The organism is Bacillus sp. M13(2017), assembly GCF_002218325.1.
Classification (GTDB): Bacteria; Bacillota; Bacilli; order Bacillales; family Bacillaceae_G; genus Bacillus_A; species Bacillus_A thuringiensis_K.
The window spans coordinates 1-57,671 of sequence record NZ_KZ268514.1 but is presented as its reverse complement, the minus strand read 5'-3'; the positions used below and the strand labels follow the sequence as shown (position 1 = coordinate 57,671).

The following is a 57,671-nucleotide window of genomic DNA, read 5'->3' as shown; positions in this document are numbered from 1 at the left end:
TGAAACACGCTGAACATAATAAAAATCCTAAACGTCCTGTGTACCCTGAGTTCGATATTACGAATGAGGCTGCACACTTAGTTGAATCGGAATCAATTTCTAACTCCGATATAGCTATCATTATTACTGACCATAACGGCAAAATTATTTCCACCTCAGAACCCGTAACAAAAGATATGCAAAAACAACTTACTTGTAAAACAGAAACTGTTCCAGACGGCGGGTTGGTCGTTGAAAGGAACTGGAAAAAATCAAAGTTCATCACAACAGTAAGCCCACTTAACACAACAAAGTTTCAAGGAAAGCTATATATGTTATTAAAAACATCTTTCCTAGAAAATATGTTACTTAAACTCATGAACCAATTTCTTATCATTAGCGTTTTAACAATTATTTTAACAACAATTTCTGTCTTTGTTTTTTCACGCGTTATTACAGAACCACTTGTAAAAATGAAGAGAGCGACAGAAAAAATGTCAAAATTAAACAAGCCAATTCAATTAGGTATTAAGCGAAATGATGAACTCGGAAGTTTAGCAAAAACAATTGAAGATTTATCGAGTGAACTTACGTATATGAAAAAAGAGCGCAATGAATTTCTCGCTAGTGTCGCTCATGAACTATTAACTCCATTGACCTATATGAAAGGTTATGCGAAGGTAGCAAAGAGAGACTCTTTAACAAAAGAGGAGCGAGAAGAATACTTACAAATCATTGAGGATGAAACGGATAGTGTAACCGATCTCGTCCAAGATTTATTTATGCTTGTACAATTAGAACAACACCAATTTGTTATAAAAAAACAAAAAGTGCTTCTTCAGCCATTTTTAGAACGAATGGTAGAAAAAACAAAAACAACATTAACAAATAAGCAAATGCAACTTCATGTATATTGCAAAGATGATTTAGAAGTTTGCATAGACGAAAGACGTATGGAACAAGTTATGTTAAATTTATTACACAACGCTTATCAACATTCGCCAGAAAACACATCCATTACGATACGTGTACTCATGGAAACAGATTCTTTTACAATAAGTGTACAAGATGAAGGTGAAGGTATTCCTGAACAAGATATCCCGCATATTTTTGACCGTTTTTATCGTGTTGATAAATCCAGAACACGAGCTACAGGCGGAAAAGGTATCGGGCTAGCTGTTGCAAAAGAAATTGTAGAATTGCATAACGGTTCTATTCTAGTAACAAGCCAATTAGGAGCGGGAACAAACTTTATAATCGATATACCTTTTGAATAATATGCGTGTGAAAACACCAGTAGTAGTAAACACTACTGGTGTTATTTTGTTCATAAAAACAGCTTATATAAGCTAAGCTTTTGAAATTATTCTTATTTCAATATAAAATAAAGATACATTTGTCAAAGATTTGGAGGGTGATATAATTGGATATCCATGTATTAACAAAAGACGAAGCAGAAATTTACTTAGAACTTCGCGTAGAAGGATTAAAGCAAAACCCTGAAGCATTCAGCTCTTCTTATGAAGATATTATTAATAAAGAGTGTGCGATTGAATATAAAGCACAAAAATTAGCACAAGATGAAAACTATACGCTAGGTGCATTTAAAGATGGGAAATTAATCGGGGTTGCAACACTGGAAACGAAACCATATGTAAAACAAGAACATAAAGCTAAAATCGGTTCTGTATATGTTTCTCCAAAAGCACGCGGACTTGGAGCAGGAAAAGCACTTATTAAAGAATGTCTTGAACTTGCTAAATCTTTAGAAGTAGAACAAGTTATGCTTGATGTTGTTGTTGGCAACGATGGAGCAAAAAAACTTTATGAGTCATTAGGTTTTAAAACATTCGGTGTACAAGAACGTTCATTAAAATATAACGGACAATATTGGGACGAAGAGCATATGGTCTTATTCTTAGATGAAAATAAATAATAAAAAACATCCTCATGTTTGGAGGATGTTTTTTACTTTCTTGTAAACCATGCCTTGTGTAATAATTGAATCGCTTTCGCAATTTCTTCCTCTGATGATATCGCAAACCCAAGCAAAACTACATTCTCAGGCGCCGTACCATCTTTATAGTACGTAGACACAGGATATATTTTGATACTATATTTCGCAGCTTCTTGAATTAATTCTTCTTCCCGCATTCCATTATGCACTTTTAATAAAATGTGTAATCCCGAATCTTCTCCTATCACTTCAACACGATTAGAGAAATACTTCTCTATTTCAAAAACAAGTCGATCTCTCTTCTTTCGGTAGACGACACGCATTTTATGAATATGTTTTTCCCAATAGCCTTCATTTAAAAATCTTCTAATCACTTCTTGGTCCATTCTTGAAACACTTTGTGTATAAAATAAATATTGCTGTTGATACTTTTTAATTAATTTCTTCGGCAACACCATATAGCTCATCCGTAGCGATGGCAATAATGCTTTAGATAGCGTCCCCATATAAATAACTTTCCCCTCTGTATCTAATCCTTGCAGCGCCGGTATAGGCTTTCCAGAATAGCGAAATTCACTATCATAATCATCTTCAATAATATACCTGCCCTCTTCTTTCTTTGCCCATTGTAAAAGCTGCATCCTTCTCGTAATAGGCATAATCATTCCATTTGGAAACTGATGGGAAGGTGTAACAAATACAACATTCGCATTGCTATTTTCTAAATCTGCAATACAAATTCCATCTCTATCTAAAGATAACATTTGGACTCTTGCTTCTCCCTGTTCAAAAACAACCATCTTCCTATGATACCCTGGGTTTTCAACTGCATAATTGCTTCCCTTTAACAATTGAAACAATAGTTTCACTAATATTTGTGTTCCCGCTCCTAATACAATTTGACTAGCTGAACAACGCACACCTCTAGATTCATACAAATAATTCGTAATCTCTTCTCTTAAGCTCGCTTCCCCTTGAGGGTGTCCTAGAAAGAGAAGTTCGTTATTATGCGGCTGCCATACTTCATTTACAATTTTCCGATACATATTGAATGGAAAAGCATTTGTATCAATTCCTGTTTGTGTAAAGTCAAATTTATAACTCTTCTCCTGAAACGGTACTTCTTCTATTCTCTCTCCGCTATCCTCTACATGAACCATTTGCTCAATCTTGCATACAAAATAACCTTTTCTCGATATCGGCTCAATATAACCTTCTGCAAGTAATTGTTCGTACGCTGCCTCTACTGTATTTTTACTTACTTGTAAATGTATCGCTAACTTTCGCTTAGCTGGTAATTTCGTAAAAGGGACAATCGATCCATCTTTAATTTCTTTTTTTATATACTCATACAATTGCACATATAATGCCTTTTTACTATTCATATTTAAATTAGGCGTTAATTCTAACATAATATCTGACCCCTTAATAAAACTAAAATCTGATACTTTTTACAGTACCAGAAGTTATATATAATTCCTTTTATCATGTCACACATAAAAAATCAAATACTGGAGAGGAGAAACATGATAATGAACAATGTTAAACGTATCGGACTCATTATGATTATTACAGGGGCTACATTATGGGGATTATCTGGTCCAATGATTCAGTGGCTATTTCAGCATACTAATGTATCCTCAATTGATTTTTTAACAATTCGATTGTTGCTTGCAGGAATATTTATTTTGTCTTTCTTACTTATAAAGAAACAAAACATATTTCAAATTTGGAAACACCCTAGATATTCTATACAACTTATTATTTTCTCTATTCTCGGCATGCTTGGTGCGCAATACGCCTTTATCGAAACGGTTCATATTAGTAATGCAGTCACAGCAACGCTATTTCAATTTCTAGGTCCTGTTCTTATTACCATGTATGTTGCATTTGAACAAAGAAAATTCCCTGCTCCCATGCAACTATTCGCAATTATAGCCGCGCTAATAGGAACATACTTTATTATTACAAATGGCTCAATTGAAAATATTGTTTTATCCAAAGAAGCTATTATTTTTGGACTATTAACAGCAATCGGATTTGCATTTTATACCCTTCATCCGGCTTCTCTCATTAAAGAATGCGGGACAACTGTAGTAATTGGTTGGGGGATGTTAATCGGAGGAATTGTACTACTTATTTATAATCGTTCATTCGGGTGGAATCAATTTTCACAAACTCTTACACTAAAAACCTTTTCTATGCTTATTCTTATCATTATTAGTGGTACCCTTTCTTTCCTTCTATATATCGGTAGTCTTAAATATTTAGCAGCAACAGAAACAAGCATTTTATCTAGCATTGAACCCCTTGTAGCTGCCATCGTTTCAATCACTTGGCTAAATGAATCTTTTGGAACATATCAATTATTAGGCGGCGTATGTATCGTTCTGTCCGTTATTTTTTTGACGATGCCTCAAAAAGAAACCGAACCACCCTATACAACTGAACAAGTATAATGTGAAACTTTAATTAGTTGGGGCTATCTCCCACTAATTATTAACCTACACCAATCGGGCTTTTACGGGATAAAAAATGTCAAAAGAGGTCGTACAAAACTTACGACCTCTTTTTATACTTTAAAGGAATTGTCCCGCCTTCTAGCAAATACAATTACACTAACAATAAAAACTAGGAGTGTGGCACCATGAAAAAAATCGGAACTATGCTACTTCTCTCCTTTCTCATCACTGGATGCACACAAGCACAATCTGATTCAAAAGCATCTAAAACTGAAGCTGTCGCAACGTCATCCACTCAAGTGAACGCACCTTCCTTCTTTCACCTTAGTGTTTTAAAAGATGTAAATTGGGAAGAAGCCCCCTCATTCATAGACGGAAAAATACCTTTAAAAGGCATCGAAGGAAAAATCGCAATGGCTGATAGTCCTATTATCGCAAATGAACAAAATGAAATAATGTGGTACTTTCTAGATTCTGAAATACCAACTGGAAAATTGTCTATTATTGCGCTAAAACAAGGATCTGTAACTCCAACACCAGTACTCTTTCAAAAAGAAACTTCCAAACAAACTTGGACTACTTCAAATACAATCGATTCTACTACAAACGAACTCCCTCTCACTATGTCACTACCTTCATCTGGATTATGGTTATTAAATATATATGTGAATGAAAAATATTATGATCAGTTTGTAATCACTGCTGAGTAAAGTGACAAAAATAAACCACTTTCTTACAACAATGTAATTTCTACATCATGTACTTCGATAGTTGAATTATCTCTCTTCTCTTATACTTAAAGTAAGAAATGAAACGAGGAGAGATGAGAGATGAAAAAAATGATAGAAGTAATCGTAGCAGTAACTGAGGTTTTAGTGAATGGTAAACAAGTTGCAATGGAATTAAATAAATAGTGGAGAAATATAAATAATTCTACACTTCTTCATTATTTTGATTTCTTATCTCAAAAAAGCAGTGCCTTTTAGGCACTGCTTTTAGCTATTAATAACTTGGTATTTTCGTAATTTGCGCCACGCCTGAATCAATAGCTGCTTTCGCTACTGCTTCTGCAACACTTGGAACAACTCTTTTATCTAATGGATTTGGGATTACATAATTCGCATTACGTTCTTCGTCAGTAATGATGTTAGCGATCCCATATGCTGCCGCTAATTTCATCTCTTCTGTAATATCAGTTGCGCGCACATCTAACGCACCGCGGAATATTCCGGGAAACGCCAATACATTATTTACTTGATTCGCATAATCCGAGCGCCCAGTTCCTACTACAGCTGCCCCAGCCTCTAATGCATCCTCAGGGAAGATTTCTGGAATTGGATTCGCCATTGCAAACACGATTGCTTTCTCATTCATCGTCTGCACAAGTTCTTTCGTTAATACGTTAGGAGCAGATACGCCAATAAAAATATCAGCTTGGTGAATCGTTTCTTTTAACGTTCCACGCACATGTTCACGATTTGTCTTTTTTGAAACTTCAATTTGCGCTTCGTTCATCCATGTTTCACCTTCACAAACAATACCTTCTAGGCTAACTAACGTAATGTGCTTTGCACCAGCCTTTAATAATAATTTTCCAATTGCAATTCCTGCCGAGCCCGCACCGTTAATAACGATTTTCACATTATCCATTTGTTTGCTAACAACTTTTAATGCATTAATAACAGCTGCTAAAACGACAATAGCTGTTCCATGTTGATCATCATGAAATACAGGAATATTCGTTTCTTCTTTTAATCGTTTTTCAATTTCAAAACAACGCGGTGCTGCAATATCTTCTAAATTAATCCCTGCAAATGTAGGCTCTAAATTTTTTACAAGGGTAACGATTTCATCTACATCCGTTGTGCCTAAACATAATGGGAAAGCATCTACATTCGCAAATTTCTTAAACAAAATACTTTTTCCTTCCATAACAGGCATAGCCGCTTTTGGTCCAATGTTTCCTAAGCCGAGTACCGCTGTTCCATCTGAAACAACTGCCACCATATTGCCACGTGCTGTATAGTCATACACTGTTTCTTCATCTGCCGCAATTGCTTTACAAGACTCCGCTACACCTGGTGTATACGTCAGGCTTAAATCATACGCTGAATTTACCTCAACTTTACTTGTAATTTCAATTTTCCCTACTAATTCTTTATGCAATAACAATGATCTTTCATTAATTTGATTTGCTAACATACTTATAATCTCCCCTTAATTTGACAAGCTAGCTATATGAATATAGCTAGCTTGTTTGATCATGAAAACATCTTTAATAATATTGTCGCCGTTACAACCATTGCCGCCCCGCCTAAACGAGTCGAAATTTGCGCGAACGGCATTAATTCCATACGATTTGAAGCCGATAAAATAGCAACATCTCCAGTTCCGCCTAAACCGCTATGACATCCAGTTACAATCGCCGATTCAACTGGATACATCTTCATCACTTTCCCTACAAGAAAACCTGATGCTACCATTGTAAGAACAACCGATGCGCACACAACAACATATCCTACTGAAAGAACTGCTGCTACGTCTTTTAACGGAATATACAGCAATCCTAATCCAACCATTAAAGGCCAAGTTAAATTCTTCGAAATAAATTTATATAAATGGAATGCTCCTTGCTCCATTTTTGCTGGCATTAATTTAAAGTATTTCACAAGTGCTGCTGAGAAAATCATAATAATTGCCCCAGGAATACCGATGAACTTAGAAGCAAATCCTCCGAAGATGAAGAACGTACACGCAATTAATAAACCTGCTCCCATTAATGAGAAGTCAATTGGTTTCTCTGTATTTTGTTCTTTTAATAATTCTGCTTGATTGTCTGTTTTCACTAATACACCGTTACCACTAAGCTCCGGTTTCTTTTCACCTAAACGCTTCATATACCCTGCACTTACAATTGCGAACATATTTCCAATAATAGCTGCTGGAATAAGCTGTGATACAAACGTTGCTGATGATTCATTTAAAATATCACTATAAGCTAGCGACAATGGTAAAATCCCTTCCCCGATACCGCCACTCACAATTGGTACGATGATAAAGAAGAATGTCTGCTTCATTTCAAATCCAAATAATGAACCGACCAATAATCCTACTGCTACAGAAGCTAACGTCCCTACTACTAAAGGAATAAACATGCGAACGAAACCTTGTACTAACACTTTACGGTTCATTCCTAAAATACTTCCGACTACTAAACAAGAAATATATAAATATAAAAAGTTCGATTTTTTCATTAACATAGTCGCAGCTTCCATTGAAGCTGGATTCATCCAGTTAAAAAATACAAGTAATGATGGAATAAATAACGAAAGTATTGCTGGACCGCCGATATTTTTTAAAATTGGAATTCTCATCCCAATATCGCCTAAGAAAATCCCCATGATCATAATAACTGCAAATCCACCAATCATATCTGCTGGCAATTTATTATATACAGATGCCCCATAAATAATAGCAGCCAATACTACATATAACGGTAAAGGTATAACACCGATTTTTACATTCATAATTTTAGAAGCGAAAGATTCTCTTTGTACTTCATTTCCTTCAGAAAATGATACCGCTTCCACATTCTTTTGAATTCCCATATGGCACCCCCTCGTTTTCTTAATAACAATATTAAAACGCTTTCAATAGTAAAAATAGTTTTTGTAAGTTTTGTAATTGATTTTGTAATTAAAAAAAGTATAAGCGACTTATATTAAGTCGCTTATACGTAAAACTCTATTTTCTTTTGATCAACACATCTTAATTTACTTACAGGTCTTCCCACATGTTGGTACATCATTTCGTTTTCTAACACCCCAATGTCAGTCAGAAACATTACATATTTTCGAATAGAAACTCTTGAAATTCCAACTAATTGTGCCATTTCATCTGTTGTAAATACTCTTCCATTCAGAGACTCGATCTTCTGCCAAATTAATTGCAACGTTTGCTTCGTTAAACCTTTCGGAAGCTCTTTAGTGACAGTAGGCTCTCTTTTTTCTTTTTGTAAAATTAACGAATCTAATTCCGATTGACTAATTTTTTGTTGTTCTTTCATGAAAGTAAGTTTTTCTCGATATATAGTTAATGCCTCTTTAAATCGTTCAAATGTGAATGGTTTAATTAAATAATCTACTACACCATATTGTAATGCTTTTTTAATACTTCCCATATCATGTACAGCTGAAATCATTATAATATCGATTTCTTTTTCTTGGTTCCGGATATACATTAAAAGCTCAAACCCAGTCTCTTCAGGCATAAAAATATCAAGTAATACTAAATCTACTCGTGATTTCTCTAATATTTCTATCGCCGACTTTACTGAGTTAACTGCTTGAACAAGTTCAAACCCTCCTACTTGCTCTAAATAATGCGTATTTAACATTGCTACCATCGGGTCATCTTCTACAATTAAAACTTTAATCATATTTGCCTCTCATCCCTACCTTTAGGTATTTCAATCGTTATCGTTGTTCCCTTTCCTACTAATGAATGCATATGAATTTCCCCATTTATTCGCTGTATACTTTCTTTTACAAGATACAAACCATAACCGCGGTTATCTCCCTTTGTGGAATAACCTTTCGTAAATAATTCCTCTATTTCTTTTTCTTGTATACCTTTTCCCGTATCTTGTACTGTAATAGTTAGTATATCCCCATGTTGTATCTTAACTTCAACTTGCTTGTTTTCACAATTCGTAACTGCCTCTAATGCATTATCAATTAAATTTCCGACAATCGTAATAAGTTCATGAGTAATACTTTCATCATCTATTTCCGGCATATAAGAATCTTCACTTATAATTAATTTTATATTTTTCTCTCTAGCATAGCTGAGCTTACCTAGTAAAAAACCAGCAAATACTGGACTTTTTATTCTTTTCATAACTCCACCAATTTCATATTGATGCTCTGATACCATGCCGCTTATATACTTCTGTAATTCTTCATACTGTTTCATATGTGTAAGCCCTAATACGACATGCATCTTATTCATAAACTCATGAGATTGTGCCCGTAATGCTTCTGCATATAGTCTAATACCAGTTAGTTCCTCTGCTAGTTTTCTAATCTCTGTTTTATCACGAAATGTTGCAATTGCACCAACTATTTCTCCTTTTACATATAAAGGAACTCGATTCGTCACAATCGTAATTCCGTAAATATTTTGTTCTTCGTTTAATTGTACTTCTCCCGTTTTCAATACTTCTTTTATACGTGAATTTGGCATATACAACTCAACATCTTTACCGATAAAATCTTCTTCAAGTCCGCTTTTTTTAAATAGACGTTTCGCTTCATTATTAATTAACGTTACTCTAGCCTCTTTATCTACAGCAATAATACCTTCCTTTACAGATTGTAGCATCGTATTTCTTTCTTCAAGAATTTTTGCTATCCTGTGCGGCTCAAGACCGAATAAACTTTTCTTTATATGTCTAGCTAGTAATATTGCTCCTATAATTCCGACTAATACCCCAACTCCGACACCAATATAAATGATATGTCTACTTTCCTTAACTCTCTCTTTTACATTATCTGCTGAAATACCAACAGCCACTGCTCCAAGTTGTTCACCTGTTTCAGAAAATATTGGTACAAATACTCGCATGGAAATACCTAAAGTTCCTTCTGCTAACGATACATGTTCTTTTCCTTTCAATGCAGGCCCTTCATCCCCACCAATGAAATGATAACCTATTTTTTGAGGATCTGGATGAGATTTTCTTATTCCATCCATGTCCATAACTACAATAAATTGAACACCTGTGTTTTTTAATATCCTATTTGTATACGTTTGGATTGCAGGAGTATCCGCTTTCCCAACCAAGCCATTGATTACAATTGAATCATTCGCCACAATGTGTGCAATTGTTTTTGCTTTCTCTGCTTGGCTATCCTCCGTCGCCCGTTCTACATTATGACTAATTAATATATCTGTCACAAGTAAAGAAAAAATTACAACTGTACAAACTAACAATGTAATCGTTTTCCACAAATTCCATAGTCTTTTTCTTTTTTTCATCCCGTTAATGACTCCCCTAATTGCTGAATAGAAAAATAAGTAAGGTGATATTATTTTCACCTTACTTATCTGCTGTTATTATACTTTAAATTTACTAGTCATCGCTTGTAGTTCTTCGGCCATCCCAGCTAAGTTTTGCGAAGCTGAACTAATTTCCTCCATTGAATTAACCTGTTCTTCCGTTGAAGCTGCAACACTTTGCATACTAGCTGTATTTTCTTCTGCAGCCGCTGCAATTTCATCAATAGCATTTGTCACTTCATTTGCATCTCCAGCAATTCTCTTCGTTGTTTCTACCATTTGATTAACTTGAGAAACAATATGTGTAGTAGAACTTAAAATTTCCGTAAAACTTACTTTCGTTTTTGTTACAACATCAAGCCCTTGTTGAACTTCTCCATTCACATTATCCATTGCCTTAACAGTATGTTCAATATCCGCCTTAATTTCTGCAATTAAATTTGCAATCTCTCCAGATGACTCTCCTGATTGCTCTGCTAATTTTCTAACCTCATCTGCTACAATAGCAAATCCTCGACCCTGTTCACCTGCTCTTGCTGCTTCAATAGCCGCATTTAAAGCTAATAAGTTCGTTTGAGTAGCTATGTTTTGAATTGCTTCAGAAATAGCTCCTACTTGCTTTGATTTCTCATCAAGAAGTTTAATAATAGCATCTGACTCGGATACCGACCTAGAAATAGACTGCATTTGTTTTGCAGTTTGTTCAACTAAATCTTCTCCCTCTTCAGCTCTTTCTCTCGCATGTAATGAGGAAATAGAAATTGACTCTGCGCTTCCGGTTACATCTTGAATTGCTGTATTTACTTGTTGTAATGTAGCCGCACCTTCTTCAACACCTTGACTTTGTGATTCAGCCCCACCTGATACTTGTTCCATTGCAATTGTAATTTGATCTGTCGCATCATTTGCTTGCTGTACGCTCGCTGTTAACTCCTCAGCCGATGCCGCGACATGTTCTGCTGAAAAGCTAATTTGGGTAATAACATCTTGTAAAGACGTAGACATTTCATTAAATGAAGTCCCTAATTTCCCTATGTCATCCTTAGAATGGATTGTAATTTTCTCTGTTAAATCTCCCTTACTAATTTTATATGCTGATTCAGCTATTTTTCGTAATGGCCCTGTAATAGACCTTGTAATGAAATAAATTAATACACTACCAAATGCAATAGCGATAGCAATAACAATTAAAGTCTTATAAAACACTGGACTGGCAGCTTGGTTAATTTCTTCATCGAACATAACTCCAACTACTTTCCAGCCTGTTTTTTCATTTGTTGCAAAGATTAAATTCTTTCTATCATCTTGTTCTGTATAAGACACATTTCCTTGTTTATCTTCATAAATTGGTTTAACCCAAGGATCAGTAACTTTCGCACCTGGTTTTCTAGATGGATGACTAACAATTTGCTTATTTTGATCTAAAATAACTGCATAACCTTTTTCACCAATGTTAATCATTTTGGAAATTTTTAAGATGTTATCTAAGTTTAAATTAATTCCTATAACACCTTTACCATCTTTTACTTCTTTCGCAATGGTCACTACCATATTTTTTGTAGATGCTGATTGATATGGTGCAGTAACAATTACTTTCCCTTTATTTTCATGTGCTTCTTTATACCAAGATCTATCTGTTGGATTATACCCATCAGCCATTTGGATAAATGGTTCTCTTATAAACTTTCCCGTCTGCGTTCCAATATAAATACCTTCTACTTCTGGATGAAGCTTTATATATTGTGCTAACTTCGTTCTTACTATTTCTTCCTGTCCATTTGGATATGTATCCTCTGTTAAGATGTCTGCAAAGTACGTCGCATCAACAAATTTCTCTTCTATATTTTGAGAAATAACAGTATTTAAAATCGAAATATTCTCCTTTGCTTTAGCTGTCATTTGATGTTCAAAATTTGTTTTGGCAGTTTGATATGAAACACCACCGATAATAATTCCTGGTATAGTTAAAATAATAAAAAATGAAATGATTAATTTTTTATTGATACTCATACATTTAACCCCGTTAAATATTTTTTGCATAATAAGCCTCCTTTATGTAATGTGGATACTTGTGTCATTTTATACAATTAACATGTATAAAACAATATATAATGATAACATGTAAATTTTTCGTCAATTATGCATTTTTACATATTCACTCCTTAATAAGGATTTTAATCATAAAAATAAGAGAACTTTAGCATTATATATACTAAAGTTCTCTTATTTCTCAACAGCTTCTACTCTAAAAAATTTCTCTTATAATCTTCAATCTCTATCCTTCGCCTTATAGTCATCTTACTAAAACTCTTCCTCCTAATTTATTTGGAGTTCTTTACATAACTAATTGCCTGACTCCCCATTTGCACCCATGCCTGTTCAAAGATTTCTCTCGGCACTTTTACATCTAAGCTATCCTCAAGTGGATCTCGAATATATACAGATTCCTGATCATACCCAATAAGTACAATACAATGTTCATTATACGTAATAGAAACATCTCCACTATTTGTTTTCCATGTAGTAAATTCATCTTCATCTAATGGTGCAAATGTTGCATTTGTGATCATGACTACCGGTTGTCCTGCTTTTACACTCTTATAAATCTCTTCTATATTCCTCCCAGTTAAGTCTACAGCTTTATTAGGTAAATATTTTTCCGCTAACTGAAAAAGTGGCCCATGATATACACCATATCCTGATTCAGAAAATGTATAAATATTACCTACAAATCCTTCATTCGGATTCCCGCGCACACCATCGTCTATAAAATCAACTTTTTTTATTTCATTTGCTAATGTCATCTTATCCACTGAAACACCAGCATATTGTAACATCATCGCTAAACTTGTCACTTCACAGCCTCTATCCAATTCTGGTAACTGCTGAATTAATGGAACATTTGATAAGATGACTTTTTCATCGTTATTACAAAACTCCGTTTCTTTTCCTCTTTGTATATTTGAGAATGTAAACTTCTCTACATACTTTGGAATTCCATTTGTATATACACTCCATATTGCTGCACCTAGTAAAGCTGTACATATATACCACTTCAATTTTCTTATCACTTTCACGCCCTTATTAATTCGTTAAATAAGAATAAAATGCGTCAGCATCCGTTCTAATCATCGGTACAAAATTTAGTTCTTTTCCTTTTTCAGGCTGATTTTTTTTTATCTTTTCCGCTAACTCTTGAATATTCATATTCATTTTATCCATATTAAGCTCATCTGCCATTTGTAGCACCTTTTGTTCATTAATTTCTTTTAATATTTGATATATATCTTTACCGTACAAATCAATATGATATTTTTTTGCTTCTTCCTGTACTTTTTGTTCGTACACTTCTTGTGCTAACTCTTCAATTTCTTTTCCTTTTTGAGAAATGTCTAACTTTCCTGCTTCTTCTCTTACTTTCGTTCCGTAGATTTCTTCCGCGATGTCTTCGATTTCTTTTCCATCTGTAGAAATGCCTAATTTATCTGCTTCATCTTTAATTTTAATCGTATTAATTTGAGTAATTAAATCTACAATTGATGTATTCTCTATAGATATACCTAGCTTTAACGCTTCTTGCTTTACTTTTGTTTCATAGATTTCTTCTGACAGCGTCCCAACATCTTTTCCTTCTATCGAAATACCTAACTGCTCTGCTTCCCTTCCTACTTCTGTTTCATGAATTTCTTTTTCTAATGTAATTTGTTCTTTTCCTTCCGTTTCAATACCTAGTTCCTCTGCTTTTTCTTCTGTATGCACTGCATGTATCTTACCATTGTTCAATTGTTCTTTACTGCGCTGCGTGTAATCTGTCTTTCCTTTTTGTGTTTCAGAAGGAGAGGCACCCCCTAATATGCTTAAACTCATTACTCCAATAGTGAATACCATCATCATTTTCTTTTTCAAAATTAATTCCTCCCTCTTACACTTTCTTTTTCAGCATTCCCATAATTTTTTTAATACTATACATACATCTCATCTCTGCTTGAGATAACATTATGATTGATAAAATCCACTCACATACACCTAGTCTCTTCTTCATGTAACGAACGTTCTTTATGCCATACATAATATAAATAGTTTCTTAACTTTCCCTTAAAAAAAGACGACCTTGTAAAAACAAGATCGTCTTCTTACTTATATTTTTTGATTTTTAGGGAAAATCACTTCAAAACTAGTGCCATTTCCCCACCTGCTCTCTACTGATATTTTTCCATAATGCTTTTCTACAATCCAATTTGCGATTGAAAGACCTAATCCAGCTCCTTCTGACGTACTTCTTGCTTTATCTCCTTGATAAAAACGATCAAATAATTTCGGAATATCTTCTTCTTTCACTCCTATCCCGTCATCCTTCACCTGTATACGAATTGAACTACTCGTTTGCGTACAATCGATTTGAATATGCCCACCTTCGTTTGTATACTTCATCGCATTATCTAACAGTATGACCATCATTTGATGAATCCGCTCTCTATCCCCCATAAAAGATACACCACGTTCTACTTTTAGTATCATTTCTTTTTCTTGATAAGAAGCAATCTCTTTATATGGAGCTACTATTTCTTCTAACAATTTATCAAGTTCAAATGTTTTCTTATCCATCTCAATTTGATTAGAATCAGAACGTGCTAGCAATAATAAATTACTAACGAGTTTCGATAACCGCCTACATTCTTTTGAAATTGTAGAAATATCTATCGCTTTTTCTTCTATCGTAGCGGATGGTGATTGGAATAACACATCCGTTTTTGATTGAATAACTGCAAGCGGTGTCCTTAGTTCATGTGATGCATCAGAAACGAATTGCTGCTGTTTCTCCCATGAATTTTGAATAGGTACAAGTGCTCTGCCAGCTAGGAAAAAGCCGATACCTATCGCACAGAGGCTTCCTATGCTACAACCTATAACGAGGATTAAAAATAAAGTATTTAACATTCTTTCTTCCGCTGTTATATCTCGCACGATTTGAACTATTTCTCCATCTTTTTGAAGCGAAAATGCTCTAAAATATCGTCCTTGTACTTCAATATCTTGTAACTCCCCTAATTTTTTTGGAGAAAACTTTTCCAAATTCTCTTCAAAAATAGAACGGTATTTACGGTTATCGCCCTCTATTTTCACTATTTTCCCATTCCAAGTTATTCTAGTTACTCGCGGATCTCCAATCTGGATATTCTCCATGCGTTTTCTTGGTGGTATTTTAACATCTAATTTCTCTCTATACTGGGCCATCATTTTTATAGATTGATCCACTTCATTATAAATACGCTTATATGTGTATGAATAAATAATACTGCCTAATATACCTATTAATAGGATAAATACTAATGAATTCACTATAGTCAAACGAATGCGTGTCTTTTGAAACATACTTCCTTTTCTCATTGTTCTTTTAATATATATCCAATACCTCGAACGGTTTGAATATCTTTCTGATAACCGAATGGCTCTAATTTTTTACGTAAATGATGCACATACACTTCTACAATCGCTACTGTCGTATCTGAATCAAATCCCCAAACACGATCAAAAATTTGTTCACGCATTAAAATCTTCCCGCTATTTTGAATGAGATACTCTAGTAGCTCATATTGTTTCAATGTCAACTTAATACCTTGTCCATCTACTTGAACGTCTTTATCTTTTCCGAACAATTCAATCCCTTTATAGCGAATTGTTTGCTGCGTTGTTAAACTACCACTTCTGCGTAGTAAAGCGCGAATTCTCGCTTTTAATTCAGGGGCCTGAAATGGCTTAACGATATAGTCATCTCCACCAAAGTCCAATCCCTTCACCCGATCTTCTAAAGAATCTCTCGCTGTCAAAAACAGGACTGGTGTTTCAATCTTTTCATCACGTATTTTTTGAATCACTTCAAATCCGTCCATCCCTGGCATCATCACATCCAACAAAATTGCATCATATATATTTTGAAGCGCTAAAAACAATCCATCTTCTCCATTTATTGCCGTATCTACTTCAAATTCATCACGCAAAATTTGTACGATAGATTCTAATAACGAAGTAGTATCTTCTATTACAAGTAAGCGCATGCTCTCACCTTCCATCAAATAGTTCAATTCTATTTATTATTACATTTCTTCTCTTCATAACAAAAGAATGTAGTTATATTACGTAATTTCATTTTCAACTATTTCCTTCTCAAATTTTGAATTTTTATTATAAAAACTTTGTCTTAAATTTACCTTAATAAAAAATTGAAAGAAATAAGATTCCTCTTATCTCTTTCAATTTTTTATTACATATACCTTTTTACTTGGCAACTCCAAACAATTTAGCTGACCACCATACACAGCCCCGCCATCAATTCCAATAATACGATTACTACCAAAATACACTCCGCAATCCTCACTACTATGAAGCGTCTTTGTTTCCGTATGCCCAAATACAACAACCTTTTCACCGCTATATCCATTATGAAATTCATTACGGATCCACATTAACGTATATGGTTCAGATTCAGAAACTCGTTTCATCGGCTCAACCCCAGCATGTACAAATATATACTCTTCTGTTTCAACGTAATGATCTAATTCTTGAATAAACTTTATATGTTCCTCTAATACAGAAGATTGTAAAATCGGTTTTTGGAAGTCTTTCTCATTAACCGCAATATCTTCTTCTACAAATCCATAACTATATAATGTCTTATCTCCACCATTTCTTTTTACCCAATGGTTCCATGAACGTTCCTCATTTGTCGTTAACGCCTTAATCATCATATCTTCATGATTTCCTTTTAAAATGAGTGCTCCCTCTTCTTTCAATTCTTTTACCTTTTCAATTACAGCACGCGCATTTGGACCACGATCTACATAATCTCCCAGTAAGATTAATTGATCCTTTTTCGCATTATATTGAGCTTCTTTCAACAACTGTTCGAACTTTTCTATTTCTCCATGAATATCACTAATAACAAGAATTCTTTTCATATTATCCCCCCTCTTTCTAATTATAGTTCAAAACAACGGAAAATTCCGAATCTTAACCTTGAATTAAATTTCCCCCGCATTAACGGGCAGTAAGCCCCCCCACCTCAAAATTCAGCGGAAGCAAAGAAGTTAGGTGGGGGTAGGGCTGCCCGTAAAAGCCCTATTGGTGAGGGCTAATAATCAGTGGGGGATGAAGAAAAGCCCCATTGATTAAAGTTTCACTTTATTACAAACTAAACAATTACCCTTACAACAATGTAAGTCTCTTGTCATCCAATTCGATAGTTGTAATTACTGTATTTCCTTATACTGAGAGTAAGAAATGAAACAAAAAATAAGGAGAGATGAGAGATGAAAAAAGTAATGGAAGTTGTAGTAGCGGTAGTAGAGGTTTTCGTAAATGGTAAACAAGTCGCAATGGAGTTAAATAAATAATGAAAAGGACAACATTCACTCTAGACCCTTTACTCATATAAAAGAGATAAGACTTCATCATTTCTTTGATCCCTTATCTCCCTATAAAGAAAGCCGTATCCCTGTTAAGGATACGGCTTTCTCTTATTTTTGACTTGTACGAGCTGAAATGCTAATTGCTCTATCTGTTGCTTTGGCAGCTTCATCTAACGCTTCTTTACTATTCTTCCCGTCATACATCGCTTCTAATGCTTTTACAACTGCATCTCGTGATTCTGGGAATACACTAATTAAAGCACCTTGTGTTGCTGGAGATTGCTTCGTTGCTTGCAGTTGATCTACTGTTACTTTCAACTGTGGGTATTTTTCATATTGCTCTTTTACTAATGGCTCATTATATGCATCTGGATTAATTGAGAAATAGCCTGTTGCAGTATGCCATTTTGCTTGTACGTCTGGCTTCGTTAAATATTTCATAAAGTCCCAAGCACCTTGTTGCGTTTCTTCTGAAACCATATTCGTCATCCATAATGATGCTCCACCAATAACAACACCATTTTGTTTCGAATCCTCTGGATACGGAATATATGAAACACCTACATTAAACTTAGATGCATCAATTAAATCACGAACACCTGCTGAAGAATCTAAATACATAGCAACTTGTCCAGACTCGAACGCGGCACGAATATCATCCCAACTTGCTCCATACTTTCCAAGTGCGCCAGCTTTATTTAAATCATCTAACATTCCAAATACTTTCTGTCCTTCTTTACCGTTAAATACCGCCTTCTTTGCAGCATCCTTACGACCGTTTTCGTTATCTACATATAAAGCACCTTGTGTCGCTAACAATTCTTCAAAGAACCAACCATAGTTAAGCATGGAGAATCCATATTGTTTTACATTTCCGCCTTCTTTAATCGTTAACTTTTTCGCTGCTTCTTGTAATCCCGCATATGTTTTCGGAGCTTTCTCTGGATCTAAGCCCGCCTTTGCGAAAGCATCTTTATTATAAATTAATACTGGTGTAGATGAATTAAATGGCATAGAATACATTTTTCCATCAACTGAATAATAATTTGTAATTGCTTTTTCTAATTTTGACGTATCGTACTTATCTTTTTTTATCCAGCTATCAATTGGTGTGATTTTTTTACTATCAATCATATATTTCGTTGTAATTTCACTCGATTGAACAAGAGCTGGCGCTTCTTTCGTTGCAGACATCGTTCTAAATTTCGTTAAAGACTCTTCATATGTTCCTTGGAACTCTGCCTTTATCTCATATTTATTTTGCGACTTATTATAGTCTGCAACAAGACCATCTAGTACTCCTTGTGTTTTTCCACCCATCGCATGCCAGAAGCGAATTACAGTTTTATCACCATTTTTTTCAACTGGTGCTACTTTTGCCTGTGCTTCAGGTTTTCCTTCTGTTTTACTATTTGAACAAGCGGCACTAGATAATGCCATTGTTGCTACCATTAATAGCGCAGCACCTTTTTTAACTAGACTCATTTAAATCTCACCTTCTCTTAGTTATTTAATTGCACCTTTTGTTAATCCTTGTTGTAATTGCTTTTGCCCTAAAAATAGTAAAATCAATGTTGGAATAACGATAACCGTAACACCGGCCATTACGCTTCCCCAATCAGTTGCAACTTCTTGAGACTGAAGCTGCTTCACACCAATTTGCACTGTTCTTACTTTTTCATCTGTGGTCACTAAAAGTGGCCATAAATACATATTCCATGTTGTTAAAAAGCTATATACTCCAAGCGTAATAAAACTCGTTTTACAATACGGAATTACAACGCTGAATAAAAACCTTATATTTCCAATCCCTTCAATAAATGCAGCTTCTTTCAGTTCATTCGGGAGTGTCATAAAATGTTGACGTAGCAAGAAAATACCGAAAGCTGTCGCAAAAAACGGCACTGTCATCCCAGCGAAACTATTGATCCAGCCAAAGTTTTGAATCGTTAAAAAGTTAGGTACCATCGTTGCTTCCCACGGAATAAGCATCGTCGAAATAAACAGGAAGAAAATAAGGTTTCTTCCTTTAAACTGAAGAAAAACAAAAGCATACGCCGCTAAGCTTGATACGATAAGTTGTCCAATCATAACGACTATCGATACAATTAAACTGTTATATAAGTATGTAAAAAGCGGTACTTTTTGAAAAATATTAATGAAATTATCAAAAGTAAATTGAGTTGGAAATAACCTTCTCATTTGAATATCGTCTGGTGTCATAAAGCTTATTAAAAACGCATACAGTACAGGAAAAAATACCATTACTGCACTAATTATGAGCAGCATGTATAATAGGAAATTTTGCTTCCACTGTTTAACAATCATTTATAATGCACCTTTCTCTCAGCAAACTTAAATTGAAGTAATGTAGCAATGAAAATGAAAACAAATAATACCATCGCTTGTGCACTTGCTGTTCCAAATTGATGATTCACAAACGCCTCTTTGTAAATCGAGTACACAATTAAATTCGTTGCATCATTCGGTCCACCGTGCGTTAAAATATCAATTTGTCCAAAGCTTTGGAACGCACTAATTAACGTTACGGTTACAATAAAGAATAAAGTTGGCGATAGCATCGGTAATGTAACACGGTGAAGCTTATATAAATAACTAGCACCATCTATAGATGCACTCTCATATAAAGACGTATCGATATTTTGTAAACCACCTAATATAACTAAAAATGCAAATCCTGTATTCACCCAAACTGTTGTAACTGATACAGAGAATAGTGCCCAGTCCGGACTCGTTAACCATGCGATTGCAGGAAGATTCATAGAGCCTAATATATTATTAAATAATCCTACACTTGGATGAAATAAAAATAGCCAAATCACTGCACTAGCAGCTACTGATATTCCCATCGTCGAAGAAAACAGAACTCGGAATAACCCAATACCTCTTACCTTTCCATTTGCAATCAATGCAAGAAACAAAGCAAATATAATACTCGTAGGCACTGTATATAAAACAAATAATAAAGTTGATTTTATACTTTTGTAGAAGGCTTGATCAGAGAATAAATATTGATAATTTTCTAAGCCAACGAAAAGATTAGCTTCTCCATGTATATCGGTTAAATAAAAACTATAGTAAATCGTCCTAAACAATGGATAGAACAGAAAAATCGAAAATAGCAAAATAGATGGTGCCAAAAACAATAATCCTATTCTTAAATCTTTCGTTCTCCCCCATAATTTTTTCTTTTTTGACACCTTTGTTTGAACTGGTAACTTACTTACTTCGATCATTATTTCGCCACCACTTTCACCTCTTCTTTAGCTACCACTTTTAAGCGTTCATTCGTGTTTTCGTTAAAGAAGCATAACTTTTCTTGCGAGAATAATAATTTTACTTTGTCACCTTTGTTCAAGGGTAACTGTCCGATAACTTTCGCACTCCAAGTTGTTCCATTTACCGCAAAGTTCAATATAGATTCATTCCCTAATACTTCTACAGATTGCAACGTCACTTCTTGTCCTTCCTCAGACAGTGCAATATGCTCAGGACGCATGCCTATGCGAATTGTTCCTTCTGGTAATTGCTTTAACTGTCTAATAGATAATGGAACTTGCAATTTCCCTATATGTAATACACCTTTTTCTTTATTCACTTCCCCATCATTTATATTCATAGAAGGAGAACCTATAAAGCTTGCAACAAACTCGTTTGCTGGTTCGTTATATATGTCAAGTGGTGTTCCAACTTGCTGTATACTTCCTTTATTTAAAACCATGATACGATCTCCCATAGTCATCGCTTCTATTTGATCGTGGGTAACGTAAATCATCGTAATTCCTAATCGCTGCTGAATTTCTCTAATTTCTATTCTCATTTGCGCACGTAATTTCGCATCCAAATTCGAAAGTGGTTCATCCATTAAACAGATTGGTGCCTGACTCACAATTGCCCTAGCTAGTGCAACACGCTGTCTTTGTCCGCCTGATAATTGGCCTGGTTTCATTTTCACATACTCTTTCAGTCCTACCATTTCAATAGCTTCCATTAATCGCTTTTGTCGCTCTTCTTTTTGTAATTTTCTTACCTTAAGTCCAAATAAAATATTTTCTTCTACAGATAAGTGTGGATATAATGCATAATTTTGAAATACCATTGATAGATTACGGTCTTTCGGCTCTAGATCATTTGCAACACATTCATTAATAATTAAATCTCCCGAAGAAAGCTCTTCTAAGCCAGCGATCATTCGTAATAATGTGCTTTTCCCGCATCCCGAAGGTCCAACTAAAACAAAAAATTCGCCCTTCTTAATATGAACCGATACGCCTTTAACCGCTGTCTCTTCTGCATTTTTATATACCTTTGAAACATTTTTCAATTCAATCACAAGGTTGCACTCCTTTTTTCTTCTTGTATCCATACTTCATAATGACTTGTTGAAATCGCACTTGCTCCTGCACGAATTGCAATTTCCGCATCTTCTCGAGTTTGAATCAGCCCGCCTGCAATAATAGGAAACTCTAGTTCCTCTACTAGCTGTTTAATAATAGAAGGCATAATCCCCGGCATAATCTCTACTGCATTCGGTTTAGTCGTTTTACAATTTTCAATTGATTTAGTAAGAGATAAAGTATCTACAATAAAAATACGTTGAATTGTTTTCAATCCAATTTTATTAGCATTTCGAATTGTCGAACCTTTTGTTGAAATAATACCTTGTGCCCCGATAACATCTTGAATATACAAAAGCGCTTCCTCTGTATTCGTATTTAAGCCTTGTATAAAATCACAATGAAGAAATACATCATGTCCATGTTTCTGCAATTCATATACACGCTCTGGTAATTCCAGCATTGAACCAGTCATAAGAAAAACTGTTTTCGGCAATTTTTTGTATGCTTTGTATCCTTCCCAATCCTTTATCATCGCAATATAAGGTTTTTCAAACATTTATTCCACCTAACTGTTCTATTTTTATCCAAACTAAAAACACCTACTTACATAGAACGCCTTTCTCCTTATTTGAACTCTAGGGAATAGAGCACACCTAAGAAAGTGGCACATTATATGTAAGTGGGTGTTCTCAAATGTTCTCTACCCTAGTTATTTTGTTACCTTTACTATATTACGCATTTATTAAGTCAGTTTTGATAGATTGTTAATTAGGTGTTAATCGAATGTTAATATTCACCACATCACCATTTACATTAATCTATATATTTAAATATATAGATCAGAACGAAACAATACTTAAAATTCAATCAATATGTAAATTCATTCCATAGTTAATGATTTTTAGTTTGCTTACCACTGCTTGCAAAGCAAAGTTATCCCAAGCAGTACTATAAAGTGGAATGCGCCTTTCCTCTTGTATTGATATAGCCCAGGCTGTAACATCAGTACCATATCCGGTCCCTTCAAACTCCGCTAAAGTTTCCACACTTGCCTCAGCAGCTACGGGCGTACTTCTTGCACTGCAACAAACAGAAACTACCTTTTCATTTTTTACAATTGCAAAATAAGGCTTCCTCCTTATTTACTCCATTTACCATCCATTCATAATCTATTTTTCATGTTCAAAACAAAAATCCCATTCAAATACACATTACTGAATCCATCATACTAACTGATTTCTTCATTCTGTCTATCTAAATGGGATTATTTTTCGTTTTTTACTCTACTGGCTGTTGTGGCTGTACTACTTCATTCGCTCCAGCTACCCTCAACATATTTACAATATCTTTAAAACCTCTTTTTTCAGCGTATTGCAGTGGCGTCAGATGTTCCTTGTTAGCCATGTTTACATCTGCACCGTGATCAATAAGCAATTGAATTACTTTCTTATGGTTTTCACTACCATTTCCTAATACAATTGCTTCTAATAACGCTGTTCCACCACGTTCATTTTTATAATTCACATCAATATCTGTATGCTCTAATAATTCTTTAACAACCTCTACATGGCCACGCTCAGATGCAGAAATAAGTGCTGTCCCACCTGACCTAGTCGTTTCTTTCGTATTAACTCCTGCATTAATTAATACTTTTACAATATCCGTATATCCTTCTCTACTTGCATAAAGAAGTGGATTACTTTTTTTCTCATCTTTAATTTCAATATTAGCACCTGCACCAATTAATGCCTTAACTGTCTCTACATGATTTTGGTACGTGGCTGCAAGAACAGGCGTTTCTCCGTTGTCACCTTCTACGTTTATATTCGCTCCATCCTGAATCAACTTCATAGTTGTCTCTGTGTCTCCAAGAGTAGCTGAAAGTAACAACTGTTTGTCCATTAAATTTATACTTTTCTCTTCTTTAGATTCTTCCTGTTCTTTATGCTTCTCTTTTTTCTTTTCATTTTTCACATGAACCGGTCTCGATTCTGGTTCTTCTTGCTTATCGCAAGCCACTACCGTCATTAAAAGTCCTAATAAAATACATAATAAAATTTTTTGTTTTCTCACAACTACAGCTCCTATGAAAGATAATGTTTTCTTAACCATTCCTCCATCACATACAATAACTCTTCTTGAGTACATTTATCCATAAGCCCTTTAGATTCCTTCTTTAAACGGATTATCTTAAGCTTATACTATGTTTCTCAACCTATTGAAATGATACGCCTGATGGCCCCATCATTAACATTATGAAGCAATTAGTTTAGCACGTTTTTACCGCATTTGTATACATTTCTAAAAAGTACATAAAGTGAAACTTTAATTAGTGGGGATTTTGTTCATCCACCACTAATTATTAGCCCACACCAGTCGGGCTTTTACGGGCAGCCCGACTCCACCTCACTTCTTTGCTTTCACTAAATTTTGAGGTGGAGATCTTACTGCCCGTTAATGCGGGATAAATGATTGCTTTAGGTTACTATATTCCATTGTAACCGTTCTTCTAAAAATTTTACACCTTTTCTATATTTGCACCTGAGTAATAATAGAAAAAGACAACTATATAGTTGTCTTTTTCTATTATTAATGATGTCCACCATGATTTCCTGCTTTCGGTTTCCCCATCATCTCTTTATTCATTTCCCATTTATGCTCTGCTAGCTCTTTATACGAAAGAACTTTCCCCTTATAGTTAGATACAAAGCTCTCTGCATCTTTTTTATTTTTAAATGAAATGACATTATAAGCCATCGGTGTCGTTATTGTTTTATCATATACGTAAGTAGCGTCTTCTAACAAAATCCAATCTTTCGAATCATAATCTCGGACAAATTTCTCTTTCGTCTTTTCATCTGAGTTAATCTCCATCCATTTATACATACAACCGATATCATCAAACTTTAACGCTTTTCCATTTTCTAAAATAATTTCTGTTGCAAATTGATTATCTGTTACCCCAATTTGGCAAATATCACATTTATCATGTTTCTCATCAATGGCAACAGCTGCTGTTTCCTTTTTCCCACACCCGACTACCATAAATACGAAACATAAACATATAGCAAGTACGACATATTTTACTTTCATCAATATCCCTCCCTAGAAACCGTATACTCCACGAAAAGAATACCAAAAGGTTGTGTGAGATTTGTGAAAAAACAATGTGCTTTTTGTAATATAGGAAACAAACAAAGATGTGTAGTTATTTCTACACATCTCTCATCACTCGCAACCTGTAATTAACAAATCATCTTCTAACTTAACTAATAATGTATCCGCACTAATTTCCTGTCCAACTTCTACATTTACCAATCTTATATTTCCACTAATCCCGACTGCGATTTTTTTAAGCTCACCGTCATTTTTTCGGATCATCAGTAATTTTTCCCATTCATATACGTAAGAAGATTCATTAATAAAAATCTCCTCTACTTTTCCTTCATAAGAGCTATAAATCTCTTCAATTCTCGTTTTCATATAACATCTACTCCCTATTTCACACTTCACTATTTTCATCTTATTCTACCATTCTTACGAGGAGCAGCTTACTTTTTAAAAATTCAAATTAACTACCGTGAACAAAATGAACAAAATAAAAATTATGCTTCTAATGATGTTATTTTTCAAATTATTTACCATTTGAATAGATGCTTTTATTATAAATAAAAAACCTTTTTCTGAATTTTTATTCTATTTTGAAAGCGCAATCATTCTTTAGAGGGGGAAATTACATGTTAGCACTACTTGGATTTGCGATGGTATTTGTCTTTATGTTTTTAATTATGACGAAACGTATGTCAGCGCTAGTAGCATTAATATTAATTCCGAGTGTTTTTGCATTAATTGGCGGATTCTATGCCAATATGGGGCCTATGATGTTAGAGGGGATTCAAAAGTTAGCACCTACTGGTATTATGCTTATGTTCGCTATTTTATATTTTGGGATTATGATTGATAGCGGTTTATTCGATCCTGTCATTAGTAAGATTTTAAAATTTGTAAAAGGAGATCCTTTAAAAATCGTTATCGGAACGGCTATATTGACTATTATCGTTTCTCTAGATGGTGACGGTACAACAACATACATGATTACAGTTTCCGCAATGTATCCACTATATAAGCGCCTTGGAATGAACCCCCTCATATTAGCTGGAGTTGTTATGTTAGGGGCGGGGGTAACAAATCTTACACCTTGGGGTGGACCCACAGCTCGTGTTATGAGCGCACTTGGACTTGAGGCTTCCGAATTATTTACACCTCTTATTCCAGGAATGATTGCTGGTGCAATTTGGGTTGTTTTCGTTGCCTACTATCTTGGAAAAAAAGAAAGAAAACGTTTAGGAATTATGGATGTACAGTATTTAAAACAAATGCAAACAATGGATGAGCAAGCTGCAACTGTCGAAGCCGCAGTGCATAAACGTCCTAAACTTCTATGGATTAACTTTTTATTAACCGCTACATTACTTGTCTGTCTCATACTAGAAGTTATGCCGTTACCTGTTTTATTTACAATCGCTTTTGCTATTGCTGTTATGATTAACTATCCAAACTTAGAACAACAGAAAGAACGTATTGCTTCTCATGCAGGGAATGTATTAGCAGTTGTTTCTCTCGTATTTGCTGCCGGTATTTTCACTGGTATTTTATCTGGAACAAAAATGGTAGATGCCATGGCTAACAGTGTAGTAACTCTTATACCAGATGCACTTGGACCACAATTGCCAATTATTACAGCACTTCTCAGTATGCCATTCACATTTTTCATGTCCAATGATGCATTTTACTTTGGGGTATTGCCTATTTTAACGAAGGCTGCTGCTACTTACGGAATTAGTGCAGCTGAAATGGGACGCGCTTCCTTACTTGGGCAACCCGTTCACTTATTAAGTCCTCTTGTCGCTTCCACTTATTTATTGGTCGGAATGGCCAAAGTTGATTTCGGTGAACATCAACGCTTCACTTTATTGTGGGCCGTTGGAACGACAATGGTTATGTTAATTACCGGTATTGTAATTGGGATTATTCCAATATAAGATGCAAAAAAACAGTAGAAGAAATAAAATCCTCTACTGTTTTTTATTATGAAGAAGTAAGAAAATAACGCCTCTCCGGTCTCCCAACACTTCCATATATTAGCTCTGCGTGGACTTTCTTCCCAGATATCAAATACTCTAAATAGCGCCTTGCAGTTGATCGACTTACGCCTACCATTGAACTTAGTACCTCTGCTGTAATCCCTTCTTCATTAACTGTTAACATATGTTTTTTTATTTTTGCTAAAGTTAAGGGGTCTATCCCTTTCGGGGCATATTCCATTTCATTTCCCTTTACGCCTCTTTGAGACCATAAATGTTCTATTTGTTCTGTAGATAATTGATTATTTTTCTTCAGCTGCATAATCTTTTTTTGATAACTTTCCAAACTCGCCTTAAATCGATCAAACATTAGTGGCTTTACGATATAATCTGTTACTCCGCCCCGCAGGGCGTGCCTCACTACATCTGTTTCCGATGCCGCTGTAATCATAATGATATCTGTATCGTGCAAATGATTCCTAATATATGTGACAAGTTCCGTTCCTTGCATATCAGGTAAGTACACATCTAATAACACGAGCTGTGGCTTCACAAGCTCTAGCCATTCTTTCGCTTGTTCTCCAGTCGTTGCCGTTCCAATTACTTTAAATCCCTCAATTTTTTCAGTAAAACGACGATGAATGTCAGCAATCCGAATATCATCTTCTACAATTAATACTTCAATCTCCTCACCCATTACTATTCGCCTCTCTCTTTCGGTAGTGCAATAATAAATAACGCACCACCTAAATCCCCTTTTTCAATTGCAATACTTCCATTTAAATCTTCTACTAACTCTTTCACTTTTGCTAATCCATATCCTCGCTCTCCTCCTTCTTTCGTCGAAAAGCCTTTATAGAATATGCTAGTAATTATTTCATCATGAATCCCTTGCCCTGAATCTTCCACTTCAATTACTATTTCTTCTCCAATATCAGTTACAAACATCCTTACTGTCTTATCATTCTCTTCATTTTTTTCAATTGCTTCAAATGCATTCGTAATTAAATTTCCTAAAATAGAAACGACATAATTACTCTCAATATGTGGACTTAATTTGTCTAAACCACTTTCTCTATCTAGCATAAAATCAATCTTCAACTCTCGTGCTCTATTATAAAATCCAATTAAAATTCCACCTAGCCATGGATTTTGAATCCGCTTCATAATAAATTGAACAAAATCTTGATATACCGCTGTTTCCTTATGAATAAGCTCTAAAGCATCTTCGTATGATTCTAATTGGATAAGACCTGAAAGCGTATACAATAAATTGTTATATTCGTGCGCTTGCGCTCGTAATGCCTCTGTATATTGCTTCGTCTGAGATAATTCTGCTGTTAACTGATCCAGTTCAGATTTCAAACGTAAGCTCGATACAACGCCAGTTACTTTATTCTTTACTTTAATAGGTAGACGGTTCGCAATAACAGCCTGTCCTTTTATATTTAATTGGCGATCAAACTGTTCTTCACCAGTTTGAAGTACATCTAGTATCGTTGAATTAGGAATTACATTTAAAATAAATTCCCCAATAATATTTTGTTGTTTATCTAGCGAAAGAATATCATAGGCTGCTTGATTGACTAAACTAATCATGCCATTTTTATCGATTACAATAATCCCTTCACGTACAGATTGAATCACTGTACTATGCTCTTCATATAAAGATGAAATTTCTTCTGGTTCCATACCGAACATCATTCTTTTTATACTTGCCGCTAAATATATAGAGCCGATTACTCCAATTAATAGCCCTATTATTGTAATCCAAAATACACGCTTTCCATACACCTCTACCGCTCCATGAATATCATCCATTGAAAATCCAACAGACACCACACCAATGATTTCATTTTCCTGATTACGGATTGGAACTTTTCCACGTAATGAAGGGCCTAATGATCCAGTTGCTTTCGAAACATATGATTTTCCTTCTAATAAAACACCTTTGTTATCTCCACCAATCATCGCTTCTCCTATTTTATCTCGCTCAGGATGCGCATATCGAATCCCCTCTTTATTTCCAACTACAATGAAGTCAGCCTCTGTATCCATTCGAATTCTTTCTGCAATCGGCTGAATGATAGAAGCTGGGTTTTCTTTTTGAAAAGCTTCCTTTATTTCAGGTATAGCAGCAACTGTTTTCGCAACATGCAAAGCTCGTTTCCCAATTTGCTCTTCTACCGTTTCAGATAATATGTAATAAAATAAATAACTCGTTAGCATAAGTACAACTAAAATAAGTGTACTTATAGTTAATGTAATTCTCGGTTGGAGTTTTAATTTTTTAAATTTCAAAACCATTCCCCTAACATGATTAAAGATGGAATTTAAAGAATATACAGTCTCTTTAATTATACTTAATCATAACACGGTTACTCTATATTTCTTTCTTTTTCTCTTCATAAAAAAAGAAACGAAGTAAAATTATTACCTCGTTTCTTAATATTTGTTATTACACTTTAAACTTACTAATCATCTCTTGTAATTCTTCTGCCATTTGTGATAAATGGACTGCTGCTGCATTTATTTCATCTACTGAAGCTAATTGTTCCTCAGAGGAACCAGCAATATTTTGAACACTTGCTGCATTTTCTTCAATCGTAGCTGCAATTTCATTAATAGATGCACTTACTTGCTTTGCATCTACCGTCATTTGTTTTGCTACATCTACCATGCTATCAATTTGTACAACTGTATCATTTGTAGACTTCAATATTTCGGCAAAGCTTTGCTTCGTTTCATTTGCAACTACAAGTCCTGATTGTACTTCTGTTCCAACTTGATTCATAGAGCTTACTGTTTCTTTTATATCAAATTGAATCTCTTTCACTAGTTTCCCAATTTCCGTAGAAGACTGTCCTGATTGTTCTGCTAGTTTTCGCACTTCATCTGCTACAATTGCAAATCCTCTTCCTTGCTCTCCAGCTCTCGCAGCCTCAATTGCCGCATTTAACGCTAATAAATTTGTCTGTTCTGCAATATGTTGAATCACTTCGAGGATTGCTCCAATTTGTTTCGACTTATCGTCTAATAAACCAATGATTTTGTCTGACTGTGAAACAGACTCATGAATTAATTGCATTTGATTCACTGTTTGTTCAACTAACTTCCCACCATTTTCAGCTTTTTTCTTCGTATACATAGAGGCTGTAGATACTAATGAAGAACTATCTGCAACACGCTGAATTCCTTCTGTAACTTCTTCTAACAATGTTGCTCCTTCTTCAACTTCTTTCGTTTGTATTTCTGCACTACTTGATACTTGCTCTATCGCCTGTGTAATTTGTTCCGTTGCTTCGCTTGTCTGCTTCATACTAGCTGTTAATTCTTCTGAAGATGCCGCTACATGACTTGCTGAAGTGTTTATATTGGAAATGACACTTTGTAACGATGCAGCCATCTCGTTAAAACTTTCTCCTAGCTGTCCAATTTCATCTTTAGAATGAACTGTAATTGATTCTGTTAAATCACCTTCACTAATCTTCTTCGATGATATGACAAGTTGTTTTAACGGTTTAATAATAGACGCAATTATGAAGTAAATTACAATCCCACCGATTATTAGTGAAATTCCAAGAACAGTTATTGTTTTATAGAAAATAGGTTCAGCCGCTTGGATAATTTCTTTGGAAGGCATAATTCCTGCTATTTTCCATCCAGTTTTCTTATTCGTTTTAAAAGTGATATTGCGATCTTCACCATCTAATGAATAATGAACATCCCCAGCTTCCTGTTTATACAATTCTTTACTAAGTTTCTCTTCTAATTTCTCTCCTGGCTTCAGTGTCGGGTGCGCTACTACATTTTTATCTTGATCAAATATTGCTACATACCCTTCCTTACCGATATTAACCATCTTGGAAGTAGTAACAATATCATTAATGATTAAGTCAATCCCAAGAACGCCACTTTTATCCTCGTTTTGTTTTGCTAGTGTAATAACAATATTCCCTGTCGTTTTTGACTTATATGGAGGAGTTACAATTACTTCTCCGCTTTTCTTCACAGCCTCTTTATACCAATCTCTTTCTGTAGGGTTATATCCATCTGGCATCTGAATAGCTGGTGATTGAATGAACTGTCCATTACTAGATCCTGTATAGATTGCTTCCATTTCTGGATGCAGTTTATTGTATTCTTCTAGTTTATTTTGTATGTTTTGAATTTGATCTGCTTGGTAACTTGATTGTGTGAATAATTTCGTAAAATAAGTTGCATCTACTTTTTTACTATCCAATTCTTTATTAATTACATTATCCAAAATTTTTATATTATCTTTAGCCGAGTTTAAAATCGTTTCATTAAAATTCGTCTTCGCCTGTTGATAAGACGTCCAACCAATTACAATACTTGGAAGAATTAAAATAATAATAAATGATACAAGTAACTTTGTTTTTAAACTACTACTCCTTAATTTCCCTTGAAACATACTTCTACCCCTCCATGCCGTTTTAAATGCAATTAATTAACATTTAATCTTTCTATAAAAATAATACGATTTAAATGCATCGATGAGACTCTCTATTTTTTCTACATCATAAAGAATCGATACATATCTTTTTCATTCTATATAAATTAAATAATTAAAACAATGTATAAAAATGTATATTATTCGAAATATTATAATTCATGGAAGAACCTCTAGTATTTCACTTACTAGAGGTTCTTTCCACCTTACTATTCTTTATCTTTTTCTACTTCTTTTTTCTCATCTTCTACTACAGATACAACAGGTTTATCGCTTGACAATTGTTGTACCGCTCCTTTTCCTGCAAATCCTTCTAATAGCTCTTTTAAGTCAATTCCAGAAGAAGCTTTTAACGTTTCTTGCATCGTTGCCATTAAATCAGTCGCATAACCTGCAACTTTTCCGGCCCCGCTATTTTTACCACCGCCGCCTGTATCGACAACTGTGATTTTATCAATGTTACTAAGCGGACTTGCAACTTCCTTCGCATAACTTGGAAGCATTTTAAGAACCATATCCATAATTGCTGCTTGACCATATAATTCAAATGCTTCGGCAATTTTTTGTTTCGCTTCTGCTTCTGCTAAACCTTTTAATCTAATAACATCTGCTTCCGCCGTACCTTGTGCTTTTTGTACTTCCGCTTTTGCTTGACCTTGCGCTTTTTCGATTTCCGCCTTCGCTAAACCTTCTACACGTACTTCTTCCGCACGAGCTCTCGCTTCAGCTTCAATCTTATATTGATCCGCATCTGCCTTTTTAATTTGTTTTACTTTTTCTGCTTCCGCTGATTGCTCAACAGCATAGCGATCTGCATCTGCTTTTTTCTTAACTTCTGCATCGTATTGCTTTTCACGACGCGCAATCTCTTTTTCTTCTAACTCGATTTGCTTTTCACGCTCAATGATTTTAACGCGCATTTGCTCTTCTGTAACACCTTGTTGTGCTTTCGCTTGTTGTAATTCGTAAGAAAGATCCGCATCTGCACGTGCTTGCTCTTGTTCCCTCTTATAGGACTGTACTTTTAATTCTTTATGTTTTTCAGCTTCAGCGATTTGTGCATCACGTTGATATTCTGCTTCTTTTGCCTCTTTTTCAGCACGTGCTTTTTCAATACGTGCTTCTTTTTCACGCTCTGCGTTCGCAATTGTTGCATCACGCTTAACGGTAGCAATTTGCGGCTGACCAAGCGCATCTAAGTATCCGTTTTTATCCATTATTTCTTTAATTGTGAAAGAAACAATGCGAAGTCCCATCTTCTTTAAATCTGTAGAAGCTACTTCATGTACCTTTTGAGCAAATTGCTCTCTATTACTATACGCATCTTCTACTGTCATAGAAGATAAGATTGCACGTAAGTGACCTTCTAAAACCTCTTTTGCTTCTACTTTTAACTCTTCCGTTTCTTTTCCTAAATATTGCTCAGCTGCAGTAGATACTTCTTCAATTGTAGAACCTACTTTAATAATAGAAACACCATTTACTGTAACTGGAACACCTTGCTTCGTATACGTATCGCGTGTACCAACTTCTAATTTGTAGTTTAATAGGCTTAAAGGTTCTGCTCTTTGCATAATTGGAACTACGAAAGTACCGCCCCCGCGGATAATCTTAATCTTCTTTCCATCATCAGTGGTAACAACATTCTTTCCTCCACCAAGCCAGTTCCCTGTAACAATTAACGCTTCATCTGGACCAACCGTACGATACTTCGTAATGAATACTAAAATGAGTAGAATTAAAATTGCCAGTAAAACTCCACCGATAATTAATGGAATCGTCATGTAAATTCCCCCTTATAATTTTGGTTTCTTTAAAGAATAAGCGATGTTTTGTACAAGTAAAACACCATCTTGGACTCCCTCGATAATAACCTCTGTTCCTTGCGAAATATCTTTTTTCCCAACTGTTTTAGCTGGGATTGCATTACTTCCAAATTGGGATGAAATTAATACTTCACCAAATCCTTCTGTAGGAATTGTCGTAATGACTTCTCCTTTGCAACCGATAAATTCATCCATACGTTGTACGGTATTTTGTTCTGCTTCTGCAATCGGTTTTAAAATTAGTATTTTCATGATGAAAACACCGATAAAAGATATAGCAAATGCAGCCCCGAAAATAGTAATACTATTAAAGGAAAATAAGTACTCTCCTATATAACTAAGCCCACATAACATGGCGAAGAAACTAAGTAATAAAGTAACAACGGATACAGATCCGCCCCCAAAACTAAATATGGATTCAAATATATCTCCAAAGAAGATATAAATAACAGTGAGTATAGTAGCAATAATAAATCCATATAAATAAATTGTTTCAAGTGGATAACCAAACAAGACCATTTCTTATCCCCCTTTCTTAAACAATCCCTTTTTTGTTATGTGTATGCCCCACCTCTTTCAAAGATTATAGTTCTTAATTTTCAGTTATTTAACTTTTAAAGAAAAGCCTGTAAGACAGGCCCCTAAAAAAGAACAGGAGAAACCTATTGTGACAGGCTCCTCCTAGAAAATAACCGATATATTATATATCTATATAATATACTATTTTCCACAAAAAGTAAAGTTAAACATACATTGGAAAAGCACTTATTTTCCCCCGCGTTAACGGGCAGTAAGACTCCCACTGATTAAAGTTCACTTTACTGATAATGAGTACGTTCCATCGCCATTATCATATTTATATACATACAAGTAATACTTGCCTGGTTTTGCATTAAATTTCGCTTCTATATGATTCCCATTGGCTTGACCGTAAGCTGCATAATTTTGCATATCTGATTCATGGTGAAGTACCCATGTCATCCCAATTCCATACTCATTTAAAACAGAAATGTCGATATCTTTCGCTGATGCTACATTAAATGTATAAACATCAGTGTGGTCCCCGCCAATAAGACTGCCTTTTATCGTACTATTTAGCCCGATACGATTTGCTTCTTCTGGACGATTATTTGGTTCTGATTCTGTTAAACTTCCATCTTTAATCGTAACAGTTGTTTCGCTTCTGCTCTCTTTGCCTTTATCATCTTTTACTCTTAACGATACTTTATAAGAACCTTCTCTTTCATATACATGTACTGGATTCACTTCTGCACTTGTGCTTCCATCTCCAAATTCCCATAAATAAGAAACAATTTTTCCATCTTCATCGTTTGAGTCATCACTTTTAAATTGAATTCCCTCTTTTACAAGACCGCTATAAGGGCCATTTATATTAACCGTTGGAGCTTTATTTTCTCCATCATCTTTTGCGATTCCATGGAAGACTACATCATATTCATATTCAAATTCATTTGAACTATTCACACGATAATTGACGAAGTATGCTGTAACAGTTTTGTAGCCACTCCATTCTTTTTGCGCCAATTGTTCTAAAGATTCATTTACTCTTTTACTCATTGCTTTCCAATCTTCTGACTCACCTTTTGTTACATTACCTGTAAATGTGCCTTCTAGTGTAAATGTATTAAAGAATTGAGAGCTATGTTTTGTCATTTTTGCATCTTTCATAGGCAACGTATCACTAATTTCTTTTTTCACTTCAGTTAACGATTTCGGTGCATGTTCAGCTAAATAATCATCTGCTACTTCCGGTACATTATATTTATCTTGATTATCAATTAACTGCTGCATATACTCTTGATACTCTTTATTTAACTTAGGATCTTTACTTAGATTTTCACGATATGCATCATAATTTTTCACGTCATTCGCACGAATCAAATCTTGAATTTTATCAAACGTTCCAAACTGATGCGTATATAAGTAAGACTGCAATGCGAACGAGTAATTATAGAAATCCCAAGAACCGTATTTAGCAAATAGTGTACGCTCTGCGGTATAACGGCTTGCAGGATCAGATGATAATCCGCTAATTATACTCTTTCTTGGTACAACGTTATTCGTACGAGTAGATCCTGCGAAAAACTCTGCATTTCCTTCTTGGAACCAAGTTAGCCTTTCATTTTGATACATATCTCCTCTTCCAAATAAACCAGGAACTTCATATCTCCCTTGCAGATAATGAGTAAATTCATGACGGAATAACTCTTCTAAACTATAAATACTTTGCTCCGGTGTACGCTCATATGTAAAGAATGTACCTGTCTCTTCAATATAAATTCCACCGTTGTTTGTTTCATATCCATACAATTGTCTATTTAACTGATATTCATCTGGACTATTATAAATTACGATCGTTAATACATCATCCGCATTTCCTGGCTCTAACGCTTTGTCATTTCCAATTACACGGTGATACTGTGCCTTTACTTCCTTCGCAGCCCAATATAGTCTCTTAATTTTTTCTTCTGATACTTTATCTCCTGTTTTGAACACAATTGATCCATCGTCGAATGTATACGTTTTTGGTAAGTATTGCTCTTTTCCTTCTTTACGTATTTTCTCTAAATCTACTGTATTCCCGCTATAATCTTTACCATTATAATTTGTTGTAATTTGTTCTACCGCAACAAAATACGGTTCACTTAAGCGCGGGTACATATGCATTGCTTGTGTAACAACCTCTAATCCTTTATTTGGATTACTATGAAACTTCCCTAAACGGCTAGCAAAATAAATGCCATTATTAACAAGCCATTTATTTTCTGGCGTTACTTCATTTAGAAGAGCAATACGATTTATTTCATTAATAAACCCATCTACTTTTCCATACCACATCGTTTCATTCGCTTCTTTACGAGCTTCAGTTAAGTACGACTGTATATCATAGTCAATACCTTGCATGATATCGTATATTGCTTGTCCCTTCATTCGATCATTTACATAAGTAGTATAATTATCATTGTATTGCTTTAAAATATTCGATGCGTATTGAACCGTTTCAACATCGCTTGAAGCATTACTAATTAATTTACCGTATGCAGATACGACTGTATCTTGTTCAACTGTACCAAGCTTAAAGTTTGGATTGTTTGCGATTGCTTTTAAAGCAGGTAAACATTTATCCTGAAAGCTTCTTTCATTTAAGTCGCTTAATTCACTATTATAAAATGCAAGATAAAAAGCTGAACGCAGCACTTCAGTAAACGTTTGAATTCCTTTTGAATCATCTTTTGTAAATGTACTACCTCTATGAGCTAATTCATCTATAATGACTTGCATTTTTCCTTTATCTTTATAAAAAGCCTTTGCATCTTCATTAAACTGGAATAAGTCTGTAATTTGGTGCCACTTAATACTGCCTAACGTTTCAACTAATTCTTGATCATTCATTTTGTTTAAATCAGCCATTGAATAGCTTTCTTTAACTTGCTTTACTGCAGTTTTCTTCGTAATAGATGCTGGTCGCTGTGAAAAATCTCCTACTTTTAAACGTTCTTGAAATGATAAAGTTTCATCAACTTTTGAAATATGCCCAACTTCATCTACCGACTTTTCAATTCCAACCGGTTTCGTTTTCAACACGTTATACGGTACTTTTTCTTCCGCTGCTGCATGAGTTTGAAGTGCGCCTAACGATAAAGCCATTGTACTAATGCTAAGCATCACTTTATTGATCTTTGATTTCTTGTTCATATCCTTGCCCCCTATTTTAATATTCCATTCAAGAATTTAACATAAAATATGGATATAACAATATAAAATGCAATATTTCATATTATTTCTTCCTATAATTTGTACATATCGTGAACACATTGCTCTTTACCTCCCTAAAATAAATTGCATCCTTTCACATTATAAAAAGGGAATTTTTTGACAATTAAAAACTTAATTGTTATGATTATTATAATTGTTAACTTTATTAAATAAGGGTGGGATTCTATGATAAAAAAAGAAAACAGTGTATTTTATATCTCCTTCTTGCTAACAACATTATTCATTATATGGGGAATTACCCCAGCAAGTTGGATACAAGGCTACGATTTACAAAGTGTTACATCTTCTTTAAACTCATTTATTCTCAATAAATTTGGATGGTTTTACTCTCTACTTATGACTACAATGATTATTTTGGCTGCTTATTTAGCATTTTCTAAGTACGGTTCTATTCGTCTTGGTAAAGATGGAGAAAAGCCAAAATATAATTATCCATCTTGGCTATCCATGTTGTTTGGGGCAGGAATGGGAATTGGACTCCTTTTTTATGGAATCGCTGAACCGATTTCACATTTTACAGATCCATTAACAGGAAAAGCAGGTACAGAAGAAAGCGCCAAACTCGCTATGCAATATTCATTTTTCCACTGGGGACTCTTTCCGTGGTCACTATACGCAATGGTCGCTTTAACAATTGCATATTTCACATTCCGCAAACAAAAAGGTAGCACTATCGGGGCTACAGTTACTCCATTATTTAATCGATCGAAAAATTCCCGTATCGGAAAAACAGTTGATATTTTAGCTGTTTTAGCTACAGTATTTGGCATTGTACCATCTGTTGGGATTGGTGCTCAACAAATTGCTGGGGGATTAAGCTATTTATTCCCTTCTATTCATAACACTTTACTTACTCAGCTCGTACTTATAGCTATCTTCGCCGCTTTATATTTAACAAGTGCACAAACCGGCTTAGATCGTGGGATTAAATATTTGAGTAACTTGAATTTCTCTCTTGCAGGTATTTTACTCGTCTCTTTCTTACTTTTAGGACCAACTGTATTTATTATGAAATACTTTACCTCTACACTCGGTTCTTATATCGGGGCTTTACCTAGTATGGGATTAAATTTAGGAGCATTTAATGAAAAATCCTCTTCTTGGATTGAAAACTGGACTATTTTCTATTGGGGATGGTGGATCTCTTGGTCTCCATTTGTCGGTACATTTATCGCCCGTATTTCTAAAGGACGCACAATAAAAGAATTTATTTTTGGAGTTGTATTAGTCCCGACTCTTATCTGTACATTTTGGTTTGCAGTATTTGGTGGTACCGCAATCCATATGGAAATGTTCCAATCGCTTGGAATAGCTGATGAAATTGCAAAAAATGGTACAGAGATTGGATTATTTGCTGTTATTTCACATCTACCATTCTCTACATTTTTAACGATTATCGGGTTAATTTTAGTAGCCACATTTTTCGTTACTTCTGCCGACTCGGCAACATTTGTTGTTTCAATGCAAACGAGTAACGGAAGCTTATCACCGAAAAATAGTTTAAAACTTATATGGGGATTAACAATCGCGATAATTGCCGCTATTTTATTACAAGCTGGAGGATTAAATGCACTACAAATTGCAGCTATAATCGCAGCACTACCATTTTCTATCGTAGTCGTTCTTATGGTTGCTTCGCTCTTTAAAGAGCTACGAAAAGAAGATGTTAATTTGCAAACGAAAGAAGTGCCGAAAAAAATAAAAAAGGTTATGTAACGATTGGCGCCTCAAATCACTTCTAAATCCGTAATAAAACCCATTCATATGAAATATCATTTTCATATGAATGGGTTTTTCACTCTATTATATAGTGTTGTAAACATGCTTTTTCCTCAAAACCTACTTTCTTGTACAATTTCATCGCATGATCATTATTCGTATTCAAACATAGTACTATCTCTCTCATCCCTTGGAAAGAGAAAATATACTGAATTGCAACTTGTAATAACTGCTCTCCGACACCTTTTCCATTTATATCCCCCTTAAAAAAGACATTATCATAAGCCTATTTCAAAATGAAACTGCCATGATAATGTCTTCTCAAAAACTTATACAATTATTTTACAATATAATAAGATAACACGTTATTTATTTCTTAAATAATCTCTTTCTAAATACAAACATACTCAGTGCTGAAAGAACTAATGCTACGCCTGAAAGTAACTTTGATGTATTCGCTTGTCCACCTGTTGCTCCTAATGATTTCTTACTTTCTTCCTGTTTATTAGCAACTGGTTTATTTTCTTTCATAACTTGATGATTCATGTTTTGTTCTTGGACTACTTCGGATGGATTTACTGCTTCTTTTGAACCTTCAATTTCTTTTCCTGTTTCTTTCCCCTTCGCTTTCGACTCTTCAACTCCTGTTGTTAGCTCGTCCACTTCTTCTTTTGGCTCTTCAACTTCTTTTGCCGGTTCTTTCACTTCTTCTTTTGTTTCTTCAACTTCTTTTACCGGTTCTTTCACTTCTTCTTTTGTTTCTTCAACTTCTTTTACCGGTTCTTTCACTTCTTCTTTTGTTTCTTCAACTTCTTTTACCGGTTCTTTCACTTCTTCTTTTGTTTCTTCAACTTCTTTTACCGGTTCTTTCACTTCTTCTTTTGTTTCTTCAACTTCTTTTACCGGTTCCTTCACTTCTTCTTTTGTTTCTTCAACTTCTTTTACCGGTTCCTTCACTTCTTCTTTTGTTTCTTCAACTTCTTTTACCGGTTCCTTCACTTCTTCTTTTATTTCTTCAACTTCTTTTATCGGTTCTTTCACTTCTTCTTTTGTTTCTTCAACTTCTTTTACCGGTTCTTTCACTTCTTCTTTTGGTATTAATTTTTCTACTATATTCTGCATTACAATGCCACTATATAATATACCAGTCTCATAATGATCTGCATCTAAATCAAATTCATATATTTTTTCTCCTAAAGTACGCCAAATGATTCCCTCATCAGTAAGCGTTCCACCTTCACTCTTTAGTATAATCTTTTCAATTGGCTCTCCCTCTAAATCATATACAGGAATTTTCACTTCTTTATTTATTTCTGCATCATCTAAAATGACCTTTTGCCTTCTAACATCAATTGTCCCCCACTGACCTAATTGTATTAATGGCCTTACATCACGAATCTCATTTTCAGCTAATTTTAAACTAAGTAAGTCTAACATTGAGCCAAGAACCGTTACATCTTTAATACGATTATCTGTAAGATTTAACCATTGCAAATTTTTCAATAAAGATAACGGTGTTGTATCTTCAATTTGATTATGAGATACATTTACATCGTTCAATTGTTTCAAGTTTGAGATAAACTCTATATTTTTTAGGCCTACTCCTTCTATAGTGAGTTTTTCTAAATTCGTCATGTACTCTAAACCTGTTATATCTTTTATCTCTTTTCCTTTTTCTTTAAGTATCTCTACTGTTTTAATCTGTAATAAATCTTCTTTTGTTATAGGAGCGTTTAAATTCTCTCTACCTAAATTCTCTTTATTAATATGTTGTTGTAAATTTTTATCGAGAATTACATTTTGACTTTCTTTTTGTTTTTCAACTATATTCTGTATAACCGTACCATTAAATCTTATTTTACTTTCAGTAGAATTAGTATCTAGTTTAAATTCATATATTTTTTCTCCAGGACTATTCCATTTTATAAATCCGTTATTCAGAGTAGCCCCCTCACTTTTTACATTAATATTTTGAAGTGGCTCTCCTTTAAGGTTGTATACTGGGATTTTTATTTCTTCATCTACGCTTGCTTCATTTAAAAAGATTTTTTGTCTTTGAATGTCAATTGAAATTCGCTTACCTAATTCCTCAACAGGTCTTACGTCAGAAATTTCATTTGCTCCAAGATTTATCTCATGTAAATTTGTTAAGGTGCTCAGCGGCGATATATCAGAGATATAATTCTCTTCTAAATTCAGCACTTGTAAATTTCCTAATTGAGATAATGGTGATATATCTTTTATTTCACTATCAGCAATTTCTAGTTCAATAAGATTACTCATTTTACTAATAGATTCAACATTATTAATTTTATTGTTCCCTATCCATAATAGTTCCACATTATTTAATCGATCAATTCCATTAAGATCACTGATTTGATTATTTGCTAAGTATAATTGTTTCATAGTTGATAATGTAAATAATGGCTGGATATCTTTAATGTTATTACCGATTAAATCTAATGTTTTGATTTTTTTCATTTTACTTAATGGTGTAAGATCAGAAATTTTATTATCTCTTAAAAAAAGCATATTAATATTCTCTAATTGCCCAATTGAATGAATACTTTCAATTGAATTAGAAGTTAAATCAACGTACTTCAAACTTCTCAATTTCGAGATAGCTGATATATCTGTTACATTAGACTCTCGTAACGTCAACTTCTCTAAATTTGTCATATACTCTAAACCAGCTATTTCATTTATCCCTTTACCTGAATAAATGGATAATGTTTTAATTTGTAATAAATCTTTCTTTGTGATTGGCGTATCTACATTATCTCTATCTAAGTTATATTTATTAATATATTTTTGTAATTGCTTATCTAATATTACATTTCCGTTTTCATCTTGTTGCTCCTCTTTATTTTCCTTTTGTTTTTCTGAAACATTGTTTTCTAAATTTATAGCATTTACTTCAAACTGCACTTGATATTTATTATTATAGGCCATCGTTGGAATATAAATATGCATTTGCATATTATATCTTTTTCCTAGTTCTCCAACTTCAAATTGAATAACCTTCGTCCCATTTTTCTTTTTGTCTTCTGATATGACCTTTACATCATGAAACACACCAGGGGTATGAATATCCTCTGTTTTCAAGTATTGGAAAAAATCACTATCACTTAACGTTGCTGTTACAATTTTCTTTCCATTCTCAATTGTTAATTTCGGATCCTTTATATAAACAGCTGCCATAGACTCTTCATTCGTTTTATCTTTATACGCTTTAATTACAGCGTCATATGTACCATCTTCTAAACCTTGTCCAATTTTATTCGCCTCAATTGCTACTGCCGCTAAAGCAGGTGTTGAATAAACAGCAAATGGAAGTGATAACGCCGCCGCTATAATCATTGCATTTATACGTTTTCTTTTATTTTGTTTCAACTTTACATCTCCTCCGAAATATATAATTCGAAATGTAATCATTTCTCGAATAAATGATAATGATTTTCATTATCATTGTCAACTAGAGAAATAAAAAGTTTTACAAAAAAAAGAACCTCTTTAAAAGAGGTTATGCCATTTTCTCACCTGATTCTTCTCTAAAAAAGCTTTTCATCGCATGAAACACGTCTGCTTTCTGCTTTAAAATATAGTATCTAAAATTTTCATCTTTAATATTTTTATAGGCTGACATGAGTGTACTGTGGCGGTTATACTGATTCACTTCCCCATACCCAAACATATTACACTTCTTCATTAGCTCTTCAACAAGCTTTACACATCTAGCATTATCTGATGTTAAATTATCACCATCTGAAAAATGGAATGGATAAATATTATAGCGGTCTGGTGAATATTTATTATCGATAAGTTCGAGTGCTTTTTTGTATACAGAAGAACAAATCGTTCCGCCACTTTCTCCTTTTGAGAAAAACTCTTCCTCTGGAACTACTTTTGCCTCCGTATGATGGGCAATAAATTCAATATCTACTGTTTCATACTTTGTGCGTAAAAATCTTGTCATCCAGAAAAAGAAGCTACGTGCCATATATTTCTCCCATATTCCCATCGATCCACTCGTATCCATCATCGCTAACACAACAGCTTTTGAATCTGGCTTTAATACTTCATTCCAAGTGCGGAACTTTAAGTCTTCTTGGTGAATTGGATGAAAAGATGCTTTACCACTCATTGCATTTCGTTTATATGCGGATATCATTGTTCGTTTCTTATCGATATTTCCCCATAATCCTGTTTTTCTAATGTCATTAAATTCAACATGTTCAATTCGGTTTTCATCCATTTCTTTTCTCTTTAAATTAGGCAGTTCTAACTCTCTGAAAAACGCTTGCTCTAATTCTAAAATAGAGACTTCAGCTTCATAGTAATCTTCCCCAGCTGCATCTCCTGCTCCTTGCCCTTTTCCTGGCCCTTTTTGTTTTTGACCACCTGATCCATCTCTCGCAACGACATCACCAACTTTGCTGTCACCGTTTCCTTGCCCAACATGTTTATTTTTATCATAATTGTATCTAATCTTATATTCATCTAGAGAACGAATTGGTATTTTTACAACATCCTTGCCATTAGACATAACTATACTTTCTTCTGTTACAAGATCGGGTAAATTATTCTTAATTGCCTCTTGTACTTTTTCTTGATGGCGCTGTTGGTCGTCATATCCTTTGCGATGGAGGGACCAGTTTTCCTGTGAAATCGTATAATTTGGTTGATTTTCTTCGCCCATTCCTTTCCCTCCTTACTGTAATTGTCTTCCTGTATGAACAGCAATCTATAAATTTTGTTCTGTAATGTGCAAGCTAGAATGTTTGAAAGGTAACTGCCCACAGAAAATCATCCCATAAACATTTATAACGTTTTTCATACAACACCCCGAGCATCCTAAACAAAATTTTGCCACTCACATAATAGAAAGAAATATTCAGCCACTGATAAGAAAGAAACACAATGCATTGTTGCACATATTTTTACTTTGCAACATATTGTATTGTGTTGGCTTTTTTCGTATGAATGGTTGGTTACTCTATCATATGCATATTGTAAAAATAATTGACAATAAATTCATAAAATTGCATCTTAATTTATTACATTTGGACAAGGTATGACACTTTATACACATATGAACGGATAATAAAACGCTGTCCCGCAAAATACAAGAGACAGCGTTTTGTTATCAAACTATCTGTTTAACAAGCTACCTACATAGCGTAGTAATTCATTTGCTGAAGAAGAATTATAGCCATGCTCATCAATTAAACGCGCAACAACATCATTGATTTTCTTAAGCTGATTTTCGTCCGGCGTTTTCGTTGATGTTGTAATTTTCACTATATCTTTTAAATCAGCAAATAGTTTTTTCTGAATCGCTTCACGAAGACGTTCATGTGAATTATAATCAAAGCGTTTTCCTTTACGGGCATAAGCAGAAATGCGAATTAAAATCTCTTCACGGAACGCTTTCTTAGCATTTTCTGAAATTCCAATTTGCTCTTCAATTGAGCGCATTAATTTTTCATCTGGACTCATTTCTTCTCCTGTTAACGGATCACGTAATTTCGATTTATTGCAGTACGCCTCGACGTTATCTAAGTAATTATCCATAAGCGTCTTAGCTGATTCTTCATATGAATAAACAAACGCTTTTTGTACTTCTTTCTTCGCGATTTCATCGTATTCTTTTCTCGCTAATGAGATGAAATTCATGTAACGTTCACGGTCTTCATTACTAATGGATGGATGCTGATCTAGCCCATCTTTTAAAGATCTAAGTACATCTAACGCGTTAATAGATGGTACCTCTTTTCGAATGATTGTAGACGAAATTCGGTTAATGACATAACGAGGATCAATACCCTTCATACCTTCATCTTGATATTCGCGTTGTAATTCTTCTACATCAATCGCATTATAACCTTCTACCGTTTCTCCATCATACAAACGCATCTTTTTAATTAAATCAATATCCGGACGCTTCGGATCTTTTAAACGAGTTAAAATAGTGAACATTGCTGCAACGCGAAGTGTGTGTGGTGCAATGTGAACATTCGATACATCACTTTCACGAATCATTTTTTCATAAATATGTTCTTCTTCACTTACCCGTAAATTATAAGGAACTGGCATTACAATAATTCTTGAGTGCAATGCTTCATTTTTCTTATTTGCTATAAATGAGCGATACTCTGTTTCATTCGTATGCGCTACAATTAATTCATCTGCTGAAATAAGCGCAAATCTTCCCGCTTTGAAATTCCCTTCTTGCGTAAGTGATAATAAGTGCCATAAAAACTTCTCATCGCATTTTAACATCTCTTGGAACTCCATCATTCCTCGGTTTGCCTTATTTAATTCTCCATCAAATCGATACGCACGCGGGTCTGATTCTGAACCATATTCTGCAATCGTAGAAAAGTCCAGACTACCTGTTAAATCTGCAATATCTTGTGATTTTGGATCAGACGGGCTAAATGTACCAATCCCTGTACGGCGATCTTCAGAGAAGAAAATACGCTCTACAACTACATCCTCAATTCTTGATCCGTATTCTTGCTCTAAACGCATGACATTTAGTGGTGATAAATTCCCTTCAATTCTAACCCCATACTCATCAAAGAAATCATCTCGTAAATGATGTGGAATTAAATGCAGTGGATCCTCGTGCATTGGGCATCCTTTAATTGCAAAAATTGCTCCGCGATCTGTTCTTGAATATGTTTCTAATCCTCGTTTCAACATTGTAACTAACGTTGATTTCCCTCCACTAACAGGACCCATTAATAATAAAATTCTTTTTCTAACATCTAATCGTTTTGCAGATGGATGAAAATATTCCTCTACAAGACGTTCTAGAGCATCCTCTAATCCAAAGAGCTGATTACTAAAGAAGTTATACTTTCTTCTACCATCAACTTCTTCAATTCCAGCATCTTTTATCATATTGTAAATGCGAGAGTGTGCTGTTTGAGCCACCCATGGTCTTTCTTTCACAAGCTCCAAATACTCCGCAAACGTACCTTCCCATTGTAAACGTTCTTCTGCTTCTCGGTGCTGTTCAATCTTTTTTAGAATATCCATTATAGCTCCTCCCCCATCTCCTTGTTCAATCGGATTATTATAAAAGGTATGCTAGGATGTCCTTAAACATTCTTTAAATCAAAACGAAATATATAATAGCACGCTAAAATTCTCTCCAAAATTCAAAGAAAATTCTGTATAATATAGGTATTAACGTTTTTACACTGCTATTCATTATAAATAAATTCTTTTCTTCTAAGAACCTTACATACATTTTGGATAATAAATAAAACTCATGAACCGAAAAAAGTAAGGAGGATATTAGTATGAAATTATTATTAATTTTAGGTGTATCACTCACATTTCTTACAGCTATTTTTACATCCGGTTACAACGACAAACCAGGTACACATAAAAAATGATGTGCTTTTAGCACATCATTTTTTTATTTATAATACATATTTTCCATATCATATTTGGATATTGGTCGGCTATAATAATAACCTTGTACAAGCTTCACATTCTTTTCTTTCAAAAACTGTATTTGCTCCTTTTTTTCTACTCCCTCTGCAATTACATTCAATTCTAAAGTATGAGCTAAATGAATAATTGCAGCTGTAATATTCGTATCACGTTCATCTATATGTATACCCTCCATAAAAGAACGATCAATTTTTAAAGTATCAATTGGATATGTTTTTAAATAACTTAAAGATGAATAGCCTGTTCCAAAATCATCTAAATGAATCTTTAAATTTTGTTCTTTTAATTGTATTAACACTCTCTTCGATATATCTTTATGTATAAGAGCTCCTTCTGTAACCTCTATCGCTAATAAATGAGCTGGTACATTGTACTTATGTAAAGCCCGTGTAATCATCTCTATTAATGTAATAGAACGAAAGTGTCTAGCTGAAATATTAACCGCAATTGGGACCACTTCATATCCTTTATTTAACCATTCGCGCAGTTGCTGACACACTTGATTTACTACCCATTCATCGAGCTTAATAATAAAGCCTGTTCTTTCTGCCAACGGAATAAATTGGTTTGGAGAAACAAGTCCTAATTCCTTATTCTCCCACCTTATTAAAGCTTCCATACTAGCTATTTTTTTCGTTTCAATATTAATTTGTGGCTGATAATATAAGAAAAATTCATTTTTTTCTATAGCACGATGTAACTGGTTTTCTATTATAAACCTTTGTTCACGCTCACAGTCTAATCCACTACAATAAAAATGATAATGTCCTTTTCCTTTTTCTTTTGCTTTTTCTAAAGCAGCATCGACTCTCTGAAATAGTATTTTTTCATCTTCTCCATCTGCTGGAACCATTACAATTCCAATTGACGCACTTAAATATACATCTTCTTCTTCGATTACAAAAGATTCACTAATATTTTTCAGTATGCTTTTTGCAATTTCCTCTACATATTCTTTCGTTATATTTTCTATCAACATAACAAATTGATCATCGTGTTCTCTAAATAAGTGCATATCTTCTATTTTTAGATTGCTTAAACATTCTGTAACTTTTTGTAATACTTTATCTCCCTCTTTATGACCAAATGTATCATTAATACGATGAAACTCATCTAAATCTATAAATACAAGTGCAAAATTTACACTCTCATTTAAAAAAGTATTTAACTTATTTGTACATGAAATTCTATTCATTAATCCCGTTAACTGGTCATAGTAAGCTAAATATTCTGTTCGCATTTCGTTTAATACTTGCCTTGTAACATCTCTCGTAACAATATAAATCCCAACAATTTCACCGTTCACAATAATCGGGATAGTTCTCAAAGAAATATATAGCTCGTACCCTTCTTTATGAACATATTTCTTTGAAACAATTTGTTTTGCTTTTCCTTGCATCGATCCCTTAAATATAATTTGAAAATCTTTTTCATATTCTTTATTAATGAATTCAAAAATAAATTTATTATTTAATTCCTCATACCGGTATCCAAATATTTCATACGTTGCCGGATTTGCATATGTAACTCTCCCTATAGAATCTATAGATATAATTGAGTCATTATTATATTCCAGTAACGACTTAAATAACATTTGTTTTTCCTCTATCTCTGTCTTCTCCTCAATTTGAGCTGTAATATCTCTTGTAATACAAATAATAAATTGACATATTCCTTCTTCGTCGCAGACAGGATTAAGTGAAGATTCATAATGTATCTCACCTTTTGGTAAATTGACTACATCACAAAAGGTGTGTGCTTTCGCTTCTCTCACTACTTTTGCATATTGCCTTTGCAATATCCCCGCTATATCTTTTGGTAATACTTCTGCAAAAGTTTTTCCATAGCACTCTTCGCTTAACCTAGCATAATCCATTCCTATTTTATTCACATACATATATTGAAACGTTTCATTATCAATAACTTTCAATATGAATACTAAATCTTGAATAGCATGTAATAATCCTTGTCTAATTAAATCCATATCTATCATACTTAAAAAGGTATTTTGATTACTATATTCTTCCTTCATATTTATCTCAACCCGTCTTATCTATTTTTAATCATATATCCCATTCTATATGATTATGTCTCCTCTTTTAAATGTATGATTATATATTATTTTTATTTTATAAAAAAAAGTCGCCATATGGCGACTTTTAATAAACGATTTCTAAATCTAATCCAGGGTAATTTTGTTGACGGAACGCTTCATAAATTAAAATTGCTGCTGTATTAGATAAATTTAATGAACGTACTTTATCTGTCATTGGAATACGTAAACAATGATCAAAGTTTTCTTCGATTACATTAGCTGGTAAGCCGTTTGTTTCTCTTCCAAATACAAAATAGTAATCCTTCTCGCGCTTGCTATAGTCAAACGCTGTATGAGCTTTCTCGCCATACTTTGTTAAATAGAAGAATTCACCGTCTTTATTTTTTTCATAAAATTCTTCAATTGAATCATAGTACGTAATTTTTACGTGCTGCCAATAATCTAATCCTGCACGCTTTAACATTTTATCATCCGTTGAAAATCCAAGCGGTCTAATCAAATGTAATTCTGTTCCAGTTGCTGCACAAGTACGAGCAATATTCCCTGTATTTGCTGGAATTTCTGGCTGATATAAAACAACATGTACTCCCACGCGATATTCACCTCTGTTTTTTGTCTACTACGTATTATACCACTTGAGCGAAAAATCTCTACCCATTAATAATATGAAAGAATTTATATTTCATTTGTGGTGTATATTTACTAGAGTCTTCATAGTTCCAATAACGTCGACGGCTATTCGCTGAATGTGCATTTACAAGCGGCATACCATCTGCATCTTTTGCTACTACAATCGTCGTATGATTCCATCTTCCGTCATCCTCGAAATCATAAGCAATGACATCTCCAAGAATAAGTTCTTCTGGCCTCTCTACCGCCTCTGCTCGAAGTCCTGTTGTAGCACCTGACAAATACCAATAAAAAGAATGTGCAACAGCCCAGCTCCAGCTCCACTGATTCTCCCTTTGCCACCATCCTTTACGAATATTAGGATATCCGCTCATAGGTACTTCTCCAGTATGAAGACATTGAGAAATGAAATTCGTACAATTATCAGGGAAATTACGATACATAGGATTTCGGTCATCCCACCAACGCTCTGCATATTTCACTGCCTCTAAACGATTATACTGATAAGAACCGTACTTCTCTTTCGTAATTTCCCTTTCTAATGTCTCACCCATTCTAATTTCTTCTGACACTTCAATAGCATAATCGCCTATAATCCGACTATTATTTAAACAAACTCTTCGTTTTAATTGTTCCTCTTCAATATAAAATAATTCTTGATGCTTAATTAAATATTTAAAATGTATTTGATAATCAATTTCTTGATGGTCATTACTATTTAATTGTCTAATGAAAGAAACATCCGCAGTTGCTTTCACTATATGTGCACTACGTCTTTGAAACAATTGTTTCTTTCTCAGTGCCATTTGTAGTAAATCCTCAGCAATACCATCCACATTCGTTCTTTTCTCCGTTATATATGCTAAAAATTGTTGTAATTGGTTTTCAATCTTCGTTTTTACAACCATTCTGTCTCCCTCCCATATTACAATATGAAAAAGGGAAATATTATCTACTCTTTTTTCTGTGCTAACAATTCAAGCCCGCGATTCATTTCATGAAGCACTTCTTCATCTTTCTCACGTTCCATCGCTTTCTCAATCGCTTCGCCTACTCCATCTCCGCCAATTTTCCCAAGTGCCCATGCTGCCGTTCCGCGTAGTACTGGTCTTGGGTCATCTTTCATAACACCAATTAAATCAGGAATTGCCGATGTTTCTTTAAAATGTGCTAATGCTAAAATCGCATTTCTTTGCAGTGGCTTTTTCCCTCTCCATGACCCTGACATAATCCCATATTTCTCTTTAAAATCACGATTACTAATTGTTAAAAGTGGCGTTAATAATGGTTTAACTAGCTCAGGATCCGGCTCCATCTCAGGATGATTATGAAAATCCATTCCTTTGTTTTTCGGGCAAACAGTCTGACACGTATCACATCCATATATACGATTTCCTATTTTATCGCGATATTCTTCAGGTAGGAATCCTTTCGTCTGTGTTAAAAACGCAATGCACTTCTTCGAATCTAACTGTCCCCCCTGTATTAAAGCACCGGTAGGACAAATATCGATACATTTCGTACAGCCCCCGCATTGATCTTCTATCGGCTTATCTGGCGGGAATGGAACATTTGTAATCATTTCCCCTAAGTATACGTACGAACCAAATTCAGGTGTAATAATAGAGCAGTTTTTACCGCTCCATCCAATGCCTGCACGCTCTGATACAGCTCGATCACTTAATTCACCTGTATCAACCATGGACTTCACTTCTATATCCGGAAGTTTTTCAATTAAATATGCTTCTAATTTTTGCAAACGATCTCGTAAAACAAGATGATAATCTTGTCCCCAAGAAGCACGACAAAAAATCCCACGGCGTTCTCCACGCTTACTTAATGGTGCATTTTTTAATTTTGAAGGATATGCTAAAGCAATCGCAATAATTGATTTAGCACCCGGTAATAACAGTTGCGGATTCGTTCTCTTCTCTATATCAGGCTCTTCAAATCCAGATTGATAATTTAATTGTTGTTGCTGGATTAAGCGCTGCTTTAATTCCTCAAAAGGAGAAGCACTCGCAAAGCCTATTTTATCTATGCCAATTGTTTTACTATACGCAATTACATCTTGCTTTAATTGTTCAAAATCCACTCTTAATCGCCTCCTCAGATGAATCCATCCCTTATGTAACGACTCTATTGGTTAGTAATTCACTTTTGGAATACTATTATTTACTTCTATTTTCGCATGTAATTAGGTTTTTCAAACATTAAAAAACGCAATGCCTCGTTTATCTCGGAAACGAAACACTGCGTTGATCACAATTTATAGAAAAACATTTAATAAAATTTGGAGCGGGTGAAGAGAATCGAACTCTCGACCAGAGCTTGGAAGGCTCTTGTTTTACCACTAAACTACACCCGCAAATATGAATTACATATAAGATATTAGAATAACTTATGTAAAGTAGTATAGCATGTAAAAAAAGTAGAGGCAAGAATTTTATCGAAAAAAGTCGAAAAAGTGATGAGAGACCTCATCACTTTTTCAATTCTTTATCAATTGCCTTCTTCATACTATCGAAATCAGGGTTTGCAAGGTTTCCGTTTACATATACAGAAGGAGCACCTTGAACTTTTAATTTTTGAGCACGATCTGAATCTTTACGTACTTTTTCTTTAATGTCTTTACTGTGTAAATCTTTCTTAAATTGCTCTACATCAACTTTTGGAAGTTTTTCTTTCACAATGCTAAGAAGCAAATCTTCTGTAATCCATTCTTCCGTATCTTTCTTTTGATTTTGATAAATCTCATCATAGAAAATCCAGAATGAATCTTTATCTTGTTTATAAATTGCTTCACCAGCTGCTGCACCTAAATCCGAGTCTTTTCCGATAAATGGGAAGTTAATAAAATATAACTGCACTTTGCCTTTATCAATATACTCTTCTTTTAATCGAGGTAATACTGTTACATCCCAAGTACGACAAGCAGGACATTTAAAGTCTCCAAATTCAACTACCTTAACTGGAGCATCATCTTTCCCTAAAGATTGTTGCGTAGAATAAGCAAACATCTCATTCCCTTTATCTTTTTTGTCATTTATGATGCTATACGCAATTGTTCCAATTACAATCAATACTGCGATAGAAAAAACTATACCAAGAGCCATGAGTTTATTTGATTTCATATACATTCCTCTTTAAATTCATATTCTGTATACAGCATTGTACACAATACACATAATATCAACACTTATATACGTCACGCAATGAACACGCTCACATAAATTACAAAAACACAATAATTGTGACGATATTGTGTCACAATTTGTCACAATTTATTCAAAAAAAGAAGCTCCTCTGTAGGAACTTCTCTTAACTTACTGCTTTTTTACGCGCGCTATTTAACATCGACTGCTCTATTTTTATATCATGACGAATTACTAATTTCTCACTAACTGCTTGAACATAATCATCATGGCTTATATAGCCTTCTTTCTCCATTAGTCTCAAAACGACATTTCGTCTCTCTACTGCTTTATCATAGTTTTGGGCAGGTGAGTAATAAGCAGGTGCTTTTACTACAGCAGCCATCATTGCACTTTCAGCCAACGTTAATTGGTTCACCTTTTTACCGAAGTAAAGGTTTGCTGCTTTTTCAATTCCCCACGCTCCTTCTCCATAATAAATATTACTTACATATAATTTTAAAATTTCATCCTTCGTAAATGTGCGTTCAATTTTTTTCGTATAAAAAATCTCTTTCCACTTACGAGAAAATGTACGTTCATTTGTTAAAAAGGCATTTTTAGATAGCTGTTGTGTAATCGTGCTTCCTCCTTGCACGACACCACCAGCCTTTATATTCTCAACTGAGGCCCTAATAATTGCTATATAATCTAAACCGTTATGATGATAAAATCTTTTATCTTCTGTCGCAATAAATGCATGTGTTAATGATTCTGGCACCTCTAACTTAGCCGGTACATGTAATTTACTAATATCACTTTTCTCAATCATTACATTTCCAATGAATAATAACGTACAACTTAACAATAATAATAATATAATGGCTTTATAAAAAAGTTTAGTCATTGGATTTAATGCAACTTTTTGATGATAGTTCACCCTAGATAATACTCGTTCTTTCATCTTGAACACCTCTTTTCCACACAGCATATAACTCTTACTTTAAGAATACATTGTTGTAAAAAAATATCCCATCGATTTCTCTTACACGTACCTTACATCATTGTAAGGTATAAAGTGAAACTTTAATGAGCCCTCATCAATCAGGCTTACTGCCCAGCAAATAGTGGGATAAAAAAGTATTGTATCACAGTATTTTTTTATCTACTATTCATCTGAAATATTGAATATAGGTTATGTTAAAGCACGAATAACCAATAAAAGAGAAACCCTTAAGACTATTATATTTTTACTTTACACTTTAATTATATCATCTACAAATATATATACTTTTGACTATCTAGTAATCTAAATGTATATAACATATAGATTTATTATACAGAACAAACGTTCTAACAATCAATACTAGTGCTATTATTATTTTGACCTTTTTCTTAAACAGTATACAAAAAAGAGTAGTGATTCGAATGTATCTCAAATCGGCTACTCTTTTCTTTACAATCTTCCTATTAAATTATACGGCTGTACTTCCCACGTTTCATACGGAATAAAATGTGTTGCTCTCATTGCATCAAGCGTTCTGGATTTCATATGAGGACGCGTTATATACTCATCTATGTTCTCTTCATTTAAATCAACAAATTTAGCCTCTTGTATCTCTTCAGGTTGAGTTTTTATTTCACCACTTATATATGCTACTTTAAAAACAACAGCTAGAATATGCATAGAGGTATTATAATAAACCCCTGTAATTCCGATAGGCTTCACCGTTAACCCTGTTTCCTCTTTTATTTCCCTACAGACAGCTTGATCGAGCGCTTCGCCTTCTTCTACCTGTCCTCCTGGCAACTCCCACGTATCAGCTCGCCAGTGCACTTTTGTTAATAACACTTCATTTTTTTCATTTGTTAAATAACCTGCTACAGCAACTATATGCTTTGGTGTCTTATGTTCCATATTAAGCCTCCTAGAGATAATGAATATTATATATATCCCTATAATCATATTCACTACCTACAACAAAATACCTTTAATACTTCATCACCTTAATTAACTTCATAAAAAAGACCCTATCCGCTAAGCGAAAAGGGTCATCTATCGTATTACTCTCCTAAGTCTACGTTGTGATAAACTTGTTGAACATCTTCCAAATCTTCTAATGCATCAACCATTTTCTCAAATTGTGCTTGAGCATCTTCAGGAAGTGTTACATCACTTTGTGCAAGCATTGTTAATTCTGCAACTGTAAACTCCTCAACGCCAGCACCTTTAAGTGCAGATTGTACTGCATGGAATTGATCTGGTTCAGCATACACGATAACAGAATCTTCTTCTTCTAGAATGTCACGTGCATCTACATCTGCTTCCATTAAAATTTCAAGAACTTCATCTGATGTTTTACCTTCAAGGCCGATAACAGCTGTCGCATCAAACATGTAAGCTACAGAACCGTTCACACCCATATTACCACTATTTTTGCTAAATGCAGCTCGTACATCTGCTGCAGTACGGTTTACGTTATTTGTAAGTGTATCTACAATAACCATAGCTCCATTTGGTCCGAATCCTTCATAACGAAGCTCGTCATAATTTTCTTCTGAACCGCCTTTTGCTTTTTCAACTGCACGATCAATAATTGTTCTTGGAACATTGTATGTTTTCGCACGCTCTAATACAACTCTTAGCGCTTGGTTTGATTCTGGATCTGGCTCGCCTTGTTTTGCTGCCACATAAATTTCACGCCCAAATTTCGCGTATATACGGCTTGTATTTGCATCTTTTGATGCTTTTTTGTCTTTAATATTGTTCCATTTACGGCCCATACTTTCCACTCTCTTTCCCGTTTTAAATCTACATAAAAATATTAATATGAAATATAATGTGTGTTCAACACATTTTTAAAAGAAATATAAAAAGTTCATTTTTGATTCATATTACAGACATAATATAAATCACTATCATTTTGTTCTTTCGACAAGTTATATTATACATGAATTCCTACGTTTATTACGAATTTTAGAAGCACATAGTATAATTTAACAAAAAGACTCTAACATTTCTGTTAGAGTCTTTTTATATTGCCGATACCGATTTCTATAATATTTCCATAATTACTTTCTATTGTTATATAATAAAAATAGGAAATAATTTGAAGAAAAGATGGAGGGAGAATTATGACACATTCAAAAGACAAAAAATCACATGCTTTTAAAGGAATAGGAGATAAGTTAAACCCAACTATCTATCAAGTAAGATTCATGAAATTAGATGAAACAATCCAATTTGAGGCGTTTCCTGAATTGAAGGAATTAGGGGACTGGTTAAGTACTTCAACACATATGTGGGCGTGCCACTCAACTATGTATAAGTACAACAGAGAAGAGTTTGAAAAGAAGTTTTTAGAAATTACAAACTTAACCGTTGATAATGTACTAATATCTACTGGTGGTGTCGGATTTAACTTCATGTCACCGGGGTGGAGAAATTCTCTCTAGAGTGCTCGAAAGGAATATTGTATATGCAATATTTTTTCTGCTTATTTTGTCATGTAATGAAAAGAAAACAAAAAAGCTCTATACTAATTGTATAGAGCTTTTTTACGCCGTTCATGATACCGATGGTCGGGGTCGAACCGACACTCCCGAAGGAACACGATTTTGAGTCGTGCGCGTCTGCCAATTCCGCCACATCGGCACAAAAGAAAAGGCGGCAACCGGATTTGAACCGGTGATAAAGGTTTTGCAGACCTCTGCCTTACCACTTGGCTATGCCGCCATATAAAATTTTATTGGAGCGGAAGACGGGATTCGAACCCGCGACCCCAACCTTGGCAAGGTTGTATTCTACCACTGAACTACTTCCGCAAAAATGGCTGGGCTAGCTGGATTCGAACCAGCGCATGACGGAGTCAAAGTCCGTTGCCTTACCGCTTGGCTATAGCCCATCGAATTCTTACTTAATTATATGTAAGTATCCATTAGATTATTTGTAATTTTTAAAATAAAAATGGGGCGACTGATGGGAATCGAACCCACGAATGCCGGAGCCACAATCCGGTGCGTTAACCACTTCGCCACAACCGCCATGTTGTGTAAATATATATTTGGCAGGGGCAGTAGGAATCGAACCCACACTGGAGGTTTTGGAGACCTCAGTTCTACCTTTAAACTATGCCCCTATGTAAATGGTGGAGGGGGGCAGATTCGAACTGCCGAACCCGAAGGAGCGGATTTACAGTCCGCCGCGTTTAGCCACTTCGCTACCCCTCCGAAACTTACATGGTGCCGGCTAGAGGACTTGAACCCCCAACCTACTGATTACAAGTCAGTTGCTCTACCAATTGAGCTAAGCCGGCATATTTTATTAAAATAAATGGTGGCTCGGGACGGAATCGAACCGCCGACACGAGGATTTTCAGTCCTCTGCTCTACCGACTGAGCTACCGAGCCTTATTAAAATGGCGGTCCCGACCGGGGTCGAACCGGCGATCTCCTGCGTGACAGGCAGGCATGTTAACCACTACACCACGGGACCATTTGGTTGCGGGGACAGGATTTGAACCTGCGACCTTCGGGTTATGAGCCCGACGAGCTACCGTGCTGCTCCACCCCGCGATAATACTATTCATATAAAAATTATATGGTGGAGGATGACGGGATCGAACCGCCGACCCCCTGCTTGTAAGGCAGGTGCTCTCCCAGCTGAGCTAATCCTCCAAAGTGGTGACCCGTACGGGATTCGAACCCGTGTTACCGCCGTGAAAGGGCGGTGTCTTAACCACTTGACCAACGGGCCAAATATTATAAATCCTATGGCGGAGAGCAAGGGATTCGAACCCTTGATACGCTTGTGACGTATACACGATTTCCAATCGTGCTCCTTCGGCCAACTCGGACAGCTCTCCAATGGCTCCGCAGGTAGGAATCGAACCTACGACCGATCGGTTAACAGCCGATAGCTCTACCGCTGAGCTACTGCGGAATAATATTGCCTGGCAACGTCCTACTCTCACAGGGACAAGGTCCCAACTACCATCGGCGCTAGAGAGCTTAACTTCCGTGTTCGGTATGGGAACGGGTGTGACCTCTCTGCCATCATTACCAGACATTATTCTTTTGAGACAATCATTATTATAACTTATTTACTTTAAAAGTCAACAAGTTTTTTATGTTCTCTCAAAACTAGATAACATTGCTACATATTATATGGTTAAGTCCTCGATCTATTAGTATTCGTCAGCTCCACATGTCACCATGCTTCCACCTCGAACCTATCAACCTGATCATCTTTCAGG

Annotated in this window: 43 protein-coding genes, 16 tRNA genes, 2 rRNA genes and 3 pseudogenes (1 of these 64 running past the window's edge); 7 read left to right on the top strand and 57 right to left on the bottom strand. The window is 34.7% G+C overall.

Annotated elements, in window-relative coordinates; all coding sequences use genetic code 11:
- Window positions 1-1,256 carry the 3' portion of a HAMP domain-containing sensor histidine kinase gene (locus CGQ22_RS25315; RefSeq protein WP_000041021.1) on the top strand. 199 nt of this gene lie to the left of the window's left edge, so only the last 1,256 of its 1,455 coding nucleotides appear in the window; its start codon lies off the left edge, out of view; it ends in the stop codon at window positions 1,254-1,256.
- A gap of 146 nt (window positions 1,257-1,402) precedes the next feature.
- On the top strand, window positions 1,403-1,915 hold the full coding sequence (locus CGQ22_RS25310; RefSeq protein WP_000351212.1) for a GNAT family N-acetyltransferase: 513 nt from the start codon (window positions 1,403-1,405) through the stop codon (window positions 1,913-1,915).
- 32 nt (window positions 1,916-1,947) lie between these two features.
- On the opposite strand, the gene pdxR is transcribed toward CGQ22_RS25310, so the two are convergent.
- On the bottom strand, window positions 1,948-3,348 hold the full coding sequence (gene pdxR / locus CGQ22_RS25305) for a MocR-like pyridoxine biosynthesis transcription factor PdxR (RefSeq protein WP_061883765.1): 1,401 nt from the start codon (window positions 3,346-3,348) through the stop codon (window positions 1,948-1,950).
- A gap of 120 nt (window positions 3,349-3,468) precedes the next feature.
- Here pdxR and CGQ22_RS25300 point away from each other — a divergent pair, with 120 nt between their 5' ends.
- Both CGQ22_RS25300 and CGQ22_RS25295 read left to right on the top strand, forming a co-directional pair.
- Complete coding sequence (locus CGQ22_RS25300; RefSeq protein WP_001067022.1) at window positions 3,469-4,395, top strand: DMT family transporter; 927 nt, start codon at window positions 3,469-3,471, stop codon at window positions 4,393-4,395.
- A gap of 188 nt (window positions 4,396-4,583) precedes the next feature.
- Complete coding sequence (locus CGQ22_RS25295) at window positions 4,584-5,108, top strand: DUF4871 domain-containing protein (RefSeq protein WP_000719688.1); 525 nt, start codon at window positions 4,584-4,586, stop codon at window positions 5,106-5,108.
- Window positions 5,109-5,400: 292 nt separating this feature from the next.
- Here CGQ22_RS25295 and CGQ22_RS25290 read toward each other — a convergent pair whose 3' ends face one another.
- From CGQ22_RS25290 to CGQ22_RS25200, 19 genes and pseudogenes are all read right to left on the bottom strand, one after another.
- Window positions 5,401-6,600 carry an NAD(P)-dependent malic enzyme gene (locus CGQ22_RS25290; protein WP_000880788.1) on the bottom strand — a complete coding sequence of 400 codons (1,200 nt, stop codon included), beginning with the start codon at window positions 6,598-6,600 and terminating at the stop codon, window positions 5,401-5,403.
- A gap of 59 nt (window positions 6,601-6,659) precedes the next feature.
- Complete coding sequence (locus tag CGQ22_RS25285) at window positions 6,660-8,006, bottom strand: 2-hydroxycarboxylate transporter family protein (protein ID WP_000512725.1); 1,347 nt, start codon at window positions 8,004-8,006, stop codon at window positions 6,660-6,662.
- 122 nt (window positions 8,007-8,128) lie between these two features.
- Window positions 8,129-8,836, bottom strand: coding sequence for a response regulator (locus CGQ22_RS25280; RefSeq protein ID WP_000598666.1), 708 nt, complete (start codon window positions 8,834-8,836; stop codon window positions 8,129-8,131).
- Window positions 8,833-10,437, bottom strand: coding sequence for a sensor histidine kinase (locus tag CGQ22_RS25275; RefSeq protein WP_000746400.1), 1,605 nt, complete (start codon window positions 10,435-10,437; stop codon window positions 8,833-8,835). Before CGQ22_RS25275 ends, CGQ22_RS25280 begins: the two co-directional genes overlap by 4 nt.
- A 78-nt stretch (window positions 10,438-10,515) precedes the next feature.
- The gene (locus CGQ22_RS25270) at window positions 10,516-12,498 is read right to left on the bottom strand and encodes a methyl-accepting chemotaxis protein (RefSeq protein ID WP_089149515.1); all 1,983 of its coding nucleotides are present in this window, start codon (window positions 12,496-12,498) and stop codon (window positions 10,516-10,518) included.
- 281 nt (window positions 12,499-12,779) lie between these two features.
- On the bottom strand, window positions 12,780-13,535 hold the full coding sequence (locus CGQ22_RS25265; protein ID WP_046946730.1) for a C39 family peptidase: 756 nt from the start codon (window positions 13,533-13,535) through the stop codon (window positions 12,780-12,782).
- Between the two features lie 7 nt (window positions 13,536-13,542).
- The gene (locus tag CGQ22_RS25260) at window positions 13,543-14,364 is read right to left on the bottom strand and encodes a hypothetical protein (RefSeq protein ID WP_000728557.1); all 822 of its coding nucleotides are present in this window, start codon (window positions 14,362-14,364) and stop codon (window positions 13,543-13,545) included.
- Window positions 14,365-14,595: 231 nt separating this feature from the next.
- Window positions 14,596-15,846 (bottom strand): sensor histidine kinase, encoded by a 1,251-nt coding sequence (locus tag CGQ22_RS25255; RefSeq protein ID WP_080545850.1) that lies wholly within the window; start codon window positions 15,844-15,846, stop codon window positions 14,596-14,598.
- Window positions 15,843-16,514 (bottom strand): response regulator transcription factor, encoded by a 672-nt coding sequence (locus CGQ22_RS25250; protein ID WP_001238549.1) that lies wholly within the window; start codon window positions 16,512-16,514, stop codon window positions 15,843-15,845. The genes CGQ22_RS25255 and CGQ22_RS25250 overlap by 4 nt, the downstream gene beginning before the upstream one ends.
- Window positions 16,515-16,709: 195 nt before the next feature.
- Window positions 16,710-17,414 (bottom strand): metallophosphoesterase family protein, encoded by a 705-nt coding sequence (locus tag CGQ22_RS25245; protein ID WP_089149514.1) that lies wholly within the window; start codon window positions 17,412-17,414, stop codon window positions 16,710-16,712.
- Window positions 17,415-17,972: 558 nt separating this feature from the next.
- Complete coding sequence (locus CGQ22_RS25240; RefSeq protein ID WP_089149513.1) at window positions 17,973-19,349, bottom strand: ABC transporter substrate-binding protein; 1,377 nt, start codon at window positions 19,347-19,349, stop codon at window positions 17,973-17,975.
- Between the two features lie 21 nt (window positions 19,350-19,370).
- A complete protein-coding gene (locus CGQ22_RS25235) occupies window positions 19,371-20,192 on the bottom strand; it encodes a carbohydrate ABC transporter permease (protein WP_000635939.1) in 822 nt (273 codons plus the stop codon).
- Window positions 20,189-21,121 (bottom strand): carbohydrate ABC transporter permease, encoded by a 933-nt coding sequence (locus CGQ22_RS25230; RefSeq protein WP_000573807.1) that lies wholly within the window; start codon window positions 21,119-21,121, stop codon window positions 20,189-20,191. Before CGQ22_RS25230 ends, CGQ22_RS25235 begins: the two co-directional genes overlap by 4 nt.
- On the bottom strand, window positions 21,121-22,218 hold the full coding sequence (locus tag CGQ22_RS25225) for an ABC transporter ATP-binding protein (protein WP_139032703.1): 1,098 nt from the start codon (window positions 22,216-22,218) through the stop codon (window positions 21,121-21,123). The genes CGQ22_RS25230 and CGQ22_RS25225 overlap by 1 nt, the downstream gene beginning before the upstream one ends.
- Entirely contained in the window at window positions 22,215-22,781 is a 567-nt protein-coding gene (locus CGQ22_RS25220) for a glycerol-3-phosphate responsive antiterminator (RefSeq protein WP_000462084.1), read from the bottom strand. Before CGQ22_RS25220 ends, CGQ22_RS25225 begins: the two co-directional genes overlap by 4 nt.
- Window positions 22,782-23,088: 307 nt before the next feature.
- Window positions 23,089-23,361 (bottom strand): annotated as a pseudogene (locus tag CGQ22_RS25215) (GNAT family N-acetyltransferase); the annotation flags it as partial.
- 142 nt (window positions 23,362-23,503) lie between these two features.
- Window positions 23,504-24,373: an ankyrin repeat domain-containing protein gene (locus CGQ22_RS25210; RefSeq protein ID WP_000287343.1), complete on the bottom strand. Its 870-nt coding sequence runs from the start codon at window positions 24,371-24,373 to the stop codon at window positions 23,504-23,506.
- A gap of 441 nt (window positions 24,374-24,814) precedes the next feature.
- On the bottom strand, window positions 24,815-25,318 hold the full coding sequence (locus tag CGQ22_RS25205; RefSeq protein ID WP_000865662.1) for a nitrous oxide reductase accessory protein NosL: 504 nt from the start codon (window positions 25,316-25,318) through the stop codon (window positions 24,815-24,817).
- Between the two features lie 135 nt (window positions 25,319-25,453).
- On the bottom strand, window positions 25,454-25,708 hold the full coding sequence (locus CGQ22_RS25200; protein WP_000857376.1) for a hypothetical protein: 255 nt from the start codon (window positions 25,706-25,708) through the stop codon (window positions 25,454-25,456).
- Between the two features lie 254 nt (window positions 25,709-25,962).
- Here CGQ22_RS25200 and CGQ22_RS25195 point away from each other — a divergent pair, with 254 nt between their 5' ends.
- A complete protein-coding gene (locus CGQ22_RS25195) occupies window positions 25,963-27,267 on the top strand; it encodes a CitMHS family transporter (RefSeq protein ID WP_000880466.1) in 1,305 nt (434 codons plus the stop codon).
- Between the two features lie 46 nt (window positions 27,268-27,313).
- Here CGQ22_RS25195 and CGQ22_RS25190 read toward each other — a convergent pair whose 3' ends face one another.
- From CGQ22_RS25190 to colA, 7 genes and pseudogenes are all read right to left on the bottom strand, one after another.
- On the bottom strand, window positions 27,314-28,006 hold the full coding sequence (locus CGQ22_RS25190; RefSeq protein WP_000503469.1) for a response regulator: 693 nt from the start codon (window positions 28,004-28,006) through the stop codon (window positions 27,314-27,316).
- 2 nt (window positions 28,007-28,008) lie between these two features.
- Entirely contained in the window at window positions 28,009-29,616 is a 1,608-nt protein-coding gene (locus tag CGQ22_RS25185) for an ATP-binding protein (RefSeq protein WP_089149510.1), read from the bottom strand.
- Window positions 29,617-29,767: 151 nt separating this feature from the next.
- Window positions 29,768-30,628, bottom strand: coding sequence for a methyl-accepting chemotaxis protein (locus tag CGQ22_RS33040; protein ID WP_374221656.1), 861 nt, complete (start codon window positions 30,626-30,628; stop codon window positions 29,768-29,770).
- Window positions 30,629-30,709: 81 nt separating this feature from the next.
- Window positions 30,710-31,744: pseudogene (locus CGQ22_RS33035) on the bottom strand (HAMP domain-containing protein); the annotation flags it as partial.
- Between the two features lie 248 nt (window positions 31,745-31,992).
- The gene (locus tag CGQ22_RS25175; RefSeq protein WP_000155019.1) at window positions 31,993-33,567 is read right to left on the bottom strand and encodes a flotillin family protein; all 1,575 of its coding nucleotides are present in this window, start codon (window positions 33,565-33,567) and stop codon (window positions 31,993-31,995) included.
- 12 nt (window positions 33,568-33,579) lie between these two features.
- Window positions 33,580-34,128, bottom strand: a complete 549-nt coding sequence (locus tag CGQ22_RS25170) for an NfeD family protein (protein WP_000242447.1) — start codon at window positions 34,126-34,128, stop codon at window positions 33,580-33,582.
- 294 nt (window positions 34,129-34,422) lie between these two features.
- Complete coding sequence (gene colA / locus CGQ22_RS25165; protein WP_089149509.1) at window positions 34,423-37,326, bottom strand: collagenase ColA; 2,904 nt, start codon at window positions 37,324-37,326, stop codon at window positions 34,423-34,425.
- 246 nt (window positions 37,327-37,572) lie between these two features.
- Here colA and opuD point away from each other — a divergent pair, with 246 nt between their 5' ends.
- Window positions 37,573-39,123: a glycine betaine transporter OpuD gene (opuD, locus tag CGQ22_RS25160; protein ID WP_000591571.1), complete on the top strand. Its 1,551-nt coding sequence runs from the start codon at window positions 37,573-37,575 to the stop codon at window positions 39,121-39,123.
- 79 nt (window positions 39,124-39,202) lie between these two features.
- Here opuD and CGQ22_RS25155 read toward each other — a convergent pair.
- From CGQ22_RS25155 to CGQ22_RS25085, 13 genes and pseudogenes are all read right to left on the bottom strand, one after another.
- Window positions 39,203-39,373, bottom strand: a pseudogene (locus CGQ22_RS25155) (GNAT family N-acetyltransferase); the annotation flags it as partial.
- 122 nt (window positions 39,374-39,495) lie between these two features.
- The gene (locus CGQ22_RS25150) at window positions 39,496-42,519 is read right to left on the bottom strand and encodes a leucine-rich repeat domain-containing protein (protein WP_089149508.1); all 3,024 of its coding nucleotides are present in this window, start codon (window positions 42,517-42,519) and stop codon (window positions 39,496-39,498) included.
- 130 nt (window positions 42,520-42,649) lie between these two features.
- Window positions 42,650-43,825, bottom strand: a complete 1,176-nt coding sequence (gene yhbH / locus CGQ22_RS25145) for a sporulation protein YhbH (protein ID WP_000503518.1) — start codon at window positions 43,823-43,825, stop codon at window positions 42,650-42,652.
- Window positions 43,826-44,277: 452 nt separating this feature from the next.
- Window positions 44,278-46,173, bottom strand: coding sequence for a PrkA family serine protein kinase (locus CGQ22_RS25135; protein WP_000353281.1), 1,896 nt, complete (start codon window positions 46,171-46,173; stop codon window positions 44,278-44,280).
- A 385-nt stretch (window positions 46,174-46,558) separates the two neighbouring features.
- On the bottom strand, window positions 46,559-48,628 hold the full coding sequence (locus CGQ22_RS25125) for a sensor domain-containing protein (protein ID WP_000657166.1): 2,070 nt from the start codon (window positions 48,626-48,628) through the stop codon (window positions 46,559-46,561).
- Window positions 48,629-48,755: 127 nt separating this feature from the next.
- Complete coding sequence (trmL, locus tag CGQ22_RS25120) at window positions 48,756-49,244, bottom strand: tRNA (uridine(34)/cytosine(34)/5-carboxymethylaminomethyluridine(34)-2'-O)-methyltransferase TrmL (protein ID WP_000538147.1); 489 nt, start codon at window positions 49,242-49,244, stop codon at window positions 48,756-48,758.
- A 58-nt stretch (window positions 49,245-49,302) separates the two neighbouring features.
- Window positions 49,303-50,190, bottom strand: coding sequence for an amidase domain-containing protein (locus CGQ22_RS25115; RefSeq protein WP_089149507.1), 888 nt, complete (start codon window positions 50,188-50,190; stop codon window positions 49,303-49,305).
- Window positions 50,191-50,234: 44 nt separating this feature from the next.
- Window positions 50,235-51,377 (bottom strand): tRNA epoxyqueuosine(34) reductase QueG, encoded by a 1,143-nt coding sequence (gene queG, locus CGQ22_RS25110; protein ID WP_000345216.1) that lies wholly within the window; start codon window positions 51,375-51,377, stop codon window positions 50,235-50,237.
- A 199-nt stretch (window positions 51,378-51,576) separates the two neighbouring features.
- Window positions 51,577-51,650 (bottom strand) — tRNA-Gly (locus CGQ22_RS25105).
- Between the two features lie 115 nt (window positions 51,651-51,765).
- The gene (locus CGQ22_RS25100; RefSeq protein ID WP_000841306.1) at window positions 51,766-52,416 is read right to left on the bottom strand and encodes a DsbA family protein; all 651 of its coding nucleotides are present in this window, start codon (window positions 52,414-52,416) and stop codon (window positions 51,766-51,768) included.
- Window positions 52,417-52,603: 187 nt separating this feature from the next.
- Complete coding sequence (locus CGQ22_RS25095; RefSeq protein WP_089149506.1) at window positions 52,604-53,380, bottom strand: transglycosylase domain-containing protein; 777 nt, start codon at window positions 53,378-53,380, stop codon at window positions 52,604-52,606.
- Between the two features lie 492 nt (window positions 53,381-53,872).
- Window positions 53,873-54,334, bottom strand: coding sequence for an NUDIX hydrolase (locus CGQ22_RS25090; protein ID WP_000400456.1), 462 nt, complete (start codon window positions 54,332-54,334; stop codon window positions 53,873-53,875).
- Between the two features lie 146 nt (window positions 54,335-54,480).
- A complete protein-coding gene (locus CGQ22_RS25085; RefSeq protein ID WP_000532952.1) occupies window positions 54,481-55,200 on the bottom strand; it encodes a YebC/PmpR family DNA-binding transcriptional regulator in 720 nt (239 codons plus the stop codon).
- A 351-nt stretch (window positions 55,201-55,551) separates the two neighbouring features.
- Here CGQ22_RS25085 and CGQ22_RS25080 point away from each other — a divergent pair, with 351 nt between their 5' ends.
- The gene (locus CGQ22_RS25080) at window positions 55,552-55,872 is read left to right on the top strand and encodes a DUF3884 family protein (RefSeq protein ID WP_000149742.1); all 321 of its coding nucleotides are present in this window, start codon (window positions 55,552-55,554) and stop codon (window positions 55,870-55,872) included.
- A 117-nt stretch (window positions 55,873-55,989) separates the two neighbouring features.
- Here the strand turns inward: CGQ22_RS25080 and CGQ22_RS25075 are convergent.
- The 17 genes from CGQ22_RS25075 to CGQ22_RS24995 form a co-directional block, all read right to left on the bottom strand.
- Window positions 55,990-56,071, bottom strand: a tRNA-Leu gene (locus tag CGQ22_RS25075).
- A gap of 10 nt (window positions 56,072-56,081) precedes the next feature.
- A tRNA-Cys gene (locus tag CGQ22_RS25070) sits at window positions 56,082-56,152 on the bottom strand.
- Window positions 56,153-56,166: 14 nt separating this feature from the next.
- Window positions 56,167-56,241: transfer RNA gene (locus CGQ22_RS25065), tRNA-Gly, on the bottom strand.
- Between the two features lie 5 nt (window positions 56,242-56,246).
- Window positions 56,247-56,321, bottom strand: a tRNA-Gln gene (locus tag CGQ22_RS25060).
- Between the two features lie 63 nt (window positions 56,322-56,384).
- Window positions 56,385-56,460, bottom strand: a tRNA-His gene (locus tag CGQ22_RS25055).
- A gap of 21 nt (window positions 56,461-56,481) precedes the next feature.
- A tRNA-Trp gene (locus CGQ22_RS25050) sits at window positions 56,482-56,555 on the bottom strand.
- Window positions 56,556-56,562: 7 nt separating this feature from the next.
- Window positions 56,563-56,646: transfer RNA gene (locus CGQ22_RS25045), tRNA-Tyr, on the bottom strand.
- A gap of 10 nt (window positions 56,647-56,656) precedes the next feature.
- Window positions 56,657-56,732 (bottom strand) — tRNA-Thr (locus CGQ22_RS25040).
- 18 nt (window positions 56,733-56,750) lie between these two features.
- Window positions 56,751-56,826, bottom strand: a tRNA-Phe gene (locus CGQ22_RS25035).
- 9 nt (window positions 56,827-56,835) lie between these two features.
- Window positions 56,836-56,911 (bottom strand) — tRNA-Asp (locus tag CGQ22_RS25030).
- 3 nt (window positions 56,912-56,914) lie between these two features.
- Window positions 56,915-56,991 (bottom strand) — tRNA-Met (locus CGQ22_RS25025).
- 26 nt (window positions 56,992-57,017) lie between these two features.
- Window positions 57,018-57,093 (bottom strand) — tRNA-Val (locus CGQ22_RS25020).
- 4 nt (window positions 57,094-57,097) lie between these two features.
- A tRNA-Glu gene (locus CGQ22_RS25015) sits at window positions 57,098-57,172 on the bottom strand.
- A gap of 17 nt (window positions 57,173-57,189) precedes the next feature.
- Window positions 57,190-57,281: transfer RNA gene (locus CGQ22_RS25010), tRNA-Ser, on the bottom strand.
- Between the two features lie 2 nt (window positions 57,282-57,283).
- A tRNA-Asn gene (locus CGQ22_RS25005) sits at window positions 57,284-57,358 on the bottom strand.
- A gap of 8 nt (window positions 57,359-57,366) precedes the next feature.
- Window positions 57,367-57,482 (bottom strand): 5S ribosomal RNA (gene rrf / locus CGQ22_RS25000).
- Between the two features lie 100 nt (window positions 57,483-57,582).
- A 23S ribosomal RNA gene (locus CGQ22_RS24995) occupies window positions 57,583-57,671 on the bottom strand; the annotation flags it as partial.

Coding starts and splice junctions, on each gene's coding strand:
- pdxR (WP_061883765.1), bottom strand. CDS start 3,348: ATGTTAGAATTAACGCCTAATTTAAATATGAATAGTAAAAAGGCATTA.
- CGQ22_RS25300 (WP_001067022.1), top strand. CDS start 3,469: ATGAACAATGTTAAACGTATCGGACTCATTATGATTATTACAGGGGCT.
- CGQ22_RS25295 (WP_000719688.1), top strand. CDS start 4,584: ATGAAAAAAATCGGAACTATGCTACTTCTCTCCTTTCTCATCACTGGA.
- CGQ22_RS25290 (WP_000880788.1), bottom strand. CDS start 6,600: ATGTTAGCAAATCAAATTAATGAAAGATCATTGTTATTGCATAAAGAA.
- CGQ22_RS25285 (WP_000512725.1), bottom strand. CDS start 8,006: ATGGGAATTCAAAAGAATGTGGAAGCGGTATCATTTTCTGAAGGAAAT.
- CGQ22_RS25280 (WP_000598666.1), bottom strand. CDS start 8,836: ATGATTAAAGTTTTAATTGTAGAAGATGACCCGATGGTAGCAATGTTA.
- CGQ22_RS25275 (WP_000746400.1), bottom strand. CDS start 10,437: ATGAAAAAAAGAAAAAGACTATGGAATTTGTGGAAAACGATTACATTG.
- CGQ22_RS25270 (WP_089149515.1), bottom strand. CDS start 12,498: ATGCAAAAAATATTTAACGGGGTTAAATGTATGAGTATCAATAAAAAA.
- CGQ22_RS25255 (WP_080545850.1), bottom strand. CDS start 15,846: ATGAGAAAAGGAAGTATGTTTCAAAAGACACGCATTCGTTTGACTATA.
- CGQ22_RS25250 (WP_001238549.1), bottom strand. CDS start 16,514: ATGCGCTTACTTGTAATAGAAGATACTACTTCGTTATTAGAATCTATC.
- CGQ22_RS25245 (WP_089149514.1), bottom strand. CDS start 17,414: ATGAAAAGAATTCTTGTTATTAGTGATATTCATGGAGAAATAGAAAAG.
- CGQ22_RS25240 (WP_089149513.1), bottom strand. CDS start 19,349: ATGAGTCTAGTTAAAAAAGGTGCTGCGCTATTAATGGTAGCAACAATG.
- CGQ22_RS25235 (WP_000635939.1), bottom strand. CDS start 20,192: ATGATTGTTAAACAGTGGAAGCAAAATTTCCTATTATACATGCTGCTC.
- CGQ22_RS25230 (WP_000573807.1), bottom strand. CDS start 21,121: ATGATCGAAGTAAGTAAGTTACCAGTTCAAACAAAGGTGTCAAAAAAG.
- CGQ22_RS25220 (WP_000462084.1), bottom strand. CDS start 22,781: ATGTTTGAAAAACCTTATATTGCGATGATAAAGGATTGGGAAGGATAC.
- CGQ22_RS25210 (WP_000287343.1), bottom strand. CDS start 24,373: ATGTACTCAAGAAGAGTTATTGTATGTGATGGAGGAATGGTTAAGAAA.
- CGQ22_RS25205 (WP_000865662.1), bottom strand. CDS start 25,318: ATGAAAGTAAAATATGTCGTACTTGCTATATGTTTATGTTTCGTATTT.
- CGQ22_RS25200 (WP_000857376.1), bottom strand. CDS start 25,708: ATGAAAACGAGAATTGAAGAGATTTATAGCTCTTATGAAGGAAAAGTA.
- CGQ22_RS25195 (WP_000880466.1), top strand. CDS start 25,963: ATGTTAGCACTACTTGGATTTGCGATGGTATTTGTCTTTATGTTTTTA.
- CGQ22_RS25190 (WP_000503469.1), bottom strand. CDS start 28,006: ATGGGTGAGGAGATTGAAGTATTAATTGTAGAAGATGATATTCGGATT.
- CGQ22_RS25185 (WP_089149510.1), bottom strand. CDS start 29,616: ATGGTTTTGAAATTTAAAAAATTAAAACTCCAACCGAGAATTACATTA.
- CGQ22_RS33040 (WP_374221656.1), bottom strand. CDS start 30,628: ATGAAGCAGACAAGCGAAGCAACGGAACAAATTACACAGGCGATAGAG.
- CGQ22_RS25175 (WP_000155019.1), bottom strand. CDS start 33,567: ATGACGATTCCATTAATTATCGGTGGAGTTTTACTGGCAATTTTAATT.
- CGQ22_RS25170 (WP_000242447.1), bottom strand. CDS start 34,128: ATGGTCTTGTTTGGTTATCCACTTGAAACAATTTATTTATATGGATTT.
- colA (WP_089149509.1), bottom strand. CDS start 37,326: ATGAACAAGAAATCAAAGATCAATAAAGTGATGCTTAGCATTAGTACA.
- opuD (WP_000591571.1), top strand. CDS start 37,573: ATGATAAAAAAAGAAAACAGTGTATTTTATATCTCCTTCTTGCTAACA.
- yhbH (WP_000503518.1), bottom strand. CDS start 43,825: ATGGGCGAAGAAAATCAACCAAATTATACGATTTCACAGGAAAACTGG.
- CGQ22_RS25135 (WP_000353281.1), bottom strand. CDS start 46,173: ATGGATATTCTAAAAAAGATTGAACAGCACCGAGAAGCAGAAGAACGT.
- CGQ22_RS25125 (WP_000657166.1), bottom strand. CDS start 48,628: ATGAAGGAAGAATATAGTAATCAAAATACCTTTTTAAGTATGATAGAT.
- CGQ22_RS25115 (WP_089149507.1), bottom strand. CDS start 50,190: ATGGTTGTAAAAACGAAGATTGAAAACCAATTACAACAATTTTTAGCA.
- CGQ22_RS25100 (WP_000841306.1), bottom strand. CDS start 52,416: ATGAAATCAAATAAACTCATGGCTCTTGGTATAGTTTTTTCTATCGCA.
- CGQ22_RS25095 (WP_089149506.1), bottom strand. CDS start 53,380: ATGAAAGAACGAGTATTATCTAGGGTGAACTATCATCAAAAAGTTGCA.
- CGQ22_RS25090 (WP_000400456.1), bottom strand. CDS start 54,334: ATGGAACATAAGACACCAAAGCATATAGTTGCTGTAGCAGGTTATTTA.
- CGQ22_RS25085 (WP_000532952.1), bottom strand. CDS start 55,200: ATGGGCCGTAAATGGAACAATATTAAAGACAAAAAAGCATCAAAAGAT.
- CGQ22_RS25080 (WP_000149742.1), top strand. CDS start 55,552: ATGACACATTCAAAAGACAAAAAATCACATGCTTTTAAAGGAATAGGA.